This window comes from Aquamicrobium sp. NLF2-7 (assembly GCF_022359935.1).
Taxonomy (GTDB): Bacteria; Pseudomonadota; Alphaproteobacteria; order Rhizobiales; family Rhizobiaceae; genus Mesorhizobium; species Mesorhizobium lusatiense.
On sequence record NZ_JAKSED010000011.1, the window covers coordinates 1 to 55687 of the forward strand.

Sequence of the window (55687 nt, forward strand, 5' to 3'; positions counted from 1 at the left end):
CCCGCTCCACCAACTCCAAGGCCCGCGTCGTCGCCCTCCGCAAGGGCACGACCCTCGAAATGGTCCGGCTCTGCTGCCCGGATGGCAACCAGGCCTCCCTCATCTCCGAAAGCTTCGGCCTCCCTGTCCTCGACAGCGACGGCATCCGCGAGTTCCACCAGCGCAGCCTGATTGAAGGCGCCGACACCCTCTCCGAGGGGTTTTCCGACAAGGCTATGCAAATCCACCTGCAGCGGATCGTCGGCTCCTATGTCGGCTCCGCCTACGGAGCTGGCCAGTTCTACTCGAAGGCCGTAACCGAGGCGAAAGATGCCACGGCTAAGCTCGCCAACGACATCCGCGATGAGGACCTCGACGGTCCGGTCGGTTTCGACAGCAACGCGCAGCGCAAGCGTGAGTTCGCTGCCGACATGGGTCTTCAGTCGCACGCCCTGCGCATGGCGGCCGAGGGTGCCATTGCTGCCTACGAGCACATCGTCGGCGAAAGCTGGAAGCCCTACGAGCGCCAGGTCGAGAACCCCGGCCAGAACGTCAGCCGGCATGCTGCCGATCTCCAGATGGCGGCACTTGGCTGATCGCCAACGGGCGGAGCTTCGGCTCCGCCCGATTTCCTACCCAATCAGGCTGGTGTCCTTGTGGACGCCGGCCTCTTCGCATGTCTTCATGATCCAAACCTAACACCAGGAATAGACATTGTGGCCCGCGCCAGTCGCGGCCGTCACGAATGTTGGTCCTGCTCCGGTCCTCGTCCCGCGAAACGGCTGCGCCGTCCTTCACTGCGTTTCGGCCCATCCTGCGACATCTCTCTTCTTTCCGATTGCTCATCTGCGGGTTCGCGGACCTGCGGTCCTGCGCGTGCGGACCTCGTGACGGCCGCGACTGGCGCGGCCTCGAATGGAGGTTTTTGAAAATGAGCAGGAAAGAAAACAAACCCCGCGTCGATATCTACGCGAAAATCACCGACCGCATCGTCGCGGATCTGGAGAAGGGCGTTCGTCCTTGGGTACAGCCTTGGAACGCCGGGGATACTGCGGGTCGCATCACACGGCCGCTGCGCCATAATGGTCTGCCCTACCAGGGCATCAATACGCTGCTTCTCTGGTCGGAGAGTGTGGCGCAGGGCTATGTCTCGCCTACCTGGATGACGTTCAAGCAGAGCGTTGAGCTGGGTGGACATGTCCGCAAGGGCGAGACAGGCTCGATGGTGGTTTACGCCAGCCGCTTCACGCGCACCGAAACCGATGCGCGCGGGGAGGAGGTCGAGCGCGGCATTCCCTTCCTTAAGGCCTACACCGTGTTCTGCGCCGATCAGATCGAGGACCTGCCGGCGCAGTATTATGGCAATCCCGCGCCTGCGCACGATCCGGTGGAGCGGGTCGAGCACGCAGATGCCTTCTTTGCCAATACCGGAGCGGTGATCCGGCACGGTGGCGACAAGGCCTTCTTCAATCCGGCGCTCGATATCGTGCAAATGCCGCCGTTCGAGAGCTTTCGCGATGCGCCGAGTTACTATGCAACCTTGGGACATGAGCTAACCCATTGGGTCGGCTCGGAAAAGCGGCTTGATCGCAACCTCTCCCGCTATCACAAGGATCGCTCCTTCAGGGCGCACGAGGAGCTCGTGGCTGATTTGGGCGGCTGCTTTTTGGCGGCCGACCTTGGCATCGTTCCCGAATTGGAGCCAAGGCCCGATCATGCGAGCTACCTGGCGAGTTGGCTTGAAATTCTCAAGAACGAGAAGCGGTTCATCTTCGCCGCGGCTGCCCATGCCCAGCGCGCCGTCAACTACATGCACGAACTCCAGCCGGGCGCGGCACAGGTCGCGGAGGCAGCATGATGTTGCACGCTCCGAACACCATGGGGGAGGGCACCGAGCCTTCCCCGCTTCGCCTGCGCGCGCTTTCGCTCGGCGCCGGCGTGCAATCGACCACCCTCGCCCTGATGGCGGCCCATGGCGAGATCGGGCCAATGCCCGATTGCGCTATTTTTGCAGACACCGGCTGGGAACCGCGGGCCGTCTACGATCATCTCGCATGGCTGATGTCTCCCAATGTTCTCCCGTTCCCGGTCCATATCGTCTCGGCCGGGAATATTCGTGAGCAGCTGATCGCGGCCGGGCAAGGCAACCGCTGGGCCTCGATACCCGCCTTCGCCAAGACCGTGACGCCGGCGGGTGCGGATGTTCCTGTCTTCGACGAGAACGACGAAGGCGAGCTGATCGAAGTCGCCACCCGCCGGACGACGAGTGAGACGGTCTCGATTGGCATGATCCGGCGTCAATGCACGACTGACTATAAAATTGTCCCGATCCGTCGGAAAGTGCGTGAGCTCGCGGACTTGACGCGCAAACGCTCTCCTTCCTTTCCAGTGGTGGAATGCTGGATAGGCATCTCGACGGACGAGATTGTTCGCGCGAAGCCGAGCTTCGAAGCGTGGCAGATCAAGCGTTTTCCGCTGATCGAAAAACGCATGAGCCGACGAGACTGCCTCGCCTGGTTGCGCCGCTACGATTATCCCGATGCGCCAAAGAGCTCATGTATCGGCTGCCCGTTTCACAGCAACGCCATGTGGCGATCGATGCGCGAACGCGACGCGGCGGCCTGGGAGGATGCCGTCGAGGTCGATCGGTCCCTTCGGACCGGACTGCGGAGTATCCGTGGCGAGGTTTACCTGCATCGATCATGCGTTCCGCTCGAGGACGTCGATCTCTCGACGGCCACCGACCGCGGCCAACTCGATCTCTGGCCGAACGAGTGCGAGGGCATGTGCGGTGTATGACCCCGGATCCACGCCTATAACATTCGAGCCTATCGCGCGCTACGAGCTCAACGCTCATCTCATTTTGTGGGGACACAGGATGGGCGAAATCCGCCACCCGACGTAAGGCTGGTCCCACGGCTTGCGCCATGAAGGCCAGCTGCTCGCCGTTGTCTCGGCCGACACACTCATGCGTGAGCGCGTTGGCGGCCTTACGCGGCACGATGCGATCGAGCTCGCCCGCCTCTGCGCCGCCAAGCCCGACCTATGCGGTGTCGGGCTCCGTCTTTGGCGATCCTTCGTCTTTCCGGCGATCACTGCTGCCCGTGGTTGCCAGTGGGCCGTCAGTTATCAGGATTCGGTCCTGCACAGCGGTAATCTCAACCGCTTCGACGGCTGGGTCACGATCGGTCAATCGAGAAGTGGGACCGATTCACGATCCGGGCGGCGGGGACGAAGCAAGGTGATATGGGGCCGGTCCGATGATCCTGAAATGCGACGCACCAGGTCCATCGACCGCTCGCCGCCCTAGGAGCGCGGAGAAGCGTTGTTCTCGCGCTAGACGCCGGAGACGAGCCAGCTCCCTTCCAGATCAGGGACCTTGCGAATGTAGACTAGGGCATCTACATTCTCTGGAAGAATTATCTACATGGAGGCTCCATGCCGATCAATGTCAACAATCCGGAGGCGGACGCACTCACGCGCAGGTTCGCCCATATGGCCGGTGTGAGCATCACCGACGCGATCGTCATCGCCATGAAGGAGGCGATCGAGCGCCGCCGTGTTGCCGAAAGCCCGCTTCAGACCGCGGCGCGTCTTCGTGAGAAGCATGGGGTGGCGCTGCGCAAGGCGGCGAAGAAGCCGCTTCCGCGCGAGGCCTTCGACGAGATGTGGGAATCGAAATAATGTTCGTCGACGCGTGCGCGATCATTGCCGTGATGTCCGACGAGCCGGAAGCAAAGCGCGTCTCCGATGCGCTCGCGTCCGGGAAGGGTGCATTTACCTCTCCGGTCGCCGTACTGGAGGCGGTCCTTGGTCTTGCGCGCCCCGACAAGTTCGCTCTCGCCGTATCCGAGGTTGAGCCGATCGTGGTCGAGTTTCTTGACGAGCGCGGCATCGAAATTAGGGATCTGCCGCCCGCGTCCGAAACCACAAAGCTGGCGCTCTCCGCCGCACAACGGTATCGCTCCGGGCGCCATGGTCTCAACCTCGGCGATTGCCTGCATTACGCATGCGCGAAATATTTCGCGGTGCCAATTCTTGCCACGGCCGACGAGTTCCGGCAGACCGATCTCACCGCGGTCCCCTGAAGCGAGACGTTTTCCGTTTCGATCCGGGTCACCCGTTCCCGTCCGGTCGATCGTCGTGTCAACGATAGGACACCAAGGCCTGCCGCTGGGTGTCCCCCGCCTGCACGAACGTCTCTCTCTCGGACGCTGATCCCGTGTGAAACGAGAGCTGGATGCGCGGTTGCCGGCCGCCTTCCTGCTATCGTGCGCCAGAGACGCAGCTTGATTTCAGCGCGTGGTCAGCCTGGCTGGGCGTGTAGCGAAGTCAGCGCCCGGACCTTCCGCAGGATCCCCGGGTTCATGGCGGTTGATCACCATCATTGCACGCGAATCGAGCGCGATGATCCTTTCATCGACGTGGCGAGTGTAAGGAATGAAGGTCTCCGGTTCGAGCTCCCGGCTCTTGACGATCGCGATGCTAGGCAAAGCCGATATCCCTTTCGTCATAGCGCCGGACGAGCTTCATCGGAGTAAGGCTAGCTCCACCCCAAACCCCGGTATTGCGCGCCCTCCCCCGGGTCTCCATCCAACCAAGCAGCACGCGGAACATGTTGTGATCGTGCTTGACGACCGCCTTGAAGATAAAATGAAATACGACGCCCACGAGGGCATAGGCGACTGAACCGGCGACGATGAAGAGGATCGTCGTAAAAATCATGTTGATCCCCATCGCCTCCATCGTAACGCCCCCGATCATTGCCGGCCTCGTGCAGGCCAGGAACAACGTATCTTCCTCGAGGGCATTCTTCTCGCTCATGAACCTCCTCCTGAGATCATGTTGACGATCTCGGTCGCGCCAAAGATGATTCCGATGCCGAGAACGACAAACGCCGCCTTGCGCAGGTCGAGGTAGCCGAACATCCACGCGATGCCGACGATGATCACAGCAATAATTGCTAGCAGGCGCGCTACGTTGCCGGTCAGCATATTGACGATATTCTGCAGGACGCTTTCGATGCCACCTGCCTGGGCGAAACTCGGCTCGATCAAGGCTAGCGAAAACACCGTTGCCATTGTCACGATTGCCGCGGCCGACCTGATACGCGCCGTTAGGGTCATGTGCTCATCACTCCTTTTGCTCGTTGGAAAAAACGAGGACGGAGGATTGCCGCCCCGCATTGAAGACATCCCACCTCGGCGCAGGGATCTGAGACCCTGGCTGAACCTTCTCTGGCGAGCTGCCGCCAGTTGTTGAAGCTGACGAGCCCCCTGCCCCTTCGCGCGTGGGCAACGCTTGCACCTGTCCCTCGACAATCTCGATGGTCGCGAGTTGACTGGACAGCCGCTTTCGCTCCGCCAATACTCTTTTGTCGTAACCCACCATTTCGCCGGCAGAGGGGTCGCCACTGCCAAAATAACTTCGCAGCATGACGGCTTCAGCCTGTGTCTTTGTTGCGCCATCCTGGAAAGCGACTTGGTAGTAGCCGTCAAGCAGCGCTGCGCTGGCCTTGATGTTGAGGCAGAAGTCGAAGGCGTCGCTGACGGACAGACCCAGCCTACCCAGATTTCCAGAATTGATCCCGCCGAGTCCCAAGTCGATATCGTGACCCTCGGCGATCAAGGCAGTCGCTGTCTCTATCGCCTCAGCTCTGGTTTTAGGCTGCTCGACGAGCGGACGGTCTGTGTTGATTCGAATGGCGAAGGGGTGGAAGCCGCTCTCGACGCTTATGACCGCGGCTATTGTTTCCGTGGCGATTTGCGGAGCGCATTGCTGGGCGAGATCAAGGAAGGCTACCGGCATGGGCTAGAACCAGACTCGTTGCTGGCCTGCGCCGTCGATCGTCAGGTCGATGTAGCGGGGTTGTTCGCGGACATGCGGGCGCGCCGTCACATAAGCTTTGCAAACGCGCTTGCCGTCCGAAAAATCCCATCGACCGGCCCCAACAGCGCCGGAATGGCGACCGCTGCCATTGTTGCTGCACTGATCGGCACTAACTGTCTGTAGCTCGGTGGAAACGCATCCCATTTGGCCAACGCCGCGATCATCTTGGCGCGTGACGAGACGGAAGCCGGCATCGCAATAGTACGGCTCATACCGTGGCTTCGTTGCCGTGAAACCGACGCCGCTGCAGATAGGGAAAGACCGTCCTTTCGCTAAGTGCGACCACAGCCGTTCGATCGGGGGGCGGCACTCGGCGTACTGTGTTGCGCCGCCTGGATTAGAAAGACAAAGGAGAACTTGGCAACCCCAGTCATCCGCTCGCGCAATGGGGGACGAAAACGTGTACAATGAAACACCAATCGCAATAGCGGAAAGTGCCCGAATGACTGCATTCTTCATGCTCAGACCCTCGTTTGCCTTCCGACCGGCTATTCGCCTGCGAGGCTTTACCACCTTGTCATACTGCACGATAACGAATAGATAAGAAGATGCCAAGCCCTTTGAACCAACGCTGGCACAACACGGTTTTTGCGACCCTGGCTACGCACGAGATCATGTCAAAGCCCTTGCCGGACGAGACGCCTAATTCGCGTCTTCGCCAGCTCGGGATGATGAATCTTTTGTACACGCTGCAAAAAGCGGATACCGCGCTGACTATCACCAATGTCACCGAAGTGACTGGAATGACAAGGAAAGCGGCCCAGGAAGCGATTGATCCACTAGTCGTCCGAGGCCTCTTAAAGGAATCCTGGGGGAGGACGTCCATAGGTCGTGGCAAGGCGCGGCAGTATGAGATCGCGCCGGAAATCTTCGAAAAACTGCAGGGCGTGTACGGCGCCTGACCGATCCAATCCGGTAGATCGATCGTACGAAAACTCTTTCATTACATGGTAAAAACGCACAGTATTGCTCACGCTTAATGGCGCAAGCATACTTCGCACGGCGACTCAGTGACCTTTGGCGGGCTTACTGATTCGTTTTGCGTAGATAAACCTGTGTGATGGAGAGGCTATACGGCAAAAACGGAACGGCCCCGGAAGTTGGCGCTTCCGAGGCTGGTTCAACGAAGTTCGGATTTCGTGATCGGGCTCTTTGGCGAGAACCCCAACTGGTACATGTTGGATAATCGCAAACCCGAAAATTTCTGTCAAGGCGATACGCCACTTCGGCGAACGATCCTGCATGCCGTTTCGGGAGAAGACCGGGATGAGCAGTACAGATGAAGTAAAGCCAAACACCGTCGTGAAGTTGGTGGCTGGTGCGCGTCGGATTACGCTGGAGGGCTGGCCATGTGGCGCAGTGGCAACTGCGTGGCTCACTTCTCGCACATTGGTCAGGAAGGTCGAGTGCCGGCCGACGCGTGTTCTTCAAGGAGGTGGGTATCGTGCTCAGTGCTACGTTGATGGGACGGACATAGCAGCAGCTGGGCTGGAGGAGGGGATGTTTGTCCTGGCAGTGCCGGCGCAGGAGCATCCTCCGCCCGGCTATCGTGAGATTGAGGCCAGGGCAAAGGCTGCAGGCGCCGGCATTTGGTCGAGTGTTTTCAAGATGCCGTCCGAATGGCGGCGTACACACGGCACATATAATCCTCTTGCACCTCAGCGATGATGATCGATGCCTTGACGCAAGGACCGAGCGAAACACGAGATGTCAGCGAGTTGCTAATACAGCGCATTGCGGCGTCCGAGAAAGCCGGTTAGCCGCGGCTAACTGCAATCCTAGACGCCGCCAGGAGGGCATTAAGAACTCGTTAACCCTTATTTTGTTGCAGAACGGAGAGAATCGGGCATAGTCCTCTTACCTGCGGATTTTTTCGCAATCTCGTAAATATTCCGCAACTGCCGCAAGAATGGAAGAACCTTATGGAGACCACTGCTGAAGCGCCAAAATCAACTGACGTGACCGATGAACTCAAGACGCTCATTCAGCGTCATTCTGCAGCGCTGTCCTCCGAACTTCAGGCGCACCACGCAAGCACTTTTCCGCCACACGCAGAAAAAGGAATTCGCAATTTTTCGCCGGCCGAGACCGCAAAGCTTATTGGTATCACAGAGGGGTATCTCCGGCAGGTAGCGAGCGAAATGCCGGACGTTGGTAACGTCTCTGCGGGGGGGCGCCGTACATACTCAGTCGATGCGATCAATGAGATTCGAAAAACACTGGATAGTGGGACGCGGGGAAATAAGCGGTACTTGCCATGGCGCTCCGGCTCTGAGCAACTCCAAGTTATCACCGTGATGAACTTCAAGGGGGGGTCCGGAAAGACAACGACGACAGCCCACCTCGCTCAGTACCTTGCTCTTCGTGGCTACCGCGTCCTCGCTATCGACCTCGACCCGCAAGCCAGCCTTTCTGCGCTGTTTGGACATCAACCCGAACTCGATGTTGGCCCAAACGAAACGCTTTACGGAGCGATCCGGTACGACGGTGAAAAGCGCCCGATCGCTGAGATCGTGAGAGCAACCTACATTCCAGATCTCCATCTGGTGCCGGGCAACCTCGAGCTGATGGAATTTGAGCACGATACGCCAAAGGCCCTAATGACTCGCGCCCCAGGGGACACTCTGTTCTTTGCACGCATCGGGCAGGCGCTTTCACAAGTCCAAAAGCTTTACGATGTCGTGGTGATCGATTGCCCACCGCAGCTGGGATTTTTGACGATGTCAGCGCTGACTGCTGCGACGTCGGTTCTGATAACCATTCATCCCCAGATGCTGGACGTGATGTCAATGGGACAGTTCCTGGCTATGACAGGCGATCTCCTTGAAGAAATCAGCAGGGCAGGAGCATCGTCGCAATATCTATGGATGAAGTACTTGGTGACTCGCTTTGAACCGAGCGATGGTCCGCAAAACCAGATGGTTGCCTTTTTGCGTTCGATTTTTGGCGACCACGTCCTCAATCATCCGATGCTCAAAAGCACGGCGATTTCGGACGCAGGTCTTACCAACCAAACTATTTTCGAGGTTGAGAGAAGTCAGTTCACACGGTCAACCTACGACAGAGCGTTGGAGTCGGTAGAGAGTGTAAATGCTGAGATTGAGACCCTGATCAAGAAAGCATGGGGTAGAGCGGCATGAGTCGGAAGCAGATCTTTGGTAACCTGTCGCATAAGCCGGCGGATCAAAGTCGCGAGACAGAGACTGCCGCTTCGCCAGAAGAGCAAGGGCAGCGCCGGCCGTCACGGCTGCGTCCCCTTATTGGTTCACCTGATCTGACCGATCCCATCGATTCCACGCCGGTTGGTGCCCTAGGTCAGTCCCTCGGTGAACTCAGCGAGCGTTCGAAGCGAGCGGATGAAATTGAAAAGAAGCTCCTCTCGGGGCAGATAATCGTCGAACTCGATACGGCCGATGTAGAACCTTCGTTTATCCCAGACCGAATGGTGTCCGACGATGAAGCCTTTCGTGGCTTTGTGGACTCAATCCGAAGCGAGGGACAACAAGTTCCGATTTTAGTTCGGCCCCATCCCGACGACAGTGCGAAATATCAAGTTGCATTTGGTCATCGCCGACTGCGCGCTGCGGTGGCGCTGGCGCGGCCGGTTAAGGCTGTCGTCAGGTCGATGTCCGACCAGGAACTGGTGATTGCGCAGGGGCAGGAGAACAACGAGCGACAAGACCTCTCCTACATCGAGAAAGTTCGCTTCGCCCAGCGGCTTGAAAAGCAGTTTCCGCGTGATGTGATTATGTCGGCCTTGGCAATCTATAAGAGTGATCTTTCCAATATGCTGGCTGTGGCGGCGAAGATACCCGGGGAGTTGGTCGATGCCATCGGCCCTGCGCATGGTGTCGGTCGCCGAAACTGGATCGCATTGGCAGACACGCTGGCATCAGACAAACAGCAAGTGAAGCACGCGTTGAGCGTCGCCAATCGTCCCGAATTCGAGCTCCTCAAGTCGAAAGAGCGCTTCGAGACCGTCGCTAAAGCTCTCAAGGACGGCACGCTTTCTTCGAAGGATGAGGTGCCTGTCACTCACCAAGGCAACGAAGTTGGTAAAATTTCTCAAACAAGGCAGAAGGTGACGCTCAGCGTCGATCGCAAGGTCTCGCCAGAGTTTGCCGAATTCGTCTTGAACGAGGTCCCCCGGCTCTACGCGGAGCACCGCAAGAGCATCGGATAGGCACGAACTAAAGAAGAAGCAGGAGATCGAAACGAAGCAAAAGAAAAAGGCCCCCAAACCGGCGTTCGGAAGCCCTTCTCCAAGTTAGCACCCAGAGAATCGCACTTCCACGAATCGCAGTCAAGAGTCCGCGACGGAAAACGTCGTTCCGGTGAGCTAATTTCTTTTGCCTAGCGATAGGTGAAAGACAATGCAGACGCATATCTCAACGACGCCCTTCGGGCGGCGAACGCTAACGCTCGGCCAGATTGCGAGCCAAGCGACCGCAAAGGCCATGCCTAAGGAGGCAACCGCTAACAAGTGGCAGGTCTTCCAGCACATTCGTGAAGCGCGGGAGCTGCTTGGAGCGACGGATCGCTCACTGGCGATCCTCAACGCGTTGTTGTCGTTCCACCGCGAGACTGAGCTGTCGGCCCAAGGGGAACTTATCGTTTGGCCGTCGAACGAACAGCTGATGGCGCGCGCCAATGGAATTTCACCGGCGACGCTTCGGCGCCATCTGGCCGTCTTAGTCGAATGCGGCTTGATCATTCGACGCGACAGTCCGAATGGCAAACGTTTTGCACGCAGAAGCAGGGCAGGGGATGTTGAACAGGCCTATGGCTTCGACCTTTCACCGATCATCGCGCGCGCCGACGAGCTCCGTGAACTCGCAGAGACCGTGCAAGCAGAGAAGAAGGCGTTCCGCATCGCCAGAGAGCGTCTGACGCTGCTGAGGCGCGATATCGTTAAAATGATTGATATGGGGATTGAAGAGGGCGTGCCAGGCAACTGGGGCAGAGTGCTTCAAACCTACAGGACAATCATCTCGGATCTGCCTCGCAGCGCGCCGAGACAAGCCATCGAGGGCATCTGCGAGCAACTGGCGGAACTTCATGCCGAGATACGTGGGGCATTGGAATCTTTCACAAAAACAGAAAATACGAACGCCAATGAGTCTCATTCTGAGCGCCACATACAGAATTCAAATCCCGAATCCATATTTGAATCTGAACCAAGCATTCGAGAAAAGAATGAAGCGGATGGCGGCGCTGCGGAAACCGACAACGTCCGAAGTCTGCCGAAACGAGATTTGCCGTTGAGTATCGTGCTGGATGCATGCCCCAACCTGCTGGGACTTGTTCAGTCGGGCGAAGTTCGTCACTGGCGGGACTTTCTAGCAGCCGCTGAACTCGGCCGGACGATGCTCGGCATCAGCCCAAGTGCTTGGCGGGATGCCCAAACGGTCATGGGTGAGATTCAGGCGGCAATCGCGGTGGCAGCGATCTATGAACGTACGGATCAGATCACTAGCGCAGGGGGATATCTACGCAGCCTGACAGACAAGGCACGGGAAGGGAAATTCTCTACCTGGCCGATGGTGATGGCACTGCTGCGAGCCAAACTGGACGCAAGCAAACGAGCGCCAGTTGCCGAAGCAACAACTTCTGCATCATCTCCACGCCTTGAGGTGTCGGAGTCGCTCCTGAAGAGCTTGCACAAGCGAAATCCGACAACATGACCGATAGCCAAAAATCTTGGTTGGCGCATTGGGCAACTGTGGGCCTAGTAACGTCCCATGAGATAAGTGCTGCCGTGCGGTCAAAACCAAACGGTTTGAAACGCCGCAGGTTCAGCGCGGATACTGTCAACTATTTAATTCTGCGGCCCTTGCGGTCAGCACTGCGGTCATGCCGAGACTACGGGCTGCAGGGCGGGTTTTGCATAGTGCGGTTATTTGTGAGCGGTACGGAAAGCGAGAGTCTTCGCAGGTCTGTATGGCATAATACTGTGGGTTTTTCACGCGAGCGGATGGGCGAACTAGAGGCCGGAAGCCTTAGTCAGGTTTACGCGGAAGCGGTCGCGTCGTCGCTGATATCTGCGAGTCATCTCCGCGCTAGTATGACCGAGCTGCTTCTGCACGTATCGCTCATCGACTTCTGCCGAAGAGGCGAGACCAGCTCGCAGTGAATGACCAGAGAATTTGAGGGTACGCTCCATTTCGCCAAGATCACCGCGAACGCCCGCAGCCATTGCAGCCCGCTTCACTAGCCGGGCAACCTCTTTGTCATTCAGCCGCTCAGATCCAACAGCCTTGCCCTGCCCCTTCACGCGGCGAAAGAGTGGGCCATGTGCCAGCTTGGCGAACTTGATCCAGGTCTCGATTGCCACGACTGGGCAGGTCGCATCGGCCGAGCCGCGTCCGACCTCGACCTCTCGCCATCCGGTTTTCCCGCGCAGGGTAATAAGCATCCCTTTTTCGAGGATCTCGATCCAACCGCGCCCGTCCTCAGTTTGGTCGGCCTTCAGATCGAGGCCAACGATCTCGGAGCGACGAAGACCTCCGGCAAAGCCAATGAGCAACATTGCACGATCTCGCAGGCCGCGAAGAGAGCCGCGATTGAGCGTCTCGACCATGGCAATGATGTCTTCAGCCATGACAGCTTCCTTCTGGACGGGTGGCTTGGCGTGGCTGTTGCGGATTCCGGCCATTACTGTGGCGATATGCCGGTCCTTGCGATCGAGCGAAAGGCCACGCTGGGCATAGTTCCAGGAGAGCGAGGAGAGGCGTCGTTCGATGGTTGAGACGGAGTTCGCTTTTGCGCCTCGTTCAGCCGTACCGGAAGCGCAGGCAGTGATGTAAAGTCCGACGGTTCGCGGATGCGGGGGCAGGGGGGCCAGATTGGAGCGCCTGCACCACGCCGAAAAATGCTTCCAGTCGGCCGCGTAGGCCTTGCGCGTGTTGGCGGAACTGGCCGCCTGGACATAGCCGCGAGCGCGATCGGCGAGGCTGGCGAGATGAGCCGGTGTCTCGTCGCCGCCGGCGAGAGAGGAGAGGGGGCTTGCGCCTGACACCTCCAGCGCGGAAACATCACGCCCAGCCGCCGTGCTGAGAGACGGCGCTGAGGTCTCCTCGACGTGATTTTCGGTGTTTTGCTCGACGATTTGGGCCATTTCTCTATAATGACAAAAACGTCCGATAATGCAAGATTATCGGACGTTATTAATCGGCGACGAGCCGTGCGGTTTCAAACGATTCTGATGGTGTAAAGCGCGCACATGAGTTACGCTCCGTCGCATGGATTCTTTCTTGCTCACCACAGATACGACTGCCTCCTGGTCAGCCCGACTGCCGGCCTGGACGCGGCCACGAACTCACGACAGCCGCGAGTCCGACGCGGCATTCGCGGCCGGTATCGCTCTGAAATCGCTTGATGATCTGATGCGCGCCGATCCGCCATGGCTCGGCTGCTGGCGTGATCGCCTTGCCCTTAAATCGGCCGCGATAGCGGCCAGGATGCTCGGCCGCAACGAGGACGAACACACGTTGCGTGACGCCATCCTGCTCACGACACCAGGCGATGATCCGGGTCCAGCCGGCAAGCTGTTTCTTGCCACACGAATGCTGACGCGCCGATCCGGGACACTTACCACTCCCCTCGTTAGGGAAGTCGCCGCGCTGTTGGGAGTGAACTGGGACGACAGCCTTGCATCGTGCGCCGACATGGTCGATTCTGCAAATCAGTCCGGGCGAGCAGCACCCTTCGCGGTGGCGGACCTGATAACGGCGATCTCTGCCGTTCGCCCGGACGCCGAAGTGCTGGCCCTTGGGTTGGCCGAGGTCGTGCTGGCGCACAAGCTGAACTGGCCGAAACCTGTGCCACTGCTGTTGCCAGAGCGCTTCGGGTCCGCCTTCCGCACCATTGGTGGTCGCGGTCGCGTTCGACCGGGAGAGCCTGCCTATCCAAAAGCAATCTGCCTGGCGATGGTGGAAGGCGTTGACACCGCGCTCCGGTCCGCCGTCGAGATTGACCGCCGCGCTGCGCGGCTGTTGGCGGTCGCGCCGAAAGTGCGAACCAAGGGCGCCGATCCGGTGATCCGCAAGCTGCTGACCGATGATGCGATCGCAGCGTCGGCGCCGGGCAGCGCCCTGTCGCGATGGGCAGCGAACCGGCTGTTCGATCGGCTCGAGAGTCTCGATGCTGTGCGCGAATTGTCCGGCCGCTCCTCCTTCCGCATTTTCGGGTTGTGACGATGGCGGGAGCGAGCGCGGCCAAGGCCAACCGGCGTCAAGCGAAGGAGCGACAGCAAGAGGTCTTGTACGATCGGGAGCTCGAGGATCTGCCGCCGGAGCTACGCTGGAGGGAATGGATGATGCGGGTGGAGGCGGTGATCTTTGCCTCGGCCGAACCGGTCAGCCGCGAGACACTGGCGCGCGTGGTCGGTAAGGATTGCAGCATCGACCTGCTGATCGACGACCTCGTCGAGGAGCTTCGAGACCGGCCCTACGAACTGGTCTCGGTCGCCGGCGGCTGGCAGCATCGAACCCGGCCGCGGTTCGCCGAGACGATCCGCGCCTCGTCGGCGCCCACGCGGGGAGGGGCGGCGGCGTTGTCCGAGTTCGAGGCGATGGTGCTAATGGCGGTGGGATATTTCCAGCCAGTCACCCGCGGCGAGCTGTCGAAGATTTTTGGCAAGGAGGTTAGCCGTGACGTGATTGGTAATCTGCGCGGCGCTGGATTCATCGGCTCCGGGCCGCGCAGCCCGACGCCGGGTGCACCCTACACCTATGTGACGACGCCACACTTTCTCTCGGCGTTCGGTATGGACACGCTGCGCGACCTTCCGGAGATGGAAGCGCTGGAGGATGCGGGGCTTCTTTCTAGAGGTGAACTAGGTTCAGCCGAGCTACCAGATGTCATACCGGATGATCTGCGCGAAGATATCTGGACCGACGATGTTGGTGCAGGCGAGCCATGAAATTGACCAAGCCTGGTCGATCGGCTGACTGTGATGGGAGGGATTAGCTTATCGATACCTCCCCGAAACGCATTTCCAGGCCGAGGTGTCGGGCGTGCCCAGGCAGGAACCTCGACCGCAAAATTGAAGCCATTGAATGTCAGAAAAAACTAGGCTATTTTCTGACACATGAAACCCGTATCAATATCCGTTCCTGATCGTATCATGAAGCGCGCGCGTGCAGCCGGACGCGGCGGTGTTTTCACGCCCACTGACTTCCTTGACGTGGCTGCGCGGGCGACGATCGATCAAGCCCTCTCCCGTCTGGCGAAGAATGGAAAGCTTCGCCGCCTGGCGCGCGGTCTATACGACTTCCCCAAGATGCATCCGCAACTTGGCCCGCTTTCGCCGGCCCCTGACGATGTCGCGCAGGCGTTGGCGCGGGAAACCGGATCTCAGGTGCAGATCGCCGGCGCGCGTGCCGCGAATGCCCTTGGTCTGTCAACACAGGTTCCGGCGAAGAGCAGCTATTTGACGGACGGCCCTTCACGTCGGGTTGTACTGGGTAGGCGAGTTGCCGTCTGATCGACAGCGTCGAGCGCGCGGATTGTCGTCAGACCGCGCAGCCTGTCGAGGAGGAAGCCGTTAAGGCCGCCGGTTGCGGCAAGCTGCTTTTCGCTAGCAGCCTGGGCGCGCCAGCCGATCAGCGCCATGAAAAGCGGGATCAGCGGCATGGCGATCAGCAGGATGAGGGCTGCAATCCAGGAAATGGGAAAGATGCAGACAAGCATCACTAACGGCACTGCCGTCGCCTTGAAGCGCGCCGGCTGAAACCGGGCGATATAGGGCACGATCAGTTCGGCTTGTTCGCCGATGATGCTGGCAGCTTCTCCAGACGCTGGCCGTGAACGATCGAGCGGCGACCGCCGGGCAAGGGCCGTGACTGCAGCGGCGCGACGCCTGCCTAGCTCAGCGCGGGCCGCTTTGAACGCGAGGCGGCCGCCGGCTGCATCGAGACAGCTCCTGGCGAAACCGAGAACAACGATGGAGAAGGCCGGCCACAACACATCGGCTATCCCACCACCGTTCGCGATCCGACCGACGGACAGGGAAACTATGGCCGCTTGGGGGATGAAGATTAGGGCCGCCACCACTTGCAGGAGCGCGGCCAGCCGGGGCGAGACGGAATTTCGCGCGCGTCGGGCCACGGGATCGCGCGAACCGTTCAGAACTGCCTTATCGGGTGTCGGCAAGGCATGCGACATATTTGCCTCTTTGGCGGTGGATCAGGCACCATGCGCCGCCAAACCAGACCGTCAGGTTTTTAATTTACTGATATATCTAACTATGTAATTATGTAATCGAGTTGCGTCAAGCCGTGTGACATGCAACATGGTTTCAAAATCACGTTTTCGAGATCGCTATTTGATGAACGACGCCCCGACCCGCTTGCCTTCCCCTACGTTGCGAATGGGCGACGCCGCCCCAGATTTTGAAGCACGCTCCACGCAAGGGGCGGTGCGGCTTTCCGACTATAAGGGCCGTTGGCTGCTCTTCTTTTCGCACCCAGCTGACTTCACGCCTGTCTGCACGACGGAATTCGTCGCACTGGCCAAGGCGCACGATCGGTTCGCCGCACTTGACTGTGCGCTTTTGGGACTATCTGTCGACAGTCTCTACGCCCATCTCGCCTGGAGCCGAGCTATCCGTGAGCTGTTTTCTGTCGACATACCCTTCGCGGTCATCGAGGACCCGTCGATGTTGGTCGGGCGCGCCTACGGCATGATCGATGAGACGTCTGAAAACAGCGCCGGGGTGCGGGCGACCTACTTTATCGATCCGAAGGGAGTCATTCGTGCGATAACACATTACCCTTTGACGATCGGCCGCTCTGTTGATGAAATGGTACGCATGGTTGCGGCCCTGCAGGCAACCTATTCTGAAGAGAAGCTTGCACCCGTTGACTGGCAGCCTGGCGACCCCCTTCTCCAACCTGCCGATGAAAAGGCTCAGCATGAAGCTGACTGGTTCTGCCGGAGGGAGGCATGAAAACGCTTTGGCAGTCGCGCGCGCAAGCGGATTTCGCCGCTGAGAAGCTGCGCAAATTCGCGCAGCCACAACGTTTAATGATCCTTTCCCATCTGCTCGAAGGGGAAAAATCAGTCACTGAAATCGACATGGCGACCGGCATCGGTCAGCCCGCACTCAGCCAGCAACTTGCGGAGCTGCGAAAGGCCGAACTGGTGTCCACGCGCCGACAGGCGAAACAGGTTTATTATAGTCTCGCCGATGACACCGTCGTTCTATGCGTACGCAGCATCGAGGCGGTGTTCGGCGCCGGGGATCCGGAGCGCGCACTCATGAGCGTTGTTTGGCCGGACGTGCCCTCGGAGCGGAACGGGATCGTGCGTGGCGCGGCCAATTTTGCTCGAATTCGCTGAGTGAAAGGCATTTGTTAAGCCGCTCTTAAGCTTGTGGGGGAGGCGATTTACTCAGGCACGGAATGCCGGAGGAGAACGCCAGAATGGCCGAAACAACACGCCGCAAAATTACGCTTCTTCAGGTCAACGACACGCATGGTTATCTGGAGCCACACCCTGAGCTGGTGTGGCACGGTGCCAATCCGCAGTTTCCAATTCTTGGAGGTTATGCCCGAATCGCCGGTTACCTGAACGGCGTTCGATCGGAATCCCCGCATGCAGTTCTCGCCCTCGACAACGGCGATACGTTTCACGGCACATATGCCGCCGTCTCATCAAGGGGCGAGGCACTGGTCCCGCTGACCAACGCGCTCGCGTTTGACGCGATGACGGCGCATTGGGAGTTTGCCTGGGGACCGGCCCACTTCAAGGCGCTCGCAAAGCGGCTTGATTATCCAGTCCTGGCGATCAATTGCTTCGACAAGAAGAGTGGCCGGCGTCCGTTCGCAGCCTCGCGCGTCATCGAGCGCTGCGGCGTGAAAATCGGTGTGATCGGTGTCGCTGCGACCATCATTGACAAGACCATGCCGCCGCATTTCAGCGAGGGCCTTCGCTTCACCAATGGTGACAAGGAATTGCCACGCGAAATCCGCCGACTCCGCCAGAAGGAGCAGGTCGATCTGATCGTCGTTCTCTCGCATCTCGGCCTGCCACAAGACATCAAGCTTGCAGATTTGGTTGAGGGGATCGATGTCATCCTGAGCGGCCATACACATGACCGGCTGGAACGGCCGGTGGTCACCAATGGTGCGATCATCATTCAGTCCGGCTGCCACGGTGCCTTCATCGGCCGGCTGGATCTGAGCGTCGGCGATGATGGCGTTCATCTCGAGCGTCACGAGCTGATTGCCATGGATGACTCGATCAAGCCCGATCCGGCGATGGAAGTGCTTGTGGAAAGCGTGATGGCGCCGTTGCGCGAGCGACTCTCAATTTCCGTCGGCAGCATCGACACGGCGCTCCATCGCAATACGACCCTCGACTGCACCATGGACGATTTGCTGTTGGCCGCCTTGTGCGATGCATCCGGACGCGCCATCGCCTTTTCGAACGGCTGGCGCTACGGCGCACCGATACCGGCAGGCGAGGTCACGATGAATGACCTCTGGAACATCATCCCGGTCAATCCGCCCGTATCGACGGTCACGATGACCGGGGAGGAGATCCGCGCAATGATCGAGCAAAATTTGGACCGGACATTCTGCGCGGATCCGTTCGGTCAGATGGGCGGATACGTCAAACGTTTTTGCGGACTGACGATTTTCGCCAAGATCGAGAACCCGTTCGGCAGCCGCGTCGTCGATATCTTTGTCGGTGAGGAGAAGCTTCATGCGCAGGCAGCCTACGAGGTGGCTTTCGTCACCGCTCAGGGCGTACCCGGTCGGTTCGGCCGCGACCGAGGGCAAATGCCGGTGTCCGCAATTGAAGCGCTGCAAGCCTACCTTGCGAAGAGCCCCCCGCCCGTAACGACGCCGGGGAGGCTCATTCCGATCTGAGCTTCGACCCGCAGGGTTTGCTGGCTGTTAAATGATCGCTTCCTGGCCCGCCGGCTCTTCGCCGGGGACATCGATCCGTCCTCCGCAGCCTTCGATCGATGGCGTTGCCGGTAATCGCGAGAGCCGCAGGCTATTGAGCGCCACCGACACGGAGCTGGCAAGCATGGCCAGCGCAGCCATCGACGGTGTGAGAATACCTGTGATCGCTACCGGTACGGCGACGACGTTGTAGACGATGGCAAGACCCACATTCTGCCGGGCGATCACCGTCATCCGGCGCGACAGCGCGATCGCTGTCAGAAGCTGGGTGATTCCACCTCTGACGACGACCACATCGGCCGTCTGCGCGGCGGCTCCATGGGCTCCGGCGACCGAGACGCCGCAATCAGCAGCGGCAAGTGCTGGCGCGTCATTGACGCCATCCCCCACAAATACAACCGGACCTGTCGCGGCTTTGAGTAACTCGACCTTGTCGGCGGGCGTGCAGCCATAACGCACATGGCGCGGAGCAACGCCAAGCGTTGTAGAGACGCTAAGTGTTGGCCCTGCGGCGTCACCCGAGGCGATCCAGACGTCGATGTTGCTCCGGCTCAAGCGATTTACAGTCGCGCGCGCTTCGTCGGTCGGAGCATCTGCAAGGCTTAACTTGCCGATCAGCTGGTCGTCGAGGTTCACGGCAAGCGATGTCATCCCGTCCTCTGCGCTCAATCCGGATACGGAGATACGGCGGCCATCCTGATCGACACCCTCGGCGCTACGCTCCCGGCGCCTCCCTCCCGTTCCCTCCTCACGGCCATGGCGTGCGACGATCGCGCGCGCAAGGGGATGATCGATACCAGTTTCGGCGCGTGCCGCCAGACGCAATACGTCGCCCTCAGCCCAGCCTTCAGCAGGTTTGACCTCGACGACCGTCGGGCGTCCAGCTGTCAACGTGCCGGTCTTATCGAAGATCGCCGTTGCGGCATGCGCGAGTGCCTCGAATGCGACAGGGTCGCGCAGGCGAAGGCCTAACGTCGCCGCGATGCCTGCCGCGCGGGCTTGCGCTAGGGGCCCTGCGATGGACAGTGCGCATGGGCAGGCCGCGGCCAGCACTGTAAGCCCCCTGATAACGGCATCAGTGGCGGGTATGCCCGAAAACGGCAGGACTGTCATTGTAACGAGAGCAAGGCTCGGAATTCCCCAACTGAGCGCAGCCGCTATCCGATCGGCGCGTGACGCCGTCGCTCCCCGCTGTGCAAGCTCCAACGCGACCGCTCCGCCCATGCGATCGATGTCGCGATCGCCATAAGTACGATCGACCGTCACCACAATTCGACGTTCGAGATTGATGCAGCCCGCCTCGACACGCTGACCGACGCCGGCATGAATTGCGCGACTTTCACCGGTCAGAACAGCGCGATTGATCAGGGTGTCCCCTTCGTCGATCACACCGTCCATCCCAATAGTCGAACCTGCATCGACGACTATTTTGTCGCCAATTCCGATCTCCGTGGCTGGAATGGACCCATCGCCGGTAGGCGATCGCCTCACCACTGTTTCAAGGGAAGTGTCCTCAAGCGCCTTCAGCGCATCGATAGCGCTACGTCGCGTCATCAGGTCGATGAGGCGACCGATCAGTAGCAGCGTGATGAGCATCGTCGCCGTGTCGAAATAGACATGAGACGATCCAGCCGCGAGCGCTAGGCTGGAGAGAATGAAGGCGCCGCCAGCGCCGAGTGCGATCAGCAGGTCCATGCCCGGAGCGCGCAGCCGGATCGACCTAAACGCCATCCAGAAGATTCCGGCTCCGGCCCACACGACGACAGGCAAGGCGAGAACCCCCGATCCGAACGCGATCCACCACGCTATGCGTGGATCGAGAACAGACACATAAAGCACGATGGCGAGCGCCATCGACCACATCCCCGACACGACCGCGACCGCCAGGCGCAGCGAGAGGCGGCTTATATCTGCGGACAGAATCGCCGAGAGCTCTTCCGGCCGGTGGCGATCGATCAATGTGTATCCGGCCTGCGAGACAGCAGCGGCAATGTCGGCGATGGAGAGACGCTGCCCATCCCAGTCGATCAGCATCGAGGCGGTCAGATGATGCACGCCGACGGCGCTGACGCCTTCGAGCCGGCCAACGTGACGCTCAAGCCCGCGCGCACAGCCTCCGCAGGCCATACCACTGACGCCGAACAGGCGGCGCAAAGCGCTTAGTCCACGGCGCCGACCGGGCGATCCGGATCCGGCGTGCCGACACCGAGCAGCACGCCGTCGACAGTCTGACCGTAATAGATCTGGTCGCCGTCGTGATACAGCTTGCGCGTTTCCTCTATCGTTTTTCCCTTCTGGCGCGGATCTTTCGGCCGCTCCAGGCTGTCGATGTAGGCAGCGACGTCCCAAGCCTCCTGGTCCGTCAGACGCCCGGGCTGCGAGAGGGGCATGTTGTTCTTGATGAAGGCTGCCGCAGTGTCGATGCGGGCCATGCCGGCGCCCCAGTTGAATGAATTGGCGCCCCAGAGGGGCGGAAAGACGTAGCGTCCATTGATGTCCTTCTGGCCCTGGCCATCGCCACCGTGACAAACGGCGCAGTTCGCCGCAAAGACCTGTTGTCCGCGCTCGGGCGAATATCCAAGCGCGGTCTTGGCAACCTTGCCGAACCCGCCGCCCTCAAGGGCCTCATTGGTCGGTGCATTGGTGGCGAGCCAATAGAAGTAGCTTTGCAGATCCCGATAGATATCATCGCCCGCCGGCGGCGGCCCGCCTTTCACGGAATGTTGGGCATTCATCGAGTAGGTGAAACATCCCTTGACCCGATCCTCCATCGTGTTGATCTGTTTGTTCTTGGATCGATATTTCGGGTACTGCACCCAGGCGGCCCACATAGGGGCCGAGAATGGCTGCCGCCCAGCTCCCATATGGCAATTGGAGCAGGACAGACCGTTGCCAACATATTGCGAGGCGTTGGTCGATGTGTTCGTAAAGATCGCCTGGCCGCGCCGCACAGCTGCCCCGAACTGATCGTTCGGAATCTCGTCGTCGGTCGGGGGCTGGAAGAAGCCGGCAGTGGCGTGGCCCGCCTTGTCCTGCGCAGCCTGTCGACCGGGAATGAAACCACTCTCGTAGGCCAGCGCTCCGAGCGCAACGACGATCAGACCCGCTCCGCCCGCGTGGATCCACGTTCGCGCGACGCGCCCTTTTCGGGGATCGGCAGGTTTGGCTGATTCGCTTTTTTCTGGCTGGGTCATGGCCGTTCTCCAATCCTGGTGATCTTGGCGTTTTCTCCTGCCGGCACGGGAGGAAGCGAGGCGAGATAATCTGCGACGGCTCTGCGATCGTTGTCCGAAAGCTCCCGGGAAATTCGGCCCATCAGGTCGAGCGCGGAATTGTGTCGTTGTCCGCCTACCCAAGCCGCCAGTTGGCTTGCCGTATAAGCGGCGTGCTGGGCGGCCAGTGCCGGGAATTCCGGCGAGACGCCAAAGCCCGACGGCCCGTGACAGGAGAAGCAGGCTGGAACGTTGCGGCTCCAATCGCCGTGAAGCGCGAGTGCCTCGCCTCGAGCGAGATCACCGCCGAGCTCCGGTTTGGCGTTGGATGGCACACGTAGGCCGGCGTAGTATTCGCCGAGCTGGCGCTTTTCTTCATCCGACAGCGACGCCACAACGATACGCATCGATTCGTTCAGACGGCGCCCCTGCGCGAAGTCGTTCATCTGCTTGACGATGTAGTCGGCCGGAAGACCAGCAAGGCGCGGGACGTTCGCCTTGCCCTGGCCGAGGTCGCCGTGACAACTGGCGCAGGCCCATTGCTCGCCGCGCCCGGTAAAGATTGCCGCCGAGGCCTCCGGAGACATCGAAACGGTCGTCTGCGCCACAAATGGCGGCTGACTACCAAGGTCGAGCCGGAAGGATGATGCGATCTCCGCTCCCCCCTTGAAGCTGCCCTTGTCCGCCACCTCGCCGCGCAACCTGGCGACGGCCGCCGCTTCGATTTTCTCGGTGGACTGGCCAAACCTGTGCGCGACATAAGTTGCGAGTTCACCAAGCTCGACATCACTGAGAACGCTGGCGAAACTCGGCATATGGCCGTCGAAATTGTGATCGCCGACGCGGATCGATCCGTCGATGCCACGGAGCAGAATGGTCGAAACCAACTCTGGCCCATGCGCGACGAAGGCGGAGCCGGCGAGCGGCGGGATCGCACCGCGAACGCCCAAGCCGTCAGACTGATGGCATGTCGAACATCGCGCGGCAAACAGCGCGGCGCCTGGCTCCGTGCTGGCGCCTGTCGCCTCGCGGCTTTCTGCGACACGCTCATTGCGTGCCTCAGCAATATCTTCTCGCGTATCCAGCAGCGTCGCAGCGCCCCAAATGCCAAGCCCTACCGCAATAGCGATAAGCGGCCATGGCATCTTGCCGTGCAACTCATAGGGTTCGAAGTTCTCGTCTTGATGTTCGGTGGAGCCCTTGCCGGCAGACTTGTCCGTTGTCATCGCGCACCCTCCTGTCCGTTGTACCCGTCGTCGCGCAGTGCATCGGCGGGTGCTGGATAGGTGCGATCAAGCGATTGCAGGTAAGCCGTCAGGTCAAGAGCATCCTGCTTTGCGATCACCACGCCGGATTTCGGAGCGAATTCTGACGGAAGTGCAACGACGACGTCCCCGGGTGCAGCCGTGCCCTTTTCCTCGAACAGGAAGGGATAGGCCGGCATGATGCTCCAGCTGAAGATGGCGCGGGGCTGGTAAAGATGAGTCAGGTGCCAGTCGCGCGATGGAAGGCGCGCGCCGACATTGAGGAGGTCAGGCCCTGTACGCATCGTGCCGAGCTGGTGCGGGCTGTCATAGGTGTAGTCGGCGGCAACCGCCGGCCGACCCCAGCCCCGCACTCCGTCTGGAGCCTGGTCGGGTGAGCGTGGTTGCTGGCTATGGCAGTAGACGCAGCCAAGCGAAACGTAGACTTCACGGCCGCGCGCCTGTTGATCGGTATAGGGCTTGAGCTCCGGCGGGATGCCGTGACGGGCGATCTGAATGCCGGGCGCGATGACCAGCATCAGCGTTGCGAAGGCGAGAATACCGAGAGCGATGATGGAGAGGGGGAGATAGCGGTTCATTCTGCGGGCGCCACCTTCGCGGCTGCCGATGCCGGCCTTGGAAACAGGATCATGACCACGTTTACGGCGAACAGGACATGGCCGAGCGTCATGAGGCTGCCGCCAACGCTGCGCGCCTCGAGATAGGGTATGGTCACGGTGACGCTGTCGGCAAAGGGTCGGCTCGCATCGAGCATCGCGAGGCCCTGCAGCACGCCGCCGATCGACAGCCCGAAGAAGTAGATCGCGAAGCCGACGACAACCAGCCAGAAATGCGCGTTGATCAAGGCTGGCCACTGAAAGGTACGGCCGGTCATGCGCGGAAGCATGTGATAGGCGGCGCCGAACATGACGATGGTCACAAAGGCGTAGGCGCCGAGATGTGCATGTCCAACTGTATAGTGCGTGAAATGCGTGACGGTGTTGACCGAGCGCAATGCTTCGATCGAACCCTGGAACGAGGCCAACGTGTACATGACCGCGCCAAACGAGATGAAGCGTAGCGGTAGCGATTCCTTCAGTGCCCAGAGATTGCGCGCCACCGTGACATGCTGATTGATGGCGACTGCGATTACCGGGATGAACATCATCACAGAGTGGACGATCGAGAGGGTCACAACCCAGGTGGGCACCGGTCCGCCAATCAGATGATGGATGCCCACCTGGCTGTAGAAGAGCGCGAGGCCCCAGAACCCCAGCAATGAGACCGAATATGAGTAAATCGGTTTCCCGATGATCTTCGGGATGAAGTAATAGGCTGTACCTACGCCGAGCGGTGTCAGCCAAAGCCCTAGCACGTTATGGGCAAACCACCAGTTGACTGTGGCCTCTTCAACGCCCGAATGGATGTAGGGAATGTTGGCGATGACGAATAGGCAGGGAAACCAGAGAATGCCGGCGAGGAAATACCACCCGGACACATAGATATGGTGGACCTGCCGGGCGATGGCCGTTTTGACCAGAGGGATGACAAAGAACACGCCGGCCAGCGCAAGCACCATGTCGAGCTGCCAGGGGATTTCAAGCCATTCTTCGCCATCGGTCCACCCGTTGGCGATCGCAAGCGCGCCCAGACAGACGGCAATGTTCCAGAGAACTGCACCAATGATCGGCAGCTGCGGTGCGCGCAGCGGCGTGTGAAAGATGCGCGGGAGGATCCACACCATGCAGGCGATGCCAATCTGCGACAGCCAGCCGTAGATGACGAGGTTGAGATGGAGGGTGCGGACGCGGCCGAACGTAAGCGGCGCGTAGGCCGACAGCCAGTCCGGCCAGTGCAGTTTCAGCGAGGCGATTAGACCGAAGGTCGAGCCGACAATCAGCCAGACTGTCGCAGCAACCAGAAGCACGGTGACGGGCTTGGTCGAAATGCGGTCAATGCCTGAGGTGGCGGTGTCGAAGTAATGTCGCTTGGCAGTTGAATGCTCGGCGTCGGGACTGTCGAGATGGCCTTCATCGCCTTCGGCGAAGATGACCTTGGCGTCTTCCTGGTCGAGCTTTAACTGCCGGTTGCTGATTGCCCAAATTAGAAAGGCGAGCGCCAGCAACGATACGGCGAAGCTCAACGCCAATAATAGTCCCATCGTCACCATGCACTGTCCCTCCCGCTCGCGTCCTGAGCTCTTGCGGCAGGCACACGGGGTTCAGCGCTCGAACACCAACCTTAAGGCAAGCTTAAGCAGATGGCCGACGGGCAAGAAAACGCGGAAAGTCGCCGCAATACGGCTTTAGTCGTGGTTCTTTGGCGGATAGCCGCAAATGGTATGATCGGCGCGTCCGCAGGACAAGGCAGCGACGTTAATTCAAGGTCAGGGCAGCCGCGACAGGTCGGCTTTCTTTGGGCGAGCGTTGCCAATCCGGCGTCATCGTCACGCCGGCGAAGAGTGGCAGTTCTTCCTGCTCGTATGTGCAAGACATGGTAACGAGCTTGACGCCGTTCTTGCTGCTGCGCTTGACAGCATACATTACGCGGTCTGCTCGCCGCATCATATCCTTCAGGGGCAAATCCACATCAGGCTGAATGGCGACGGCGCCCATACTGCATGTCGCGCCATGCCCCGTATCGGACAAGGCGCTGGAAAGCTGCCTATGGAGTTGGTCGGTCTTGTCTTTTGCATCCTCATGGGGATCGAGAGGCATCAGCACAGCAAATTCGTCGCCTCCCATGCGGCCGAAACAAGCACCTTGAACGCCTGCAACCATATCGCGCGTGTTGCCTTTCCGGGAAGGATCGTAGCGGGAGATTTCTAACCCGCCTACGTAGAGAATCACGGTCGCATCCAGCTGTTTGTTTCGTTTCGCGTATGCCTCCTCGAAACCGTAAATGGCGTGATTGGCAAACCAGAGCGAAGGGCTTCCGATAAGGTAGGTCTGGAATAGACCGGGTTCCGTGAGGAGGATATGTGCGCCGAGCAGTCCGCCATAAGAATGGCCCCAGAACAAGCGGCGCGCGGGATCAGTCCGGTAGTGACGCCCGACATGGGGAAGGACGACGTTGCGCAGATAGGTTTGGTAAGCTGCCGCGCCGCCATAGACCCTGCTTGTCGGACCATCCGCGACAGGTGTGTAGTCCCGTCGCCGGCTGTCCTCCAAATCCTCGCCGATCGCGTAGGAAAGCCCGACGACGACCGGCTCCTCGCCGATAGCGCCGCTTTTGGCAAGGGCGCGGACATCGCAACTGAGCTTGGGAAAGGCGCGGCCACCATCTGCCAGAATGAGCAGCGGATAGCTTTTGCTCGGGTTAGCAGCGTAGCCGTCCGGAAGACTGACGTAGATCTCATATCGACGGCCGGAAGCGGGATCGGGCAGGGGTACCGTGAGGGGATTGACGGTGTTGCACGCGGCATTCGCGCCAATGGTAGAAACAGCGACAAATAGAAACGCCGCAAAGCTTCTTGACAGCGATCGTAAAACGAAACGACGAGCATGAGCGTCTTCGCTAGAACAGGCGATATCTCGCCAAATGCCTTGTGTACTCAAGCTCATCCCCATTCCTCTCAGTTCTCCGTGATGCGGCGATCGATCCTTTTTGCCTTAAGGTGGGCTTAAGGTTGACCCGGTGTCCTGCGAATATTCAACGGAAAATACGAGGACATTGTTTTGAGTTCGCAGAGTCGGCCCTCCGGCGCCATTGCCCGGCGCACTTTTCTTGCTGGGGCTGGAGCATTCGCCCTGGCTGGCTGTACCACCACAGCGAGACAGCCGCAGCCCGTTGCGCAGGTTGAAACTCCACACCTGGCAACGCCCCCCATGTACTACGCCATGCCCAACGAGCAGTTTCCGATCCCGGAAGTCGATGTTTCCAAGGTCGATCCGAAGTGGTGGCGCACTGAGGTGGACTATCCGACCGATGAAAAGGTCGGGACGGTGGTTGTCGATACACCCAACCGATATCTTTACCACATCCAGCCCTACGGTCGTGCGACCCGATACGGCGTCGGTGTCGGTAGGGACGGCTTTTCCTGGGCCGGCCGAGGCCGCCACATCGCCTACAAGCGGGCATGGCCGCGATGGAATCCGCCCGACGAGATGGTTGCCCGCCAGCCGGAGCTCGAACCGGTCAGCATCGCGAACGGCGGCATGGCCCCGGGGCTGAACAATCCTCTGGGGGCACGCGCGCTCTACATCCATGAGGGCAACCGGGATACGATCTACCGCATTCATGGCAACCCGGAGTTCTGGACCATCGGCCGGGCCGTGTCGTCCGGATGTATCCGCATGATAAATCAGGATGTGATCCACCTTGCCGAGAATGTGCGCGAAGGAAGCGGGATCGTCGTCATCGCGGATCCGTCCATGAGCCACCTCATGGTGGGGTGATCGTCCATAGCCGATCCGGGGGAGCTGAACGATATGCCGGATGCGACCACCTTCGTGACTTTTATCTTCGCCGCACTCGTATTAAGCGTCACGCCCGGTCCAGACATGGCCCTGCTGGTCAGCAGGGGCTTGAGCCAAGGTTGGAAGTCGGCATGGTTGACCGCCTTCGGCTTCACCTTGGCCGGCGTCGTTCAGGTGCCGCTTCTTGCCCTCGGCGTTGCCTCGTTGGTTCGCTCATTCCCCTTGGCATTCGACGTTCTGCGCTACGCTGGAGCGGCCTATCTGATCTGGCGGGGCATCAAGCTAATCAGAATGGCAACGGGATATTCCGCAAGGCACTCCTCTGGCGCGGCACGCAGCTGCCTGGCTTCGCTTGGCGACGGTTTTGTCGCAAGCCTGACAAACCCAAAGGTAGTCGTGTTCCTGCTGGCGTTTCTTCCGCAATTCGTCGATCACCAACGCGGTTCCGTGACGCTGCAACTGATCGTACTTGGCATCACGCTCAAGCTCGTCGCGCTTGCCGTCGAGACGATCATTGCTCTCTCGGCCGCAGCTCTAGGCCAGGCGCTTGAACGATGGCGGCGGTTGACGCTTTGGCAAGAGCGCCTGACTGGCGCGGTCCTGATCGGGCTCGGCCTGCGATTGCTGACGATGGAAATTCGGACAAAATAGATAGCGATCGGGCAGGTCAACGATGGCCGGGCTCAAACTGCCGCCAGAATCCCTATCATTACGGTCTTGTGGGAGACTTGTAGGCGTTAAACGGAGCTGCATTGGTCCCGTCGACAACCAGCTTAAGGTTGCCGTGCTGATCGACGATTTCGCGGGGCCGCAACTTATCGACCCAGAAGGAGTGCATGCCACCATCGCGACCGCTCTTGATGGGAGCTGTCTCTGCACCCTGTGCGACGAGCCGCTCGAACTCCTGATCATCGGAACGCTGCTTTTTCCGCACGTCTTGAGCGATAGCCTCCGGCACTTCATAGGCCGGGCATGAATCAAGCGGATCGAAGTTGATCGGTGTAGTCCCATCTCCAGGTCCGATCGCGTTGAACACATAGCGCTTGTCGCAAACATCGACCTTGGGCTGGCGGCGCGTGACCTCGAAATGGTCGTTGCCTTCCTTCAGCATGCGCCAGAAAGGCAGGTGCGGACTGTTGCGATGCCGGGCCAGGTTCGCAGGCGTCATGCGGAATGGATAAGCCTGCACCTGAAACGACCTCTGTCCACCGGAAAACGATTCCCGGCCGAGCGCGAAGATTTCGAGGATTTGCGCGTCGGTCATCGCGTAGCAGCCCTGGGACGAACAATCACCATGCACCATGAGATGCGTGCCGGTGCGCCCATGGGCACGATCGAAGGCATTCGGGAAGCCGAGATTGAAGGAAAGGTAGTATTCCGAGTCCGGGTTCATCTGACCGGGCCTAATGTCGTAGAAGCCCTCAGGTGTCTGCCGGTCGCCTTCGGCGATCTTCGGGCCGAGATCGCCCGACCATTTGCAGATTGGATAAGTTTTCAAAAGAGCGAAACGGCCCTTGCGATCCTGTTTCCAGACCTCCAGCTCTGCTTCGACCTTGAACACGCGCAACAGGATCGGCGAGCCGACGGACATGTTCTTCTTCCGGATGTCAGCAAGCAGCTTCGGGGGAATTGGAGCATTTGCCTTGGTAGTGACATCGGGCAGGAAGCCGGTCTGGCATCCTGACAGCGCCGCGGCTCCTAACAGGGTCACCGAGCCCATCAAAGTCCGAAGTAAGGCGCGACGCTCTATAAGTTTCAAATCCAAATCAGCCAGCCTCCAAACGGCGTCAAGACCGCTCTTTTCCAACCGACTCTCAGGCCGTCGCAGGACCGCGTGGGGTTCGCTGACATGCACAGAAGTGGTCATCGCTTCAAAGTTTCCCAGTGCTATTCTGGACGCGGCTTAAGGCAGCCTTAAGAATCACCGGCAATGCGCATCCCTGTTGAACATCTTCATCGGGGGTTCCTTGCCTATATTGAAATTCAAGCGCGCGACTTCGCTTGCGCTCGCATCGTCCGTCGCACTTGCGGTTTGCTGGCAAGCACCGGGTGCGGCCGTCGCCGCGCCGCTCGAAAACAAGCAGTCGGAAGCCGCATCAGCTATCTGGCCTGTGGGAGGTAACCCGACGGAAATGTATGCCGCGAGAAAAGATGGCGGCCATACCATTTCGGCCGTGGATGCGACCCGCATGAAACTGGAGCATGTACGGCAGGTCGTCCACTATCGGACAGACGAGGCACCCGGAACCATCGTGGTCGATCAGACGGCGCGTTATCTCTATTTCGTGCTGCCCGATGACAAGGCTATCCGCTATGCAGTCGGCGTCGGCCCTGTGGCGCGCGCGTTTCCGGGCGGTGAGGCCGAGGTTGCATGGAAAGCAAAATGGCCGCGCTGGACCCCGACACAGAACATGATCAAGCGCAATCCGAAGCAATACGCGCGTAACGCTGGCGGCGTTGCCGGAGGTCCCCACAATCCGATGGGCGCGCGTGCGCTCTACATGCACCAGAATGGGGTCGACACCTATTACCGTATCCATGGTACTAACGACCCGTCTTCGATCGGTAAGTCCGTCTCCGCCGGCTGTATCCGCCTTCTCAATCAGGACATCATAGACCTTCACGCTCGCGTAAAGCCCGGCGCGAAGATCGTCGTGCACTGACCTCGGTCAGGCAAGCCGCCCGCTCTTCTGAAGGCGACCGTCTGGGACATGAACCTTCGCGCACGCCACTCGACGAGACCCGACCGTCGCGTGAGGACAAATCGCCTTTATGCTTTTCCCAAGCCCGGATCTCAGCTCAATCTGAGGTCAGCCTGAGCGCGTGTCGAGATCGGGCAACTGTGCTACGGCGGAGGTAATTCGGGCGACCGCATCTATCACGGTCGAACGAGGGCAGCCTAGATTGACGCGCATGAAGCCATGCCCCTCGGCGCCGAATTTCTGCCCTTTGTCGAGCCAGACACGCGCCTTCGTCAGCATGAACCTGTTCAGGTCTTCCGGCCCCATGCCGAGCCCTTGGCAATCCATCCAGGCGAGGTAGAGCGACTCCGCCGGTAAGACCTTGATGCGGGAATCTGCCTGGTTGATGGCTTTGGCAAAACAGGCGTGGTTGGCTCTGAGGTAGACGAGCATCTCTTCGAGCCATTCCTCTCCATGGGTGTAAGCCGCTTCGGCCGCGACCATGCCGAGGACGTTGACCAGGTCGAAGACGTTTCGCTCGTATTGACGACGCAGTTCATCGCGGAGACGAGCGTCAGGAACAATAACGTTTGCACTCTGCAGCCCAGGCAGATTGAACGTCTTGCTCGGCGCGGTGCAGGTGATGCTGTTCGCAGCAAATGCTTTGCCCAGAGAGGCAAATGGAATGTGCCGTTTGCCCGTATTGAGGATCAGGTCCTCGTGGATCTCGTCGGAAATGACCAGCACGCCATTACGCATGCAGATCTCACCCATGGTGCGTAGTTCTTCCTCTGACCAAACATTACCGGTCGGATTGTGTGGATGGCTCAAGATGAACAGCTTGGTGTTCGGTCGGATCGCTGCCTCGAAAATCGCCGGGTCGAAGCGATAGCCGTCACCGGTGTATTCGAGCGGTGCATATGCCAGATGACGCCCGTTCAATAGAACGTCATTATGAAAATGTCCGTATACCGGCGGCTGGACGAGGACCGTGTCGCCTGGCGCTGAAAATGCCTGCACCGCAGTCTTGATCGTCGTGATGATGCCGGATGTCTGGATGATCCAGTTCTTGTCGACGTTCCAGCCGAAGCGTTTGCCCTGCCAGCCGATGACCGCTTTCAGATACGATTCCGTCGCGCCACCCGGATAGCCGAATACGCCATGATCGACAGCCTCATGAAGGGCGTCTATGACCGCTTGCGGTGCCTTGAAGTCGGTGTCGGCAACCCACATCGGCAAAGGTTCGGCGGCAGCCTCGTCAGGCGCCAACATCTTTTGCGCGTAGGCCCATTTCATCGAGTTCGAGCTCGTCCGATCGATGATCTCATCGAAGATCGAGGGCTGCGATGCGATATCAGTATTGTCGTTCAGCATAGCCCACGGCCTCCTTCATGGCATTTGGCAAACATCCGGATGCATTAAAGCTGCATCCTTTATCCAGATCAGCGCACCGTCCGGCCCGACCTTGGCCGTTAACGCCATGCCGGCTGGAAGTCGACCCCAACTCTGGGGCTCAAGCGTTTCGTCTCCAATGAGCATGCCTCCGGCGACAACGAGGAATTCCAACCCGCGTTGATTATCGACCGTAATAGTCGAACCTGAAGCCCAGTCTTCAAGGCACACTTTCTCGTGGCCATCGTCGAACAATACTGTCTTGGCCAATACGCCTGGCGCGGCATCGCCTCTTTCACCTTCGCCCGGCTGCCGAACGATCTGGGTCTTGTCGCCTTCGCGGAACTGCCAGAGACGAACAAAAATCGTGCAGCCTTCCCGAGAGGCAGGTACATGCGAGGTCCCGGGCGGATTGCGAAAATAGCTGCCGGCGGGATAGTCGCCATGCTCGTCCTGAAACGTGCCTTCGAGCACGACGATCTCTTCGCCGCCGCTATGGGTATGACGAGGGAAGGCGCTGCCTGGCGCATAGCGTACGATCGAGGTGGCCCGAGCGACCTCGTCACCGATGCGAAACAGCATGCGCCGGTCGACGCCGGCCGCAGGGCTTGCGATCCAGTCCATTTTCGCAGCATGGACAATGACGGGTTGCGACAGATCGTCATGAATGCGCATAGCGGTTATTCTCCATGGTCAGCACCATCCGGAACTTTACGTCGCCGGACTTCATCTTCGTGTAGGCTTCGAACGCCTTTTCGAGCGGCATGGTCTCGATCATGGGACGGACGTCGGTCAGCACGCTGAAATCCAGCGTTCGTTCGTTCTCGTACGGCGAACCGGTGATAGAGCCGATCACTCCGCGCTCGCCTCCAATCAATGGGCCCATCGCAACTGGCAAGGGTTCCTTTCCGACGCCCAGAAGGACAAGGCGTCCCTCCGGTGCAAGGCCAGGCATGAGAGCTGCGACCGGAGCTGCATGGACCGGCGTCGACACGATCGCCTTCGCGCCGCCGAGCGTCTTCAGGGCTTCTGCCGCGTCCTCAATCTCGGTATCGATATAGCGGTGTGCGCCAAGCTCCATGGCATCAGGCGCGATGTCCTGGCCGCGGCCGATCGCGATGACGCGGAATCCCATCTTGCGTGCATATTGTACCGCCATGTGGCCAAGGCCGCCTAAGCCGAAGATGGCGACGGTATCGCCGGCCTCGGCGCCGGATTTCTTCAGTGCATTGAAGGTTGCGAGCCCGGCACACAGGATGGGCGCAGCTTCTTCGGAGGTCAGTTCTTCGGGAATGGCCACAAGCCCGGTTGCGCGGGCTACCATCATCTCGGCGTAGCCGCCGTCGCAACTCGCACCAACGATCGGCTGGTTGGGGCAGAGATGGAACCGCCCGCTCCGGCACGCCTGGCATTCAAGGCAGTGCCCGCCTTTCCGACCGACACCGACACGTTGGCCGACGCGCCAGATCGACGGCACGCCGGGCCCCAGATTGACAATACGGCCGACGACTTCATGTCCAGGAACCCTGGGCGGTTGCAGCGCTGGGTCCGCTTTCTCGATGTCGCTCACATCCGCGCCACAGATCCCGCAGGCTTCGACTGCGATCAGCACTTGACCTGACCCGGGCGTCGGCACTTCTCGCTCCGCAAGCTCCAGAGCGCCGAGCGCATTCACCTGCATGACTCGATAAGTCTCACTCATTGCTTTGTCTTCCTTCTCATCTGGCCAGCCGACCTTGAGCTTCAGTCAGGCTGCCAATCAGTTCATCGACCACCCGGCCTGCTGCTTCGACGGCCCCCGCCAGATAGCCAGGTTCGGTCGTGCTGGTTTCGCTGCCGGCAAGCAGAACGTGCTTGCTCCAGCGACCATCTACCCACGAGCGCCTGTCAGGAAGCGGGTGCCCGCTTGCGACCCGATCGGCGATCGTTGCCGTAAGCGGATCCGCCGCCCAGTCCTTCAAAAGCGTGGCGATCGGAGTATCCGCTTCGGCCCCAAACAATGTCGTCAGTTGCCGGACGGATGCTGCGATGATCGCATCACGGCCAGCCGCGATGCGCTGCTCCGCCGGTACGCCGATAAATCCGAACAAGGCGGCGGCGCCGTCACCGGTGGTGGCGTCATGGATTTCGACGAGCGGCCCAACCAGGCTTTGCGCCGCGCCGGAAAGACCGGCCTCCCGCCAGAAAGGCCGCTGGTAGAGTGCGAAAAACTTGGCTTGCGGAGCCATCCATGTCGGTGTGCTGCGCCAACGTTCGGTCGTCTGCGCGTCGAGCGCCGGCGTAAAGGCGATCGTCGCCTCGAGCAGTCGCGGCGGCAGTGCGAAAATGACGTGGGAGCCGCGCAAGCTCCTTTCGGCCCCTGCCGGGCCAACGATGCGAAGTTCGACGATTTCATCGGCAAGCCTGACATCGGTCACGCGAGATCCAAGATGAAGGCAGCCGGCGGGCAGGCGCGACGCGAGCGCTGTGACCAGCGCGCCTGTTCCCCCGGCGATCCGCATCGATGGCGGTTCCTGGCGCATGCCGGGATAACGCTGCGGCTTTTCATGAACAGTCCGTTGGAAGACGATGTCGCCTTCGCTGTTTTGTACGAAGACTGAAAGTCCGAGCTCGGCGACGAGCGTTGCCAATTCAGGCTGCATGGCGGGCCAGAACCAGGACGGCCCGAGATCGAACCCATTCGCCGACGGCTCGCCAGTCGCGTCCGCAGAAAGGATGCGCCCGCCGAGGCGATTTCTCGCCTCCAGAAGCTCGAAGCCAATTCCGGCGTGATGGAGAAGCCTCGCTGCAGTCAATCCCGCAAGGCCTCCTCCAATGATAATGATCGAGGGTCGCATCATTTCTTCTTTTCAGGGGGTGAGGCCGACTATTCGGCCCCACCCGATCCGTCAGGCCGACGGAAGGTTATCAATCGCATCAAAGACGCGTGCGGTGTAGGTCAGTGCCGCGCCGGCATTCAGAAGGATCGCGACGCCAAGAGCCTCGGCAATCTCTTCCCGGGTGGCGCCAGCCTCGACTGCCTTCTTCGTATGCATTGCGATACATCCGTCGCAACGGGTCGTGACGGCGACAGCGAGCGCAATCATCGAGCGGACCTTGGGCTCGAGCCTGGCTGTCTGTTCGGCGCTTTTTTCAATAGTCTGAATTCCCCGCATCGCTTCGGGATTCAGTTCGGCAAATTCGCCGACCCGAGCGCCGAGCGCGTCGCGGAAGGCGTTCCAGTCTTGCATCTGGTTCATGATCGGGGACTTCCTTTACTGCCTCGATGGTCGTTCCGGTGCTCAGGCGACGTCGTAGACGCGGACTTCCGGATCGGCCGCGAGGAGAGGCTTGAGGCCGGTCACGACATCGTCATTGAACAGCGGCGTTTCCAGATAGGCCTTGGCGTTTGCGGCGGTATCGAAGCCGTGGAGAACCTGGACGTCTTCGTCTCGGATAAGCAATTCCTTGGACTTTGCGCCCTGGACCCCGTCGAGGAACGGTCCCTTGTATTTGCTGTAGATTTCGGCGGCGGCCGCGCGATTTTCAGCAGCGATCTGGAGCGTGATTTGCAGATAAGCCATTTGCAATGTCCTCTTTTGGGTTAGGCTGAACCGGTCCGCCAGCGCGGAAGAAAAACTTCTTCGGCAGATCGAGAACCGGAATACATGCTTGCTCAGCAAGGCGAGCAGGGTGCCAATCTCATTGGCCCACAGCATAGAATGACGCCCGAATAAGCTGCTGACAAAGAGGATGTTCTTCGTCGTCCTAACAGAAAATCTTTTCCGGAAAGCTTTTTTCTTGCTGGCTTAAGAAAGGCAGTCGAAAACTGTCCGCTCCTTAAGTTTGCCTTAAGCTCCCGTCGCCCCGCTACATCCCGCCAGCCATCGATTGGCGCCAGAACAGGCAGATGGAAAGCTCATCGTTTGTATGACCTTTTCGGCGATCACCAAAATGTAGGAGTAGTTTTATGAGCAAAAATTCAAACTTTCGTTCCGATTTGTCTCGAAGAGACGCCATGCTTTTGGCCGGCGGCGCTTTCGCCGCCATGACGTTTGCAAGCACGGCCGGAGCGCAAGACGTATCCTCAAAAGGTGCTCAGGCCGCCAAAATAACGCAGGTGCGCAATGCCACCTTACGTATCGAATACGGCGATGTGCGCTTTCTCGTCGATCCGATGCTCGGAGAGGTAGGCTCTTATCCCGGCGTGCCCGGCAGTGCTCATAGCGAGCTGCGCAACCCACTTGTCCCATTGACCACGCCTGTCGAGGACATCATCAACGTCGACGCAGTGATAGTGACGCATTTGCACATGGATCACTGGGACAGCGCCGCAAAGGAGAGGTTGCCGAAATCGCTACCGATTTTCTCGCAGAATGACGAAGACGCGGAAAAAATCCGGAAAGATGGATTCCAGGACGTCCGCGTGCTCACGGAAACCTCCGAATTCAAGGGAGTCAAGCTCTCCAAGACGGAAGGACAACATGGCACGGATGCAACTATGAAGGTGATCGGCGATCGGATGGGAAAGGTGTGCGGCGTTGCTTTCAGCATGCCTCAGTACAAGACTATCTACCTGGCAGGGGACACAGTTTGGAATCGCCATGTCCAGGATGCCATCGCCAAGCACAAGCCGGAGGTCATCATCTTGAACGCGGGCAATGCGCTCTTCCTTGGCCTCGATCCCATCATTATGGGGATGGAGGATGTGCTCGCCGTCCATAAGGCTGCGCCAGAGGCGACATTGATCGCCAGCCACATGGAAGCGCTCAATCACTGCATCCTCAGCAGGGCCGATTTACGCGCCTTCTCCGAGAAGTCGGGTTTCTCTTCGAACCTACTGATTCCAAAGGACGGCGAAACAATTTCGATCTAACAGCAGAAAGCTTCGCGCTGGAATAGATCATCGCCTGGTCCGCCTGACAGCACCGGTTCTCGGGATAATCTCAACCGCATCGCGAACGAGCGGCGCCTCCAGGCGCTCGATGATCGGGCAGTCGGGCCGATCATCGCCATGGTAGCAGCTGGCCAATTCCTTGAGCGCGTTGGCCATCTCCTGCATTTCGCGAATTTTGATCTCCATGGCCGCAACATGGTTTTCCGCAAGTCGTTTGACGTCTGCGCTCTGGCGCGAGCGGTCGCGCCAGAGGCCCAATAGTTCGACAATCTCTGCGATGGAGAAACCGAGATCACGCGCCCTGCGGATGAACCGCAACTCGTGAACGTCGCTCTCGGAATAATCGCGATAGCCGGACGTGGTACGATCGGCGGGAGGGATCAAGCCGTTCTGTTCGTAGTAGCGGATCATTTTGGCCGAAACGCCCGAGGCCTTGGCGGCTTGTCCAATATTCATATCGTGTCTCCTTGATGGTTGGTCGGCCCGTTATCCGCCAGGCCGACCGAATTCGATCAGTTCGGTGCTTTGAAAGTGCGCAGCCGCAGGGCGTTACCCAGGACGAACACGCTCGACAGTCCCATGGCTCCTGCGGCGAAGACAGGCGAGAGCAGGATGCCGTAGGCCGGGTAAAGCACACCGGCGGCGACCGGGATCAGCGCGGCATTGTACACGAAAGCCCAGAACAAGTTCTGCCGGATATTGCCGATGGTTGCCTTCGACAGCGCGATGGCGCTCGGCACCCCTTGCAGGCTGCCCGACATCAAGACGACATCGGCAGCCTCGATGGCGACATCCGTGCCCGTGCCAATGGCAAGACCGACATCCGCCTCTGCCAGCGCGGGCGCATCATTGATGCCGTCACCAACGAACGCGACCTTGCCATAGCCAGACTTCAGACGGCGAACCGCTTCAACCTTTCCGTCGGGCAGCACCTCGGCGATTACCTCGTCGATGCCCAGCCGGGCCGCAATGGCTTTTGCGGTGCGTGCATTATCACCGGTGACCATTGCCACTTTCAGGCCGAGATCATGCAACGCCTTGATCGCCTTGGGAGTCGTCTCCTTGATCGGATCGGCGACGGCGATGATCGCCGCCAGCTTGCCGCCAATGGCGGCATAAAGCGGCGATTTACCCTCACTGGCCAGACGTTCCGCAGTGGCGTCGAAGCGTGACACATCCAACCGCAGTTCAGCCATGTACCGGTCCGCTCCAACATGAATACTCTCGCCATCGATCACAGCCTTCACACCAAAGCCGGTGATTGAGGTGAATTCCGAGATCGTCGGCAGGCTGACATCTTCCCTTTCAGCCGCCTCGACGATGGCGCGGGCGATCGGATGTTCCGACTTGGTTTCGACCGCAGCAACCCGGGCCAGCACATCGGCACGAATAAAGCCTTCAGCAATTTCGAGATCGGTCAGCGCCGGTTTGCCTTCAGTCAGGGTGCCGGTCTTGTCGACAGCCACAACCCTCGCGTCCTTCAGGAGCTGCAGCGCTTCGCCCTTGCGGAAGAGAACGCCCAGTTCGGCGCCGCGCCCCGTGCCGACCATGATCGAGGTCGGCGTGGCCAGGCCCATGGCGCATGGGCAGGCGATGATCAGGACAGCAACGGCATTGACCAGCGCGAAAGTGAGAGCCGGCGACGGACCAAAGTAAAGCCATGCTGCAAAGGTCACGGCGGCGAGGCTCATGACGACGGGCACGAACCACATCGTTACCTTGTCGACCATCGCCTGGATGGGCAGCTTGGAGGCCTGCGCATCCTCGACCATGCGGATGATCTGGGACAGCACCGTATCGCTGCCGACAGCGGTGGCCTTCAACGTCAAGGCACCCTTCTGGTTCACTGTCCCGCCAACAACCTCGCTCCCGGCGGTTTTGGAGACCGGGATGGGTTCGCCGGTGATCATGGATTCGTCGACATAGCTTGCGCCCTCAACGACTTCACCATCGACCGGAATGCGTTCCCCCGGACGCACCTCAATGAGGTCTCCCGCGCTCACGGAATCAACCGGCATATCGATGATTTTGCCGTCACGCAGCACCTTGGCGGTCTTGGCTTGCAAGCCAACCAGACGCTTGATCGCTTCGGAGGTTCGGCCTTTTGCTCTCGCTTCAAGCAGGCGGCCAAGCAGGATCAACGCCACAATGACCGCAGCGGCCTCGTAATAGACGTTGACCGTACCGGACGGCAGAAAACCGGGCGCGAAGGTCGCGACCAGCGAGTAACCGTATGCAGCCAGGGTTCCAACCGCGACCAGAGAATTCATGTCAGGCGCCAGGCGCCATAGAGCGGGCAGGCCTTTTTCGTAAAAGCGGATGCCGGGCACGAACAGCACCAACGTGGTCAGGATAAACTGGATATACCAGCTCCACTGTGTGCCAATGGTGGAAACAATCAGGCCATGGAAGCCTGGGATCAGGTGTGATCCCATCTCCAGCACAAAGACCGGGAAGGCGAGCACCGCCGCTGTGATAAAGTCGCGGTTCAATCCGCGGCGTTCCGCCTCCTTCCGGTCGGCGGTTTGATCATTTTGAATGGCGGCCGCCGCCACAGGCACGGCTTCGTATCCGGCCTTCCCGATTGCCGCGATCAGATCGGCAGACTTAGCCGATCCGTGAACCGTGGCACGCTCGGTCGCGAGATTGACGACGGCCTGCGTGACGCCGGGAACTTGCTTCAGCGACCGCTCGACGGTGCCCACGCAGGAAGCGCAGGTCATGCCTTCGATGGACAACTCCACGATGTTGTTCGCATCGGGGTCGGGCGGGACCGTATAGCCCGATCTCTCGATGGCTTCGACAAGCTGGGCGCGCGCGACGTTGGCGTTTGCCGTGACACTGGCGCGTTCCGTCGCCAGATTGACGACGGCCTGCGTAACGCCGGGAACGTCCTTTAATGCGCGTTCGACGCGACCGACGCAGGATGCGCAGGTCATACCTTCGATAGGTAATGTCAGGGTAGTGATATCCGCATTCTGCGGGCGAGCGGTTGAAAGCATTGCCGCCTCCTTGTTGGGGTGAAATCTAAGCTCGCCCAAGGATATGGGGCTTCCAACGATGGGAAGGTCAAGGTGCAAAATACCGAAAAATTCGGGTTGACCTTCCCATCGTTGGAACATGTAATTTCGGGGGATGAGGCGAAACCCCTATTATTCCGGCCCGATCAGCGACCACTTTGACGGTCGTCGTTTTTTCAATCCAGGAAGCGATACCGTTGACAAAAGTTTTCGGGATATCCTGCATTGGCGAAGAACATCAGTGCCGGCAGGGTGGCCGAGCAGAGTGGAAATCGCGCCTGTGGTGCCGGACCGCCATGTCAGCGGTGCCCGGATCACAATTATCGGTCATGCCACTGTGCTCATTCAGATATGCGGCGTGAACATTGTCACCGACCCGCTCTGGTCGGAGAGGGCAAGCCCGATTGGCTTCGTCGGCCCCAAGCGGGTGTCACCGCCAGCAGTCGCTTTCGACGACCTTCCCAAGATTGATGTCGTGTTGCTCAGCCATAACCACTACGATCATCTGGATAAGGCCACGTTGCGCAAATTGGTCGCGCGCGACCAGCCGCTCATCATCACCCCTCTAGGCAACGATACCATCGTCGCCGCTGCCGCTCCCTTTGCAAATATCAGGGCGGGCGACTGGTGGGACCGGCACCGTGTGTCCGAGGATGTTGAAGTGACTTTGGTCCCGGCGCATCACTGGTCTGCCCGCGGGCTACGCGACCGACGCATGGCGCTATGGTGTGGTTTTGCAATCCGGGCGAAGGAGCGCCTGATCTATTTCGCTGGCGACACGGCTTATGGCGATGGCCGTATTTTTCGGTCAATCCGGCAGAACCTGGGAAGTCCCGATGTGGCCTTGCTTCCAATCGGGGCATACGCTCCGCGCTGGTTCATGAGATCCTATCATACGGACCCAGACGAGGCGGTGACTATCATGCAGGATTTGGGGGCCTCGCAGGCAATCGGCATTCACTGGGGCGTTTTTCGCCTCAGTGACGAGGGCCGGGATGCTCCCCGCATCGCGCTTGAGGAAGCACTCGTTTCAAGAAAGGGACCTGGCAGTCGGTTCCTGCCGGCTGAGCCAGGATATGTCTGGCATTTGGAGGGTTGAAGGTCGCGGTGCGTTTTTCCGATCGAGGGTCTTGACCTTACCATCGTTGGAACGATTAGCTTGCAGGGCATGAGACAAAAATGAAGGAGATTCTCATGCAGCTTCACATCAAAGACATGGCCTGCGGCGGCTGCGCGCGCTCGGTCAAAGCCGCCATCCTGTCCGTGGATGCCAACGCCCAGATCGAAACCGATCCGCCAAACCGCACCGTCAACATCACCACGACCGCCTCAAACGACGCCGTTCGCAAGGTGCTCTCAGAGGCAGGCTTTCCCGCCACGGACAAGTGATCGGCACCCGGATAAAGCAACTCGCACCAATTCTAGTGCGACGGCTACAGCGGCCAGCCTAGCGATAGCGCAAGCTCGTTGCAGACAAGCGACATATCGCAGTCTGGCCATGGCAGCACCATAGTAGCGAGCCGAGAAGCGACGGATGGCATAATCCGCAGAATCGACAAAGCGTTTAGGTCACTGATGATCAATCATTGCCTGATCAAGCACTTCAACATGCTCGGCCTCGCCATGGTGAGCCAAGTGCCTGATAGCGCCGGTTCGACAAGCTGCTCGTCGGCGGCGAGGTGCGCTTTCGTGTCGAGTGAGAAGGCGAGGTTTCTCGCCGGGAGATCGCGCCCATTTGCCTGAGGCCCGCAACGCCCACGACCGCTCATCCAATTACACTAACCAAAAAGGAATAATATGCTTCCCATCACTTCTACCGTCGCCGCGCTGGCTGCCGTCGGTCTCATAGCACTGAGCGTTCCGGTGTCTCTGCGCCGCATGCAGGTGAAACAGGCCATTGGCATGGGAGACGACCCCGGCCTGCTGCGCCGGATTCGCGCTCAGGGAAATTTCATCGAATACGTCCCCGTAGCGCTCATCCTGCTCGCGCTCGCCGAATTGCGCGGGGCGCCGCAGATTTTTGTCTTCGCAATCGCCGGGTCGCTGGTAATCGGGCGCACCGCCCATGCCATCGGGATGATGGGCGGAGTGAAGCCTCTGCGCCGCATGGGCATGATGGCAACATTCATCTCGCTGCTTGCAGGTGTGGCCGCGCAGTTCGTTTGAATCATCTGCTGACTTCCCGACATTTTTCCCGACGACATCAGTATCCATCATCCACTAACCGGAGAAATCATCATGATGACCCTTTCCTTCCCGCAGAAAAGTGAACGGACTCTGCCATGAACAAACTCACGCCGATATTTATTGTTGGCGCTATTGCCATAGCGACCGGCCTGGCGTTCGCGCAGAACCAACTGGAGACAACCGAGCCAGTACAAACAGGGCATGGTGCTCATACGACTGCGGCCCCAGCCTCAAGCGCGGATACGCCATCGACAGTGGCTTTCCGTCAGGCCAATGAGCGTATGCACTCTGACATGGCCATCGACTTCACTGGGGATCCAGATGTCGATTTCATGCGCGCTATGATCCCGCACCATCAAGGTGCGATCGATATGGCGCGCGTTGCTCTCGAACATGGCAGCGATCCCGAAGTCCGGTCTCTCGCCGAGGAAATCGTTAAAGCGCAGGAAGGCGAAATCGCCCTCATGCGAAATTGGCTCTCGTCGCACGGCAAGTAGAGGTCAGATGAGGCGCCGCTAGCCGGTTAAAGTGATCTGCAAACCTGCTGCAGTGACTTTCGTCGCGATGAGGAGCCCACATTAAGGTCTTACGTGTTGCTGCGGAGAGATGAGCGCATGGTTCATGCGCTCATACGGTCCGTGTCATTTCGAGGGTAGAGCCTCGATCGCGTCAAATACGCGCGCAGTGTAGGTCAGTGCCGCGCCTGCGTTGAGGGCAATGGCCACGCCAAGCGCCTCTGCAATCTCGCCGTGGGTAGCACCCAACTCAACGGCCTTTTTGCTATGGACGGCGATGCAGCCATCACAGCGTGTGGTGACCGCAACGGCCAAGGCGATGAGCTCGTGCACTTTCGGTTCGAGATTGCCGGTCTTGGAAGCACTGCCCTCTATGGTGTTGAGGCCGCGCAAGACGTCAGGGCTCTGCTTGCTGAAGTCACCAACTCGGCCGATCAGCACGTCGCGATAAGCATTCCAATCCTGCATATTTCTCATTTTCCCCTTCTTACTGGCGTCCGGCGGTGACGCCGCCATCGACGGGAAGGATTGCTCCGGTGATCCACGAGGCCTGTTCGGACGCGAGGAAAAGGATCGCTTCGGCAACATCACGCGGCTGGCCGTTGCGACCAAGAGGATGGAACGCGTCGAAGGTCGGGAGCACTTCCTTGACCTGCTCGTCAGACATGAAGGTGTTGTACACCGGGGTTTCGACCACAGCGGGCGCCACCGCATTGATGCGGATTTTGAAGGGAGCGAGTTCGATCGCGAGGTTACGAACCATCGCATGGACGCCTGCATTCGCAGCCGAGTAAGCGGCCGACGGGGTGGCACCGATCGCCTGGATCGCCCACATCGAGCCGGTCTGAACGATCGCGCCGCCCGTATCCTTCATCGCCTTGGCGGCAGCCTGTGCCGTGAAGAACTTGCCCTTGAGGATCGTATCCAGATACCAGTCGTAGTCCGCCTCAGTCAGCTCAATAAACGGCTTTGGATTGAAAACACCGGCGTTGTTGACGAGGACATCGAGCTTACCGAAGCTTGAAACGGCCGTGTTGACGAGTGCGGCTCCAGTCTCCGGCTTGGCGATATCGCCTGCGGAAACGACCACGTTTTTGCCGCTTGGATCGATTTCTTTCGCAGCTGTCTCAAGCTTCGTCAGGTCCCTGCCGTTGATGGCGACTTTCGCGCCCTCGGCGATGAACCGCGCTGCAGTTTCTTTACCGATGCCAGAACCGCCGCCGGTGATTGCTACAACCTTGCCTTCAAATCGCATGACTTTCTCCTTTTCTCTATCTATCGATAGATAGACAGCAACTGCATAGCGCTTGCTTTCCAATTTTGCAACCTCTATCTATCGCTAGATAGATGGGAATCTGAAATGAACGATACAGCAGGCGCAATTATGGATGCGGCCGAGGAGAGGATTCGGCAGGCTGGCTACAGCGGATTCAGCTTCCGCGAGGTAGCCGCTGATATTGGTGTGAAGAGCTCCAGCGTCCATTATCACTTCCCCACCAAGGAGAAACTCGCTGCGGCAGTTGCACGGCGTTATACGGACCGTTTCGTGGAAGCGGTGGATCGCCAATTGGACGCCGGTGACGGCATTGTCAAAGCGTGGCGGGAGGTCTTCCGTGACGCGTTGTACCGCGATGGACGGATGTGTCTTTGCGGCGCTCTGGGAGCAACGTCTCACGACCTTGCCACAGAAGTCCGAGACGAAGTGAAGCGTTTTTTCCTTCTCGGGATCGAACGGTTGATGCAGGGCGGCTTGACCAAAGATGCTGCGGTACAAGTCCTCGCCACGCTTGAAGGTGCGATGCTTGCTGCAAACGTGCTGGAAGATCGCACTATGTTCGAAGCTGGCACGGCGGCGATGGCGTAACAATTCGCGGCCGCAGGCGCTTCAGATTTGTGCCGCTTCATCAAACAGCCAACGACGAAATGCCTCGGACTTGGAAAGCGATGAGCATTCCGGACGATAGACGACGTAATAAGCTAGTGCAGAATTGACGCTGACGTCCGGGAAAAGGCGTAGCAGCCGGCCCGCGGCAACGTCGTCGCGCGCCATGATGCTGCGAGCAAGCGCAATGCCTTGTCCATCGATCGCTGCCTGAAGCACCGCGGCCGAGTTGTTGATCCTCATTCCGCGTTGGGTCGCGACTTCGGATCCAGCGTTTCGCAACCACATATCCCATGTCATGAAGCCCGTGCTTGCCTCGACGGACAGGTCATGGATCAAATTATGATGGGTCAGCTCAGCGGGTGCTGTGAGAGCGAGTTTCGCGTGCAGTGCAGGCGAGCAAACCGGAAAGATCTCTTCATCCATAAGCTTTTCAGCCGTAAGGCCTGGCCAGTTTCCCGTCCCGTAGCGTACGCCGACATCAATGCCATTTGCCACATAGTCGACGAGCTTGAGGCTGGTTTCCAGGCGTAGATCGACATCCGGGCATTCGGCTTGAAAGCGATCGATGCGGGGAAGCAGCCACTTAGCCGCGAACGCCGGACTCACGGTCACCGTCAGCACGCCGCTCGTCGTGGTCTCCTTCAGCCTTTCAAGTCCAAGTGTCAGGCGGTCAAGCCCCGCACGGATGTCCGGAAGTGCTCGATCGGCCGCTTCTGTGGGAATGAGCCGCGACTTTCCCGAAAGGCTGCGATGGAAGAGCGGTACGCCGAGCCACTCCTCGAGTCCGCGAACGAGCTGGCCGACAGCTGCGGCGGACACATTCAGCTCGCCAGCCGCTTCCGAGAAGCTGCCGTGCCGGGCGCTCGCTTCAAAAGCCCGCAGCGCATTGAGATGGGTCGGCGCCTTCATTGTCTTTAAGATATTCCTCTTGGCCTTGTACAGGTGGCTTCCTTCTTAACCGCAAGCCGAGCGGCCTTCCACTCGGGATGGCCGCCCTCCAGCTCCGGGCCTTCAATCTTCTTGCGCGAAGCGCCGCCACAGTATCGAACGCGAACACGCTGTAACGGCGTGGCGGGACCGTCGCTAAGCGTTCTCGTCTGCGCGCTGTTGGCTAGCGTCGAGGCGCGGCGTTTTCAGCGCTCCCGTCAAGGCTATCATTGCCATCGCGAGCGGAACGAAGGACAGCCAGAGAACCGCGCTCCATCCATATGAAGTGAGGAGACCGCCGGAAAGGAAGGAGCCGAAGGCCATCGTTCCAAAAACGACGAAATCGTTCAGCGACTGCACGCGCGCCTTTTCCTCAGGTCGATGGCATTCCAGCACCATTGCTGATGCGCCGACGAACCCGAAGTTCCAGCCGATGCCAAGCAGGATCAGCGTGAGCCAGAAATGCGCTACATCGACCCCAAGCAGGCCGACAGCTGCGGATGCGCCGGTGAGCGCCAGGCCGACCATCACGACGGAGTTCGCTCCGAACCGCGTGATTAACCGCCCTGTGAAAAAGCTTGGGGCGTACATGGCGATCACGTGCCACTGTAGACCAAGATTGGACGATTCCTGCGACAGGCCGCACATCTGCATGGCCAGCGGCGCGGCTGTCATCAGAAAGTTCATAAGCAAATATGAGACGACGCCGCAGATCACGGCGATAATGAAGCGCGGCTGTCGAGCGATGAAACCAAGGGGCCGCCCGCCGGCAACCTCCGTTGCAGTCGGTGTCGGAAGGCGCACGCCGAGCAAGACGAGGGCCGATAGGGCGGCGACTGCGGCTTGCGCAACGAATGTTGCCGCGAACATGTGAGGCATCCAGATGTACATTGTGTAGGTGACAAGCTGCGGGCCGATCACGCCTGCGAAAACACCACCCGCCATCACAAAAGAAAGCGCTCGGGGACGCTTCTCCGCCGGCACGCAGTCAGCGGCCGCGAAGCGGAATGACAGTACGACGGCGGCATAGGCGCCGCCGAAAAAGGTGGCCACACTGAAAAGCCAGAACGAAGCCAATACGATGGCCAAAGCCGCGATCAATCCTGACAGGATCCCGGATGCCGTCCCGATCAGAAAAGCGGCTCGGCGTCCATATCGTTGCGCGATCATCCCGGACGGCAAAGTGCAAGCCGCCATACCGACGACGAAGATCGAAATAGGCAGTGTCGCTAACGCCGGACTGGGGGCGAGCATGTTCCCAACGATTGCGCCGGTCGCATACAGGACGGTTGAATTTGCCCCAGCAAGCGCCTGTGCGATGGTCAACCGCGCGACGTTTCCGCGAGCATAATCGTATTGCGATGGAGATGATGGCTCGAGCGATGCGCTCGCAGTACTTTGCGACATTGAACTTCAACCATATGCGGAGAGGTTAGGCGCGCGAGCGCGGTTGGTCATAGAAGGAGCCGAACACGGGGACTTGACGATCAGTGACAATCGGTCACGAGCCGCACCCTAATTCCTGATCGACGCTGGTTCAGACCTGGGCGGCCAAAGTCAGCGCCCATCGATTGATGTCCGCATCGGACAGATTCCTTCATTCCGGAATTTACCTCTTTTCCTTTTGGCTGTATCTCTACAATCAGACAATCAATGTCGAATATCTGCCAAAGGACATTGAGCATGAATTGGACATCGATAGCCACCCCGCAAAACCTCGCGCCGCCAGAGCCGGTTACCGTGCGTGCGCAGACGATCCCGCCGCGTCATTACTTCCCGCGGCACTCCCATCCTTGGAACCAGTTGGTGTACGCGATCTCGGGCGTGCTGACGGTCGTCACCGACGCGGAATCCTTCGCTATCACCCCGGACCACGCCGTGTGGCTGCCCACCGGCCTCGCGCACCACGTCGGATCCGTTCTGGGAGCCGAATTTCGTAGCCTATGGATCGCGGAAGAGGCTGCCGAAATCCTGCCACGAACGTTTTCCGTGTTCAGCGTGTCCCCTCTACTGCAGGCGCTGATCGTTGAAGCCGCCGCGATCGAGGGGAAAGCTGATCAAGATGGCTATGCCGACCGTGTCACCTCTCTGATCCTTGACCAGCTACAGCGGGCTCGCAGCGTAGCCGCGGCGCTGCCCTGGCCTCCGGATCCCGTCCTGATGAAACTATGCGAAGAGCTTTACCTCAACCCATCCGATCGGCGCGGCCCGGAAGAACTAGCGGACACCATTAAGGTGTCACCCCGAACGCTGGCGCGACGCTTTGAAGCGAACCTAGGCATGAGCCTGCGCTCGTGGCGACGGCGTTTACGGCTGTTCCGGTCGATCGAATTGCTTGGCGGAGGCCTTGGCGTGACGCAGGTGGCGATGGAACTTGGCTACAGCTCGACCTCTGCCTTTGTCTATGCGTTTCGAACCCAGATGGGTTGCAGCCCGCAGGCTTACATGCGCAGGCGGAAACCTGAGTAGATGGGGGAATCCGTTCAGTCTTGTCTTCTCCGCTGGCGTCCACTCTAATCCGCGCCGCTTCCCGTCAAAGCTCAGCCTGAGCGACCACGCGCTGCGAATGGTGGCGCGACGTCTTGCTGGGTGCCGATCGCGTGAGCTGCCGGTATCGGCAAGGAATCGTGCATTGCTTTTTCAGCGACCAAATCGATCAGCGCGGACATGCCGGCATGGCCCGCGCCTTCCTCGATCAGACTGTCGTGCTCCTGAAGATAGCGAATTTCCCAATGCGCGAAGGAGCGGATCAGCAGGTCGGCGGTGTAGAGGTGATCGGCGTTCGGCGGACCTCCTGTTCTGTATCGGAGCTGCTCAGTCCGGTATCCCTGCATGATTAGCAGCCCGCCAGGCTTCAGGCAGGTATGAAACCCTGCGAACATCTTCTTCCGCAGCTCCGGCGGGGCGAATTGCACGAAGATCGCGACGACGACGTCGAAGGTTTCGGGTTCCCACTCCCATTCGGCAAGATCGGCTTGAACCGTCTCCAAGTTGACGCCGCGGTCATGCGCAAGCGCGCGCGCCTTTGCCAGCCCAACCGTTGAGGAATCAACCGAAACGACGTCAAGTCCGCGTTCGGCCAGCCAGACACCGTTTCGGCCCTCACCGTCGGCGACGGCCAGCGCCTTCATTCCGATCTTTAACCTGAAGGCTTGCGAAGCAAGAAAGACATTCGGCTCCGTGCCGAATAAATAGTCTTCCCGATTGAACCTGTTGTCCCAGCTATTCTTCATGATGCGGCGTTCCATCGCTTCGGCGGGCCTGCGGGTCATTGCGTTTCAAACCACAATTTAACTTCGCGAGCATGTTTATATGACGACGACTTTCGATCCCGCCGGCACCCGACGATAGAGATCGATGACGTCCTGGTTCATCATCCGGATGCAGCCGGAGGAGACGGCGTGCCCAATGCTCTGTGGCTCGTTGGTGCCGTGGATGCGGAACAATGTGTCCTTGCCGTCCTTAAAAAGATAGAGCGCGCGCGCGCCGAGCGGATTCTGTGGGCCGCCATCCATACCCTTGGCCCACTTTGCATAATGTTCTGGCTGTCGCTTGATCATGTCGGGGGTAGGGGTCCAGCGAGGCCATTCCTGCTTCCAGGCCACATTCGCCGTGCCAGCAAACTCGAGGCCCTCCCGGCCGACCCCAACACCATATCGGATAGCTTTGCCTCCGCCCTGCACCAGATAGATGAAGCGGTTCTTGGTATCGACAACGATCGTGCCCGCGGGTTGGGACGTGCGATACTCAACCTGTTGTCGCAGGTTTTTCGGATCGACCTGAGAGACATCGACGGCTGCGACGGGGAATTTTTCGTCCGGTTGAGCAACGTAGCTTGCGGTTTCCACAGCGCGGGACTGTTCAAGCGGCTTGGTGACGGCGGTGGTTGCTGTCGTTGTCGCGGTACAGCCGGCAACTGCCATACTGAGCAAGAGAGAAAGGAGTATTGGGCTTCTATTCTTTGTAGGCATTACGTACTCGTTGTTGGCTCAGGCTGGCAGTCCAGCAAATTGATCGAACGTTGATGGAAGGATGACTGGCAAGGTGCCGAGGACCCAAGTCAGGACGGGCCGGCGAGTTTTTCGATATTGGCGGTGAGAGCTTCGCGCGAGATTTCACCCATATGCAGGGATGCGAGCGTTCCATCGGCTCTGAGGAAGAGGGTGATAGGAAGTCCCATCGCGCCGTAATGTCGGGTGATCTGCATCGATTGGTCGAGTAGGACGCGATCAAGTTTCAGACCTTCGGACGTCAGATAGGACCGGATTTTTTCCGTCCCTTCACCCTGATTGACAAACAGGAAGGAGACATCGTCGCGGCTCGCTGCCACTTCAGCCAGCAATGGCATCTCCCTCCGGCACGGTGGGCACCAGGTTGCCCAGAGGTTGACGACGGCGGGTTTGCCGATAACGTCGCTGACGGCGATGGGCGGGCCGTCCATCTGCTGCAGGGCAATCGTCGGTGCGGGCTGCCCCAGGGGCGCCCTCGTCAGCTCTGCGACCCCGATCCAGATGACCACCGCGAGGCCGAGTGCGGCCGATGCGCCGAGACCAGCTCTCAACGATCGGATAAAGAGTGCGCTGACGATCACGACCCCGATCAGACCTGCTACCGGCTGGAAACCGCCTTGCCAGAATGCAATCACCCGCCATGGCTCGTCTAGGAAGCTCTGCCAATGTAGCGCGACATGACCGAGCCTTGCTGCGACCAACCCGCCGATCAACGCCCATGTCGACCATCGACCGATCACAGGGTCGATTCTGCGAGACAGGATCGATGTCACGATGGTGAAGGCGAATATCCCGAGTAGAGCCGCGAACTGGTCCGTGGCAAAAACGAACGGGCCGATGCTGACGGCGTTCATCGCGCGATCCCCGTCTTTTCGACGGAAGCTCGCAGGGTCGTCTTGGTGACGTCGCCGACCAGTCGGGTTCCCGCTGTCTCGCGTCCTTGTTTGTCGACAAAAATCATCGTCGGCGGTCCGACGACCTGCAGGCTCCGCATGATCTGCTGCTGCGCTGGCGTGTTGCCGGAAACGTCGAGCTTGATGAGATTGAAGCGGTTAAGGTCGGCCTGAACTGCCGGGTCGGGGAAGACGCTGCGGTCGATGACAGCGCAGGTGACGCACCAGTCAGCGGTGACGTAGAGAAGGCTTGGCTTGGCGTCGCTGGCCGCGATCTGCGTCTGGAGCTCCGCCGAGGTGCCGGCCGTACGGAAAGACAATTCCTCACCCGCACCGCTGCCTCCCCGTTGCGCAACGAGGTTGCCGAGCGGCCGGAGGGGATCATTGCCGCCACTTGCAGCGCCGAGACCAAGGGCGATACCGTAGAGTGCTGCCGCCAGCCCGGCGGCTTTTGCGGTCCGGCGCCGGCCGCCGGCGTCGGGACCGAGCGTGTCGAACGCCCCGAGCCAGACGGCCAGCCCTATCGCGAAGAGCGCCCAAAGCGCGAGACCGGCCTCCGCCGGGATGATGCGGGAGACCATCCAGATGGCGGTCGCCACAAAAACGAAACCGAACGCCTGTCGCACCGCCGTCATCCATCCCCCCGCCTTTGGAAGGGCTTTCGGACCGAGCGTACCGAAGGCAATCAGCGGAATGCCCTTGCCGAGGCCGAGTGCGAATAACGACGCTGCGCCAAGAGCGACGTCGCCTGTCTGGGCAATATAGATCAGCGCGCCCGCGAGCGGTGCGGTGACGCAAGGCCCTACGATAAGCGCCGATGTGAAGCCGAGCAGGCCGGCGGACGCGATCGAGCCGCGATTACCGCTGCCAAGGCCACCGATTGCGTTGACCCAGGACGAGGGGAGTTGCAACTCGAAGAGGCCGAACATGGAGAGCGCCAGAATAATGAAGAGCGCCGAGACCGCGCCGATAGCGATGGGCGACTGCAACGCCATCTGAAGGTTTTGGCCGGACCAGGCAGCGACCACGCCTAGCAGGCCGAATGCTGTCGCCATGGCGAGCACATAAGCGACAGAAAGCGTGAAGCCCCGAAGCGGCGTTACTGCCTCGCCCTGTCGAGCGATGGCACCGGCCAGGATCGGATACATGGGAAACACACACGGTGTGAAAGCAAGTAGCGCACCGAACAGCATAAAGCTGCCCAATACCATCAGGACACCGCCGTCCTTCAGAAGAGATCCAATCATGCCGCCATTGTCAGCTGCGATCGCGATGCCGCTTGCCGGCGCCGTCGAGACTGGAGCTGTCCAGTCATTGGCGAGGGTGGCAGGATCATGCTGATCGGGATCGGTAATGGCGAGTGTCGTCACGTCGACATGCCGGACCATCGGCGGATAACAGATGCCGTCGTCCTGGCAGCCCTGATAGTGAACTTCGAGGGGGCTCGAGGTATAGGCGTTCCCAGGAACCACGGCGGCAACGTGATCGTGAAAGACGGTGGACTGGCCAAATGTCGGATCGTCCTTGCTCTGCCCATTGCCCTGAAGATCGCCAACCGCAATGTCGGCGTCGCCCCGCTTCACGCCTATCTTGTCCTCGTAGAGGTAGTAGCCGGGCGCGATCTTCCACTGAAGCTTTACGCTCGCGTCATCCTGGCGGGTGACGGAGAGCTGAAACGCCTGATCGACGGGCAGCGGCATCGCTCCGGTCGACGTCACTTGCGCAGAAGCGGGAGCCGTCGAGATCGCCACCAGGGCAGTCATCACGACAGCGACAAAAAGGGTCCAGACAGTTCTTGCAAGCAACGACACACTCCCGCTTCAGGTGGCTACGCAGGGAGAGGTCCGACTGGCAGCTTAAGGCAGACTTAAGGGGTGCTTGGCTTCACCAAATGGCGAAAAAGCTTTAACCCCGGCCGTTAGAGGGGTCCGAAGACCGCTTCAAGCCCAGCCCCACGGGGCACACCCGATTGCAGGGTAAGTGCGCCGTCGCTACCTTGAGCCACCAGCCCTGGCGTGCCGCTGAAACCCAGTCGCCTCATCAGTTCAACATTGCTGTTGAGCTTGGCGCTCGTCTCGGCGGGAATGGTCTTGAGAGGCGCAATGCCCCCTTTATCGTGATCCCGTTCATTTTGAGTGAGAGCAGCCTGTGGGTCGGATGCTTCGAGGATCGCCGCGGCCTTGCCGGGTGAATCCTCTCGGATGACACCCACCATGACGTGACGAATCTGCACCTTTCCGGCGTCTACCCACGGGCGCGCGGAGCGCCATAGCTCATTGCAATAGGGGCAATTCGCGTCTGTGAACGCATAAACAATGCGGCCCGCTTTCGGATCTCCATCCTGCACCCAGGCCGCCGCTTGAAGCGCTGCCCAAGATTCCCGCTCCATCGGTTCGCTCACGACGCGCTTCAATTCCGCGTCGGCAACGGAGACGCCCTGGGCATCGATCAGAGTGCCGATCAATGCGTATTTTGCATCTGGCATGATGTAAACGGCGAGTGGCTGAGTGCCCGCGCTAGCAGCAAATGCCGCGAGCCCACCCGGCACATTCAGGGGGCCATGAACGGTGACGCCTTGGTTCTTAAGCGATTGCAAGATCGCTTCGTTTCCGGAGGATCCGTTGCTGGATTGCGGGCCAGCATTATCATTGCAACCAGCAAGCGTCACTGCGAAGGCGGCTGCGAGCAAAGCCATTTTCATTTCAGTCACCAATCAGAATATCTTGAACCGTAAACGCTCACGTCACTTGCGGTGCAAGCTTAAGGCAGGATTAAGAGATCTGACGCCGACCGTGATCTGACCGCCTGTGATGACTTTCCGACCGTTGGAATCCTTGGGCCGACCAGTTGCACGCCGCACCAACTCGCAGCGCATCACATACGCCTACCCGGTCGCAGCGACTGTTCCGCCGGCTGCTCTGGCACGAATTGCTTTCGCTTAGCCAGACTTCGACATAGAACTGGGCGCATCCGAATCGCGACGGCCGGGTGAGCTGACGTCGCGTCGGCAGTAACGAGATCGCAGAGCTATTGGCTGGGGCCAAGCTGGTCGAAGGCTTCGAGCGCTTGGGCCGCATACATCACCGACGGGCCGGCGCCCATGTAGATCGCCATGGCAAGCGCTTCGGCGACCTGTTCACGGCTGGCGCCTTTCTTGAGAGCACCTTCGGCATGATAGGCGATGCAGGGCTGGCACCGGGTTGCCACTCCCAGAGCGAGCGCGATCAATTCCTTGGTCATGCCGTCAAGAGCATCACCGCTATGGGCGGCACGAGACAATTCGGAAAACGACTTCATCGTATCCGGTGCGCTTTGGCGAAGCTCCTTTACCCCACCATTCATATTCTCGATCAGTTTTTTCCAGTCTTCGATCATGTTTTCTCTTCCATGGTTCGTGTCGCACTCTCCGAGCGTCAAGCGGCCAAGCCCCCGGCGCTGCGATAAAGGACGTAGGCGGCAACAGCGAAGATAAGCCCCGCAAAAAGCCGGTTGAGTGTGTCTTTGCCGGACGCCAGACGGTTGGCGAGCATCATGCCAATGACGCCGCCAATGATGCCACCGACGATGAATTCGAATGCGATGGGCCAGTCGACAAGCCCCGAGATGGCATAGTTGAGCGCGGTTGCGAGCCCAAAGCTGCCAACGGCAAGAAGCGATGAGCCGATGGCATTGATCATTGGCATCCCGGTGGCAAGCATCAAGCCCGGCACGATAAGGAAGCCGCCGCCGATCCCGAAGAAGCCGGAAGCCATGCCAGCGACAAAGGCGATAGCAGCGGTAGTGAGGCAGGTGCGCAGATCGACAGGCTTTTCGGGAGATGCGATCTTGGGCCTCGGCCGCAGCATAACCGCACCGACGACGATCATGAGGAGGCCAAATAAAAACAGCAGCCGCTCACCGTCGACCAGTTTGCCAAGTGTCGATCCGGCAAGCGCGCCGACCGTGCCGACCCCGGCAAAGATAACAGCGCAACGCCAGCGGACATTGCCGCTCTTAGCGTGGCCAATCAGATTGGCGAATGCGTTAACGGAAACGGCAAGCGCGCTCGTACCGATTGCGATATGCGGTTGCGTCACGCCAACGACATAGAGGAGAAGCGGCGTCGCGAGGATTGAGCCGCCGCCGCCGACCAGTCCAAGAGAGAACCCGACAAGGCCGCCCGAGGCGAGCGCAGGGCCAAGGTTGGCGAACATTTCTCACCCCTTTCCTGCCATGAAGCGATCATGCACAAGCATTCCGGCGAGCATGGCGACGGCAAAGATCACTGGCGCGATCATTCCAAGCGAAAGCGCGGTGATTGCAGGGCCAGGGCAGAAGCCAGCCAGTCCCCAACCCACACCGAAGATGGCCGAGCCAATGATGAGTGGGCCGTCAATGCGGGTTTTGGTCGGCAGATGGAGTTGATCATCGAACATGGGCTTATTGCGTGCGAAGGCCAGCCTGTAACCGACGAAGGAAACAATAAGGCCGGCACCAAGAACGAAGGCGAGGCTAGGGTCCCACGCACCACTGATGTCGAGAAAGCCTTGGACTTTCGCCGGATTGAGCATGCCGGAGATTGCCAGCCCCAAGCCGAAAAGAAGCCCGGCCGTAAGAGATGACAGCGTGTGCAGCAGCCTGTTCATAGCCAGCCTCCAGCCCGCATCGCCAACACGGTAAGAACACCCGCGACGAGAAACGTCGCTACTGCCGCGAAGGATCTTGGAGACAAACGGGCAAGACCCGAAATGCCGTGGCCCGAGGTGCAGCCCGAACCCATGCGCGTGCCGAAACCGACGAGAAGTCCCGCAACGAGCAGCAGCGGCCATCCGGCAGATATTTGCACTTGCGGACTAGCGCCGTAGATCGCGAAATAGATCATGGGGGCAAGAAGAAGTCCCGCGACGAACGCTGCGTCGTGAAGGAAGCGGCCACTGCGCTTACCCAGGATACCGGCGACGATGCCGCTGATCCCCGCTATCCGGCCGTTAAGAAGCATGAGGAGGCTGGCAGATAAGCCAATGAGTGCGCCGCCGGCGAGAGCAGAATAATAGGCTTCCATCACCAAGCCGCCCCCTCAAGCGCATCGAGTGGAATCTTGAGATACCTTCGGCCATTGCTTTCCGGCTCTGGGAGTCGGCCGCCGTTAATATTTACCTGAAGGGCATGCAAGATGAGCTTGGGCATTGGCAGCGTGGCATCGCGGGCTTCCCGCAAAGCTACAAAGCTCTCCTCGGTCTGCCCGGCGATGTGGGGGTTGGAGTGCTTCTGCACAGCGACCGTGCTCTCCCACAAAGCCTTGCGCCCGCCAGGCTGGTAGTCGTGGCCGGTGAAGATCCGCGTCTGGTCCGGCAAGGCAAGAATGTCCTGAATGGATTTCCACAGCACCCTGGCACTGCCGCCGGGGAAGTCTGCGCGCGCGGTCCCGGAATCCGGTACAAACAGCGTGTCGTGAACGAAGGCGGCTTCGCCGATCACATAGGTTATGGAGGCGAGGGTGTGTCCGGGCGAGAACATCACGCGGGCGTCGATCGTCCCGACCTTGAAGGTGTCCCCTTCGTTGAAAAGCCGGTCCCACTGGCTGCCGTCCGCAGGAAAATCCGGCCAGTTGTAAATGTCTTTCCAAAGTGCCTGAACATCGACGACATGCGCGCCGATCGCGG

Annotated in this window: 56 protein-coding genes and 4 pseudogenes (1 of these 60 cut by a window edge); 25 read left to right on the top strand and 35 right to left on the bottom strand. The window is 59.7% G+C overall.

Features of this window, described 5'->3' with window-relative positions; genetic code table 11:
* The 5 genes and pseudogenes from MIC97_RS24550 to MIC97_RS24570 form a co-directional block, all read left to right on the top strand.
* Positions 1-575 (top strand): annotated as a pseudogene (locus MIC97_RS24550) (hypothetical protein); the annotation flags it as partial.
* Between the two features lie 335 nt (positions 576-910).
* Positions 911-1837, top strand: a complete 927-nt coding sequence (locus tag MIC97_RS24555; protein WP_239802504.1) for a zincin-like metallopeptidase domain-containing protein — start codon at positions 911-913, stop codon at positions 1835-1837.
* Complete coding sequence (locus tag MIC97_RS24560) at positions 1837-2778, top strand: hypothetical protein (RefSeq protein ID WP_239802562.1); 942 nt, start codon at positions 1837-1839, stop codon at positions 2776-2778. Before MIC97_RS24555 ends, MIC97_RS24560 begins: the two co-directional genes overlap by 1 nt.
* 639 nt (positions 2779-3417) lie before the next feature.
* Positions 3418-3663, top strand: coding sequence for a type II toxin-antitoxin system VapB family antitoxin (locus tag MIC97_RS24565; protein WP_239802505.1), 246 nt, complete (start codon positions 3418-3420; stop codon positions 3661-3663).
* Entirely contained in the window at positions 3663-4067 is a 405-nt protein-coding gene (locus MIC97_RS24570) for a type II toxin-antitoxin system VapC family toxin (RefSeq protein WP_239802506.1), read from the top strand. The genes MIC97_RS24565 and MIC97_RS24570 overlap by 1 nt, the downstream gene beginning before the upstream one ends.
* A 397-nt stretch (positions 4068-4464) precedes the next feature.
* On the opposite strand, the gene MIC97_RS24575 is transcribed toward MIC97_RS24570, so the two are convergent.
* The 4 genes from MIC97_RS24575 to MIC97_RS24590 are packed head-to-tail and all read right to left on the bottom strand — an operon-like array spanning position 4465 to position 6327.
* Complete coding sequence (locus MIC97_RS24575; RefSeq protein WP_094538765.1) at positions 4465-4803, bottom strand: type IV secretion system protein VirB3; 339 nt, start codon at positions 4801-4803, stop codon at positions 4465-4467.
* Entirely contained in the window at positions 4800-5105 is a 306-nt protein-coding gene (locus tag MIC97_RS24580) for a TrbC/VirB2 family protein (protein WP_094538764.1), read from the bottom strand. Before MIC97_RS24580 ends, MIC97_RS24575 begins: the two co-directional genes overlap by 4 nt.
* A gap of 7 nt (positions 5106-5112) precedes the next feature.
* Positions 5113-5787, bottom strand: coding sequence for a lytic transglycosylase domain-containing protein (locus tag MIC97_RS24585; RefSeq protein WP_239802507.1), 675 nt, complete (start codon positions 5785-5787; stop codon positions 5113-5115).
* A gap of 3 nt (positions 5788-5790) precedes the next feature.
* A complete protein-coding gene (locus tag MIC97_RS24590) occupies positions 5791-6327 on the bottom strand; it encodes a hypothetical protein (protein WP_239802508.1) in 537 nt (178 codons plus the stop codon).
* Between the two features lie 89 nt (positions 6328-6416).
* Between MIC97_RS24590 and MIC97_RS24595 the strand changes: the two genes are divergently transcribed.
* From MIC97_RS24595 to repC, 4 genes are all read left to right on the top strand, one after another.
* Positions 6417-6770 carry a MarR family transcriptional regulator gene (locus tag MIC97_RS24595; protein WP_094538761.1) on the top strand — a complete coding sequence of 118 codons (354 nt, stop codon included), beginning with the start codon at positions 6417-6419 and terminating at the stop codon, positions 6768-6770.
* Positions 6771-7790: 1020 nt separating this feature from the next.
* A complete protein-coding gene (gene repA, locus MIC97_RS24600) occupies positions 7791-9008 on the top strand; it encodes a plasmid partitioning protein RepA (RefSeq protein ID WP_239802509.1) in 1218 nt (405 codons plus the stop codon).
* Positions 9005-10051 carry a plasmid partitioning protein RepB gene (gene repB, locus MIC97_RS24605; RefSeq protein WP_239802510.1) on the top strand — a complete coding sequence of 349 codons (1047 nt, stop codon included), beginning with the start codon at positions 9005-9007 and terminating at the stop codon, positions 10049-10051. Before repA ends, repB begins: the two co-directional genes overlap by 4 nt.
* A 190-nt stretch (positions 10052-10241) precedes the next feature.
* Complete coding sequence (gene repC, locus MIC97_RS24610; RefSeq protein WP_239802511.1) at positions 10242-11552, top strand: plasmid replication protein RepC; 1311 nt, start codon at positions 10242-10244, stop codon at positions 11550-11552.
* A 299-nt stretch (positions 11553-11851) separates the two neighbouring features.
* On the opposite strand, the gene MIC97_RS24615 is transcribed toward repC, so the two are convergent.
* The gene (locus MIC97_RS24615) at positions 11852-12985 is read right to left on the bottom strand and encodes a site-specific integrase (RefSeq protein WP_094538752.1); all 1134 of its coding nucleotides are present in this window, start codon (positions 12983-12985) and stop codon (positions 11852-11854) included.
* A gap of 124 nt (positions 12986-13109) precedes the next feature.
* Between MIC97_RS24615 and MIC97_RS24620 the strand changes: the two genes are divergently transcribed.
* From MIC97_RS24620 to MIC97_RS24630, 3 genes and pseudogenes are all read left to right on the top strand, one after another.
* The gene (locus tag MIC97_RS24620) at positions 13110-14063 is read left to right on the top strand and encodes a DUF1403 family protein (protein WP_239802512.1); all 954 of its coding nucleotides are present in this window, start codon (positions 13110-13112) and stop codon (positions 14061-14063) included.
* 2 nt (positions 14064-14065) lie between these two features.
* Positions 14066-14791, top strand: a complete 726-nt coding sequence (locus MIC97_RS24625; RefSeq protein ID WP_239802513.1) for an SMC-Scp complex subunit ScpB — start codon at positions 14066-14068, stop codon at positions 14789-14791.
* Positions 14792-14995: 204 nt separating this feature from the next.
* Positions 14996-15346: pseudogene (locus tag MIC97_RS24630) on the top strand (DUF6088 family protein); the annotation flags it as partial.
* Here the strand turns inward: MIC97_RS24630 and MIC97_RS24635 are convergent.
* A pseudogene (locus MIC97_RS24635) lies at positions 15337-15999 on the bottom strand (ABC transporter transmembrane domain-containing protein); the annotation flags it as partial. The pseudogenes MIC97_RS24630 and MIC97_RS24635 sit on opposite strands and share 10 nt — an antisense overlap.
* 199 nt (positions 16000-16198) lie before the next feature.
* On the opposite strand from MIC97_RS24635, the gene MIC97_RS24640 reads away from it, so the two are divergent.
* The 3 genes from MIC97_RS24640 (at position 16199) to MIC97_RS24650 (ending at position 18746) form a co-directional block, all read left to right on the top strand.
* Positions 16199-16819, top strand: a complete 621-nt coding sequence (locus MIC97_RS24640) for a peroxiredoxin (protein ID WP_239802514.1) — start codon at positions 16199-16201, stop codon at positions 16817-16819.
* Positions 16816-17211, top strand: coding sequence for a metalloregulator ArsR/SmtB family transcription factor (locus MIC97_RS24645; protein WP_094538739.1), 396 nt, complete (start codon positions 16816-16818; stop codon positions 17209-17211). Before MIC97_RS24640 ends, MIC97_RS24645 begins: the two co-directional genes overlap by 4 nt.
* A gap of 83 nt (positions 17212-17294) precedes the next feature.
* Positions 17295-18746: a bifunctional metallophosphatase/5'-nucleotidase gene (locus MIC97_RS24650; RefSeq protein WP_239802515.1), complete on the top strand. Its 1452-nt coding sequence runs from the start codon at positions 17295-17297 to the stop codon at positions 18744-18746.
* A 27-nt stretch (positions 18747-18773) separates the two neighbouring features.
* On the opposite strand, the gene MIC97_RS24655 is transcribed toward MIC97_RS24650, so the two are convergent.
* The 6 genes from MIC97_RS24655 to MIC97_RS24680 form a co-directional block, all read right to left on the bottom strand.
* A complete protein-coding gene (locus tag MIC97_RS24655) occupies positions 18774-20939 on the bottom strand; it encodes a cation-translocating P-type ATPase (protein WP_239802516.1) in 2166 nt (721 codons plus the stop codon).
* 5 nt (positions 20940-20944) lie between these two features.
* A complete protein-coding gene (locus MIC97_RS24660) occupies positions 20945-21979 on the bottom strand; it encodes a c-type cytochrome (RefSeq protein ID WP_239802517.1) in 1035 nt (344 codons plus the stop codon).
* The gene (locus tag MIC97_RS24665; protein WP_239802518.1) at positions 21976-23223 is read right to left on the bottom strand and encodes a c-type cytochrome; all 1248 of its coding nucleotides are present in this window, start codon (positions 23221-23223) and stop codon (positions 21976-21978) included. The genes MIC97_RS24660 and MIC97_RS24665 overlap by 4 nt, the downstream gene beginning before the upstream one ends.
* Entirely contained in the window at positions 23220-23840 is a 621-nt protein-coding gene (locus MIC97_RS24670; protein ID WP_239802519.1) for a cbb3-type cytochrome c oxidase subunit II, read from the bottom strand. Before MIC97_RS24670 ends, MIC97_RS24665 begins: the two co-directional genes overlap by 4 nt.
* Entirely contained in the window at positions 23837-25411 is a 1575-nt protein-coding gene (locus MIC97_RS24675; protein ID WP_239802520.1) for a cbb3-type cytochrome c oxidase subunit I, read from the bottom strand. Before MIC97_RS24675 ends, MIC97_RS24670 begins: the two co-directional genes overlap by 4 nt.
* Positions 25412-25616: 205 nt before the next feature.
* On the bottom strand, positions 25617-26804 hold the full coding sequence (locus MIC97_RS24680) for an alpha/beta hydrolase-fold protein (protein WP_239802521.1): 1188 nt from the start codon (positions 26802-26804) through the stop codon (positions 25617-25619).
* A gap of 108 nt (positions 26805-26912) precedes the next feature.
* Between MIC97_RS24680 and MIC97_RS24685 the strand changes: the two genes are divergently transcribed.
* Together MIC97_RS24685 and MIC97_RS24690 are read left to right on the top strand one after the other, a co-directional pair.
* Positions 26913-27638 carry a L,D-transpeptidase gene (locus MIC97_RS24685; RefSeq protein WP_239802563.1) on the top strand — a complete coding sequence of 242 codons (726 nt, stop codon included), beginning with the start codon at positions 26913-26915 and terminating at the stop codon, positions 27636-27638.
* A gap of 33 nt (positions 27639-27671) precedes the next feature.
* Positions 27672-28310, top strand: a complete 639-nt coding sequence (locus tag MIC97_RS24690; protein WP_239802522.1) for a LysE family translocator — start codon at positions 27672-27674, stop codon at positions 28308-28310.
* Between the two features lie 181 nt (positions 28311-28491).
* Here MIC97_RS24690 and MIC97_RS24695 read toward each other — a convergent pair.
* Positions 28492-29409: pseudogene (locus tag MIC97_RS24695) on the bottom strand (murein L,D-transpeptidase family protein); the annotation flags it as partial.
* Positions 29410-29626: 217 nt separating this feature from the next.
* Here MIC97_RS24695 and MIC97_RS24700 point away from each other — a divergent pair.
* Positions 29627-30322 carry a L,D-transpeptidase gene (locus MIC97_RS24700; RefSeq protein WP_239802523.1) on the top strand — a complete coding sequence of 232 codons (696 nt, stop codon included), beginning with the start codon at positions 29627-29629 and terminating at the stop codon, positions 30320-30322.
* Positions 30323-30469: 147 nt separating this feature from the next.
* On the opposite strand, the gene MIC97_RS24705 is transcribed toward MIC97_RS24700, so the two are convergent.
* Genes MIC97_RS24705 through MIC97_RS24730 form a run of 6 tightly spaced genes read right to left on the bottom strand, consistent with a single transcriptional unit; the run spans position 30470 to position 35430 of the window.
* Positions 30470-31714, bottom strand: coding sequence for a MalY/PatB family protein (locus MIC97_RS24705; RefSeq protein WP_239802524.1), 1245 nt, complete (start codon positions 31712-31714; stop codon positions 30470-30472).
* 15 nt (positions 31715-31729) lie between these two features.
* Positions 31730-32407: a cupin domain-containing protein gene (locus tag MIC97_RS24710; RefSeq protein ID WP_239802525.1), complete on the bottom strand. Its 678-nt coding sequence runs from the start codon at positions 32405-32407 to the stop codon at positions 31730-31732.
* Positions 32394-33434 carry an alcohol dehydrogenase gene (locus MIC97_RS24715; RefSeq protein ID WP_239802526.1) on the bottom strand — a complete coding sequence of 347 codons (1041 nt, stop codon included), beginning with the start codon at positions 33432-33434 and terminating at the stop codon, positions 32394-32396. The genes MIC97_RS24710 and MIC97_RS24715 overlap by 14 nt, the downstream gene beginning before the upstream one ends.
* Before the next feature lie 16 nt (positions 33435-33450).
* Positions 33451-34572 carry an FAD-dependent oxidoreductase gene (locus tag MIC97_RS24720; protein ID WP_239802527.1) on the bottom strand — a complete coding sequence of 374 codons (1122 nt, stop codon included), beginning with the start codon at positions 34570-34572 and terminating at the stop codon, positions 33451-33453.
* A gap of 48 nt (positions 34573-34620) precedes the next feature.
* Positions 34621-34971, bottom strand: a complete 351-nt coding sequence (locus MIC97_RS24725; protein WP_345773582.1) for a carboxymuconolactone decarboxylase family protein — start codon at positions 34969-34971, stop codon at positions 34621-34623.
* Between the two features lie 42 nt (positions 34972-35013).
* Positions 35014-35430 (bottom strand): hypothetical protein, encoded by a 417-nt coding sequence (locus MIC97_RS24730; protein WP_239802528.1) that lies wholly within the window; start codon positions 35428-35430, stop codon positions 35014-35016.
* Between the two features lie 251 nt (positions 35431-35681).
* Here MIC97_RS24730 and MIC97_RS24735 point away from each other — a divergent pair, with 251 nt between their 5' ends.
* Entirely contained in the window at positions 35682-36587 is a 906-nt protein-coding gene (locus tag MIC97_RS24735) for an MBL fold metallo-hydrolase (protein ID WP_239802529.1), read from the top strand.
* A gap of 27 nt (positions 36588-36614) precedes the next feature.
* On the opposite strand, the gene cueR is transcribed toward MIC97_RS24735, so the two are convergent.
* Positions 36615-37064: a Cu(I)-responsive transcriptional regulator gene (cueR, locus tag MIC97_RS24740; RefSeq protein WP_239802530.1), complete on the bottom strand. Its 450-nt coding sequence runs from the start codon at positions 37062-37064 to the stop codon at positions 36615-36617.
* 56 nt (positions 37065-37120) lie between these two features.
* A complete protein-coding gene (locus MIC97_RS24745) occupies positions 37121-39610 on the bottom strand; it encodes a heavy metal translocating P-type ATPase (RefSeq protein ID WP_239802531.1) in 2490 nt (829 codons plus the stop codon).
* A 283-nt stretch (positions 39611-39893) separates the two neighbouring features.
* On the opposite strand from MIC97_RS24745, the gene MIC97_RS24750 reads away from it, so the two are divergent.
* The 4 genes from MIC97_RS24750 to MIC97_RS24765 all read left to right on the top strand — a co-directional run bounded on the left by MIC97_RS24750 (position 39894) and on the right by MIC97_RS24765 (position 42312).
* Positions 39894-40727, top strand: coding sequence for an MBL fold metallo-hydrolase (locus tag MIC97_RS24750; protein ID WP_239802532.1), 834 nt, complete (start codon positions 39894-39896; stop codon positions 40725-40727).
* Positions 40728-40822: 95 nt separating this feature from the next.
* Positions 40823-41017, top strand: coding sequence for a heavy-metal-associated domain-containing protein (locus MIC97_RS24755; RefSeq protein WP_239802533.1), 195 nt, complete (start codon positions 40823-40825; stop codon positions 41015-41017).
* Positions 41018-41425: 408 nt separating this feature from the next.
* Positions 41426-41794: an MAPEG family protein gene (locus tag MIC97_RS24760; RefSeq protein ID WP_239802534.1), complete on the top strand. Its 369-nt coding sequence runs from the start codon at positions 41426-41428 to the stop codon at positions 41792-41794.
* Positions 41795-41910: 116 nt separating this feature from the next.
* On the top strand, positions 41911-42312 hold the full coding sequence (locus tag MIC97_RS24765; RefSeq protein ID WP_239802535.1) for a DUF305 domain-containing protein: 402 nt from the start codon (positions 41911-41913) through the stop codon (positions 42310-42312).
* 144 nt (positions 42313-42456) lie between these two features.
* Here MIC97_RS24765 and MIC97_RS24770 read toward each other — a convergent pair whose 3' ends face one another.
* Together MIC97_RS24770 and MIC97_RS24775 are read right to left on the bottom strand one after the other, a co-directional pair.
* Positions 42457-42807: a carboxymuconolactone decarboxylase family protein gene (locus MIC97_RS24770; protein WP_345773583.1), complete on the bottom strand. Its 351-nt coding sequence runs from the start codon at positions 42805-42807 to the stop codon at positions 42457-42459.
* A 10-nt stretch (positions 42808-42817) separates the two neighbouring features.
* On the bottom strand, positions 42818-43585 hold the full coding sequence (locus tag MIC97_RS24775; protein ID WP_239802536.1) for an SDR family NAD(P)-dependent oxidoreductase: 768 nt from the start codon (positions 43583-43585) through the stop codon (positions 42818-42820).
* A 105-nt stretch (positions 43586-43690) separates the two neighbouring features.
* Here MIC97_RS24775 and MIC97_RS24780 point away from each other — a divergent pair, with 105 nt between their 5' ends.
* Positions 43691-44194 carry a TetR/AcrR family transcriptional regulator gene (locus MIC97_RS24780; protein WP_239802537.1) on the top strand — a complete coding sequence of 168 codons (504 nt, stop codon included), beginning with the start codon at positions 43691-43693 and terminating at the stop codon, positions 44192-44194.
* Between the two features lie 21 nt (positions 44195-44215).
* On the opposite strand, the gene gcvA is transcribed toward MIC97_RS24780, so the two are convergent.
* Complete coding sequence (gcvA, locus tag MIC97_RS24785; RefSeq protein WP_094538816.1) at positions 44216-45124, bottom strand: transcriptional regulator GcvA; 909 nt, start codon at positions 45122-45124, stop codon at positions 44216-44218.
* Between the two features lie 174 nt (positions 45125-45298).
* Positions 45299-46549 carry an MFS transporter gene (locus MIC97_RS24790; RefSeq protein ID WP_239802538.1) on the bottom strand — a complete coding sequence of 417 codons (1251 nt, stop codon included), beginning with the start codon at positions 46547-46549 and terminating at the stop codon, positions 45299-45301.
* Between the two features lie 276 nt (positions 46550-46825).
* On the opposite strand from MIC97_RS24790, the gene MIC97_RS24795 reads away from it, so the two are divergent.
* Entirely contained in the window at positions 46826-47611 is a 786-nt protein-coding gene (locus tag MIC97_RS24795) for a helix-turn-helix transcriptional regulator (RefSeq protein WP_239802539.1), read from the top strand.
* Positions 47612-47682: 71 nt separating this feature from the next.
* Here the strand turns inward: MIC97_RS24795 and MIC97_RS24800 are convergent, their stop codons facing one another.
* From MIC97_RS24800 to blh, 10 genes are all read right to left on the bottom strand, one after another.
* Positions 47683-48414 carry a class I SAM-dependent methyltransferase gene (locus tag MIC97_RS24800; protein ID WP_239802540.1) on the bottom strand — a complete coding sequence of 244 codons (732 nt, stop codon included), beginning with the start codon at positions 48412-48414 and terminating at the stop codon, positions 47683-47685.
* A gap of 36 nt (positions 48415-48450) precedes the next feature.
* Entirely contained in the window at positions 48451-49065 is a 615-nt protein-coding gene (locus MIC97_RS24805) for a L,D-transpeptidase (RefSeq protein ID WP_239802541.1), read from the bottom strand.
* A 137-nt stretch (positions 49066-49202) separates the two neighbouring features.
* Positions 49203-50006, bottom strand: a complete 804-nt coding sequence (locus MIC97_RS24810) for a TlpA disulfide reductase family protein (RefSeq protein ID WP_239802542.1) — start codon at positions 50004-50006, stop codon at positions 49203-49205.
* Entirely contained in the window at positions 50003-51850 is a 1848-nt protein-coding gene (dsbD, locus tag MIC97_RS24815; RefSeq protein WP_239802543.1) for a protein-disulfide reductase DsbD, read from the bottom strand. The genes MIC97_RS24810 and dsbD overlap by 4 nt, the downstream gene beginning before the upstream one ends.
* A 113-nt stretch (positions 51851-51963) precedes the next feature.
* Positions 51964-52755, bottom strand: coding sequence for a thiol:disulfide interchange protein DsbG (dsbG, locus tag MIC97_RS24820; RefSeq protein ID WP_239802566.1), 792 nt, complete (start codon positions 52753-52755; stop codon positions 51964-51966).
* 317 nt (positions 52756-53072) lie between these two features.
* Positions 53073-53420 carry a carboxymuconolactone decarboxylase family protein gene (locus MIC97_RS24825; protein WP_094538810.1) on the bottom strand — a complete coding sequence of 116 codons (348 nt, stop codon included), beginning with the start codon at positions 53418-53420 and terminating at the stop codon, positions 53073-53075.
* Between the two features lie 38 nt (positions 53421-53458).
* Positions 53459-54238, bottom strand: a complete 780-nt coding sequence (locus MIC97_RS24830) for a sulfite exporter TauE/SafE family protein (RefSeq protein WP_239802544.1) — start codon at positions 54236-54238, stop codon at positions 53459-53461.
* A 3-nt stretch (positions 54239-54241) separates the two neighbouring features.
* Positions 54242-54670, bottom strand: coding sequence for a YeeE/YedE family protein (locus MIC97_RS24835; protein ID WP_094538808.1), 429 nt, complete (start codon positions 54668-54670; stop codon positions 54242-54244).
* Positions 54667-55086, bottom strand: a complete 420-nt coding sequence (locus tag MIC97_RS24840) for a YeeE/YedE thiosulfate transporter family protein (RefSeq protein WP_239802545.1) — start codon at positions 55084-55086, stop codon at positions 54667-54669. Before MIC97_RS24840 ends, MIC97_RS24835 begins: the two co-directional genes overlap by 4 nt.
* Positions 55086-55687, bottom strand: the 3' portion of a protein-coding gene (gene blh, locus MIC97_RS24845) for a bifunctional sulfur transferase/dioxygenase Blh (RefSeq protein WP_239802546.1). Its footprint extends 700 nt past the window's final position; only the last 602 of its 1302 coding nucleotides appear in the window; its start codon lies off the right edge, out of view; it ends in the stop codon at positions 55086-55088. The genes MIC97_RS24840 and blh overlap by 1 nt, the downstream gene beginning before the upstream one ends.

Coding starts and splice junctions, on each gene's coding strand:
- repB (WP_239802510.1), top strand. CDS start 9,005: ATGAGTCGGAAGCAGATCTTTGGTAACCTGTCGCATAAGCCGGCGGAT.
- MIC97_RS24675 (WP_239802520.1), bottom strand. CDS start 25,411: ATGGTGACGATGGGACTATTATTGGCGTTGAGCTTCGCCGTATCGTTG.
- MIC97_RS24640 (WP_239802514.1), top strand. CDS start 16,199: ATGAACGACGCCCCGACCCGCTTGCCTTCCCCTACGTTGCGAATGGGC.
- MIC97_RS24565 (WP_239802505.1), top strand. CDS start 3,418: ATGCCGATCAATGTCAACAATCCGGAGGCGGACGCACTCACGCGCAGG.
- MIC97_RS24620 (WP_239802512.1), top strand. CDS start 13,110: ATGGATTCTTTCTTGCTCACCACAGATACGACTGCCTCCTGGTCAGCC.
- MIC97_RS24835 (WP_094538808.1), bottom strand. CDS start 54,670: ATGAACAGGCTGCTGCACACGCTGTCATCTCTTACGGCCGGGCTTCTT.
- MIC97_RS24795 (WP_239802539.1), top strand. CDS start 46,826: ATGAATTGGACATCGATAGCCACCCCGCAAAACCTCGCGCCGCCAGAG.
- MIC97_RS24625 (WP_239802513.1), top strand. CDS start 14,066: ATGGCGGGAGCGAGCGCGGCCAAGGCCAACCGGCGTCAAGCGAAGGAG.
- MIC97_RS24585 (WP_239802507.1), bottom strand. CDS start 5,787: ATGCCGGTAGCCTTCCTTGATCTCGCCCAGCAATGCGCTCCGCAAATC.
- MIC97_RS24690 (WP_239802522.1), top strand. CDS start 27,672: ATGCCGGATGCGACCACCTTCGTGACTTTTATCTTCGCCGCACTCGTA.
- MIC97_RS24595 (WP_094538761.1), top strand. CDS start 6,417: ATGCCAAGCCCTTTGAACCAACGCTGGCACAACACGGTTTTTGCGACC.
- MIC97_RS24575 (WP_094538765.1), bottom strand. CDS start 4,803: ATGAGCGAGAAGAATGCCCTCGAGGAAGATACGTTGTTCCTGGCCTGC.
- gcvA (WP_094538816.1), bottom strand. CDS start 45,124: ATGAAGGCGCCGACCCATCTCAATGCGCTGCGGGCTTTTGAAGCGAGC.
- MIC97_RS24830 (WP_239802544.1), bottom strand. CDS start 54,238: ATGTTCGCCAACCTTGGCCCTGCGCTCGCCTCGGGCGGCCTTGTCGGG.
- MIC97_RS24650 (WP_239802515.1), top strand. CDS start 17,295: ATGGCCGAAACAACACGCCGCAAAATTACGCTTCTTCAGGTCAACGAC.
- MIC97_RS24805 (WP_239802541.1), bottom strand. CDS start 49,065: ATGGCAGTTGCCGGCTGTACCGCGACAACGACAGCAACCACCGCCGTC.
- MIC97_RS24560 (WP_239802562.1), top strand. CDS start 1,837: ATGTTGCACGCTCCGAACACCATGGGGGAGGGCACCGAGCCTTCCCCG.
- MIC97_RS24725 (WP_345773582.1), bottom strand. CDS start 34,971: ATGAACCAGATGCAAGACTGGAACGCCTTCCGCGACGCGCTCGGCGCT.
- MIC97_RS24580 (WP_094538764.1), bottom strand. CDS start 5,105: ATGACCCTAACGGCGCGTATCAGGTCGGCCGCGGCAATCGTGACAATG.
- MIC97_RS24770 (WP_345773583.1), bottom strand. CDS start 42,807: ATGAGAAATATGCAGGATTGGAATGCTTATCGCGACGTGCTGATCGGC.
- MIC97_RS24745 (WP_239802531.1), bottom strand. CDS start 39,610: ATGCTTTCAACCGCTCGCCCGCAGAATGCGGATATCACTACCCTGACA.
- MIC97_RS24780 (WP_239802537.1), top strand. CDS start 43,691: ATGAACGATACAGCAGGCGCAATTATGGATGCGGCCGAGGAGAGGATT.
- MIC97_RS24670 (WP_239802519.1), bottom strand. CDS start 23,840: ATGAACCGCTATCTCCCCCTCTCCATCATCGCTCTCGGTATTCTCGCC.
- MIC97_RS24840 (WP_239802545.1), bottom strand. CDS start 55,086: ATGGAAGCCTATTATTCTGCTCTCGCCGGCGGCGCACTCATTGGCTTA.
- MIC97_RS24825 (WP_094538810.1), bottom strand. CDS start 53,420: ATGATCGAAGACTGGAAAAAACTGATCGAGAATATGAATGGTGGGGTA.
- MIC97_RS24555 (WP_239802504.1), top strand. CDS start 911: ATGAGCAGGAAAGAAAACAAACCCCGCGTCGATATCTACGCGAAAATC.
- MIC97_RS24680 (WP_239802521.1), bottom strand. CDS start 26,804: ATGAGCTTGAGTACACAAGGCATTTGGCGAGATATCGCCTGTTCTAGC.
- MIC97_RS24645 (WP_094538739.1), top strand. CDS start 16,816: ATGAAAACGCTTTGGCAGTCGCGCGCGCAAGCGGATTTCGCCGCTGAG.
- MIC97_RS24570 (WP_239802506.1), top strand. CDS start 3,663: ATGTTCGTCGACGCGTGCGCGATCATTGCCGTGATGTCCGACGAGCCG.
- MIC97_RS24615 (WP_094538752.1), bottom strand. CDS start 12,985: ATGGCCCAAATCGTCGAGCAAAACACCGAAAATCACGTCGAGGAGACC.
- MIC97_RS24660 (WP_239802517.1), bottom strand. CDS start 21,979: ATGACCCAGCCAGAAAAAAGCGAATCAGCCAAACCTGCCGATCCCCGA.
- MIC97_RS24760 (WP_239802534.1), top strand. CDS start 41,426: ATGCTTCCCATCACTTCTACCGTCGCCGCGCTGGCTGCCGTCGGTCTC.
- MIC97_RS24735 (WP_239802529.1), top strand. CDS start 35,682: ATGAGCAAAAATTCAAACTTTCGTTCCGATTTGTCTCGAAGAGACGCC.
- MIC97_RS24765 (WP_239802535.1), top strand. CDS start 41,911: ATGAACAAACTCACGCCGATATTTATTGTTGGCGCTATTGCCATAGCG.
- MIC97_RS24730 (WP_239802528.1), bottom strand. CDS start 35,430: ATGCTGTGGGCCAATGAGATTGGCACCCTGCTCGCCTTGCTGAGCAAG.
- MIC97_RS24790 (WP_239802538.1), bottom strand. CDS start 46,549: ATGTCGCAAAGTACTGCGAGCGCATCGCTCGAGCCATCATCTCCATCG.
- repA (WP_239802509.1), top strand. CDS start 7,791: ATGGAGACCACTGCTGAAGCGCCAAAATCAACTGACGTGACCGATGAA.
- cueR (WP_239802530.1), bottom strand. CDS start 37,064: ATGAATATTGGACAAGCCGCCAAGGCCTCGGGCGTTTCGGCCAAAATG.
- MIC97_RS24665 (WP_239802518.1), bottom strand. CDS start 23,223: ATGACAACGGACAAGTCTGCCGGCAAGGGCTCCACCGAACATCAAGAC.
- MIC97_RS24710 (WP_239802525.1), bottom strand. CDS start 32,407: ATGCGCATTCATGACGATCTGTCGCAACCCGTCATTGTCCATGCTGCG.
- MIC97_RS24775 (WP_239802536.1), bottom strand. CDS start 43,585: ATGCGATTTGAAGGCAAGGTTGTAGCAATCACCGGCGGCGGTTCTGGC.
- MIC97_RS24715 (WP_239802526.1), bottom strand. CDS start 33,434: ATGAGTGAGACTTATCGAGTCATGCAGGTGAATGCGCTCGGCGCTCTG.
- MIC97_RS24800 (WP_239802540.1), bottom strand. CDS start 48,414: ATGACCCGCAGGCCCGCCGAAGCGATGGAACGCCGCATCATGAAGAAT.
- MIC97_RS24720 (WP_239802527.1), bottom strand. CDS start 34,572: ATGATGCGACCCTCGATCATTATCATTGGAGGAGGCCTTGCGGGATTG.
- MIC97_RS24755 (WP_239802533.1), top strand. CDS start 40,823: ATGCAGCTTCACATCAAAGACATGGCCTGCGGCGGCTGCGCGCGCTCG.
- MIC97_RS24705 (WP_239802524.1), bottom strand. CDS start 31,714: ATGCTGAACGACAATACTGATATCGCATCGCAGCCCTCGATCTTCGAT.
- repC (WP_239802511.1), top strand. CDS start 10,242: ATGCAGACGCATATCTCAACGACGCCCTTCGGGCGGCGAACGCTAACG.
- MIC97_RS24810 (WP_239802542.1), bottom strand. CDS start 50,006: ATGAACGCCGTCAGCATCGGCCCGTTCGTTTTTGCCACGGACCAGTTC.
- MIC97_RS24590 (WP_239802508.1), bottom strand. CDS start 6,327: ATGAAGAATGCAGTCATTCGGGCACTTTCCGCTATTGCGATTGGTGTT.